47 protein-coding genes (2 of these 47 only partly in view) are annotated in these 57671 nt (G+C 64.2%); 31 read left to right on the forward strand and 16 right to left on the reverse strand.

Annotation, left to right across the window (positions count from 1 at the left end; all coding sequences use genetic code 11):
* The 3 genes from AT302_RS10390 to AT302_RS10400 form a co-directional block, all read left to right on the forward strand.
* Positions 1-1177 carry the 3' portion of an ATP-binding protein gene (locus AT302_RS10390; RefSeq protein ID WP_058378377.1) on the forward strand. 551 nt of this gene lie to the left of the window's left edge, so the window shows 1177 of its 1728 coding nt (coding positions 552-1728); its start codon lies off the left edge, out of view; the stop codon is at positions 1175-1177.
* A gap of 65 nt (positions 1178-1242) precedes the next feature.
* Complete coding sequence (locus AT302_RS10395; protein ID WP_058378378.1) at positions 1243-1524, forward strand: type II toxin-antitoxin system RelE/ParE family toxin; 282 nt, start codon at positions 1243-1245, stop codon at positions 1522-1524.
* Positions 1525-1538: 14 nt separating this feature from the next.
* Positions 1539-1889, forward strand: a complete 351-nt coding sequence (locus AT302_RS10400; RefSeq protein WP_058378379.1) for a HigA family addiction module antitoxin — start codon at positions 1539-1541, stop codon at positions 1887-1889.
* Positions 1890-1912: 23 nt separating this feature from the next.
* Here the strand turns inward: AT302_RS10400 and trhA are convergent, their stop codons facing one another.
* The 3 genes from trhA to AT302_RS10415 all read right to left on the reverse strand — a co-directional run bounded on the left by trhA (position 1913) and on the right by AT302_RS10415 (position 3789).
* Positions 1913-2566, reverse strand: coding sequence for a PAQR family membrane homeostasis protein TrhA (trhA, locus tag AT302_RS10405; protein ID WP_058378380.1), 654 nt, complete (start codon positions 2564-2566; stop codon positions 1913-1915).
* On the reverse strand, positions 2563-3120 hold the full coding sequence (locus tag AT302_RS10410; RefSeq protein ID WP_058378381.1) for a peroxiredoxin: 558 nt from the start codon (positions 3118-3120) through the stop codon (positions 2563-2565). The genes trhA and AT302_RS10410 overlap by 4 nt, the downstream gene beginning before the upstream one ends.
* A 189-nt stretch (positions 3121-3309) precedes the next feature.
* Entirely contained in the window at positions 3310-3789 is a 480-nt protein-coding gene (locus AT302_RS10415; RefSeq protein WP_058378382.1) for an Lrp/AsnC family transcriptional regulator, read from the reverse strand.
* A gap of 163 nt (positions 3790-3952) precedes the next feature.
* Here AT302_RS10415 and ilvB point away from each other — a divergent pair, with 163 nt between their 5' ends.
* The 6 genes from ilvB to astA all read left to right on the forward strand — a co-directional run bounded on the left by ilvB (position 3953) and on the right by astA (position 11135).
* On the forward strand, positions 3953-5782 hold the full coding sequence (gene ilvB, locus AT302_RS10420) for a biosynthetic-type acetolactate synthase large subunit (RefSeq protein WP_058378383.1): 1830 nt from the start codon (positions 3953-3955) through the stop codon (positions 5780-5782).
* 153 nt (positions 5783-5935) lie between these two features.
* Positions 5936-6715, forward strand: a complete 780-nt coding sequence (locus AT302_RS10425; protein WP_217426906.1) for a basic amino acid ABC transporter substrate-binding protein — start codon at positions 5936-5938, stop codon at positions 6713-6715.
* Between the two features lie 150 nt (positions 6716-6865).
* A complete protein-coding gene (locus AT302_RS10430; protein WP_058378384.1) occupies positions 6866-7615 on the forward strand; it encodes an amino acid ABC transporter permease in 750 nt (249 codons plus the stop codon).
* Positions 7602-8324, forward strand: a complete 723-nt coding sequence (locus AT302_RS10435; protein WP_058378385.1) for an amino acid ABC transporter ATP-binding protein — start codon at positions 7602-7604, stop codon at positions 8322-8324. Before AT302_RS10430 ends, AT302_RS10435 begins: the two co-directional genes overlap by 14 nt.
* A 211-nt stretch (positions 8325-8535) precedes the next feature.
* Positions 8536-9777: an aspartate aminotransferase family protein gene (locus tag AT302_RS10440; RefSeq protein ID WP_058378386.1), complete on the forward strand. Its 1242-nt coding sequence runs from the start codon at positions 8536-8538 to the stop codon at positions 9775-9777.
* A gap of 161 nt (positions 9778-9938) precedes the next feature.
* A complete protein-coding gene (gene astA, locus AT302_RS10445; protein WP_084656148.1) occupies positions 9939-11135 on the forward strand; it encodes an arginine N-succinyltransferase in 1197 nt (398 codons plus the stop codon).
* Between the two features lie 17 nt (positions 11136-11152).
* Here astA and AT302_RS10450 read toward each other — a convergent pair whose 3' ends face one another.
* The 4 genes from AT302_RS10450 to AT302_RS10465 form a co-directional block, all read right to left on the reverse strand.
* Positions 11153-12109, reverse strand: a complete 957-nt coding sequence (locus tag AT302_RS10450; protein WP_058378387.1) for a Csu type fimbrial protein — start codon at positions 12107-12109, stop codon at positions 11153-11155.
* A complete protein-coding gene (locus AT302_RS10455) occupies positions 12106-14565 on the reverse strand; it encodes a fimbria/pilus outer membrane usher protein (protein WP_058378388.1) in 2460 nt (819 codons plus the stop codon). Before AT302_RS10455 ends, AT302_RS10450 begins: the two co-directional genes overlap by 4 nt.
* A 69-nt stretch (positions 14566-14634) precedes the next feature.
* Positions 14635-15396, reverse strand: a complete 762-nt coding sequence (locus AT302_RS10460) for a fimbrial biogenesis chaperone (protein WP_058378389.1) — start codon at positions 15394-15396, stop codon at positions 14635-14637.
* Positions 15397-15406: 10 nt separating this feature from the next.
* Positions 15407-15934 carry a Csu type fimbrial protein gene (locus AT302_RS10465; protein ID WP_058378390.1) on the reverse strand — a complete coding sequence of 176 codons (528 nt, stop codon included), beginning with the start codon at positions 15932-15934 and terminating at the stop codon, positions 15407-15409.
* Between the two features lie 516 nt (positions 15935-16450).
* Between AT302_RS10465 and AT302_RS10470 the strand changes: the two genes are divergently transcribed.
* The 11 genes from AT302_RS10470 (at position 16451) to AT302_RS10520 (ending at position 33145) form a co-directional block, all read left to right on the forward strand.
* Positions 16451-17014 carry an HdeD family acid-resistance protein gene (locus AT302_RS10470; protein WP_058378391.1) on the forward strand — a complete coding sequence of 188 codons (564 nt, stop codon included), beginning with the start codon at positions 16451-16453 and terminating at the stop codon, positions 17012-17014.
* Between the two features lie 165 nt (positions 17015-17179).
* On the forward strand, positions 17180-17665 hold the full coding sequence (gene dps, locus AT302_RS10475; RefSeq protein WP_058378392.1) for a DNA starvation/stationary phase protection protein Dps: 486 nt from the start codon (positions 17180-17182) through the stop codon (positions 17663-17665).
* A 137-nt stretch (positions 17666-17802) separates the two neighbouring features.
* The gene (locus AT302_RS10480) at positions 17803-20490 is read left to right on the forward strand and encodes a bifunctional acetate--CoA ligase family protein/GNAT family N-acetyltransferase (protein ID WP_058378393.1); all 2688 of its coding nucleotides are present in this window, start codon (positions 17803-17805) and stop codon (positions 20488-20490) included.
* 102 nt (positions 20491-20592) lie between these two features.
* Positions 20593-21570, forward strand: a complete 978-nt coding sequence (corA, locus tag AT302_RS10485; protein WP_058378394.1) for a magnesium/cobalt transporter CorA — start codon at positions 20593-20595, stop codon at positions 21568-21570.
* A gap of 210 nt (positions 21571-21780) precedes the next feature.
* Positions 21781-23028, forward strand: coding sequence for a CaiB/BaiF CoA transferase family protein (locus AT302_RS10490; RefSeq protein WP_084656149.1), 1248 nt, complete (start codon positions 21781-21783; stop codon positions 23026-23028).
* A gap of 434 nt (positions 23029-23462) precedes the next feature.
* Positions 23463-25703 carry a TonB-dependent receptor gene (locus tag AT302_RS10495; RefSeq protein WP_058378396.1) on the forward strand — a complete coding sequence of 747 codons (2241 nt, stop codon included), beginning with the start codon at positions 23463-23465 and terminating at the stop codon, positions 25701-25703.
* Positions 25703-26482 (forward strand): tetratricopeptide repeat protein, encoded by a 780-nt coding sequence (locus AT302_RS10500; RefSeq protein WP_058378397.1) that lies wholly within the window; start codon positions 25703-25705, stop codon positions 26480-26482. Before AT302_RS10495 ends, AT302_RS10500 begins: the two co-directional genes overlap by 1 nt.
* Before the next feature lie 432 nt (positions 26483-26914).
* Positions 26915-27739, forward strand: a complete 825-nt coding sequence (locus AT302_RS10505) for a sulfite exporter TauE/SafE family protein (protein ID WP_237172113.1) — start codon at positions 26915-26917, stop codon at positions 27737-27739.
* 528 nt (positions 27740-28267) lie between these two features.
* Positions 28268-28831, forward strand: a complete 564-nt coding sequence (locus tag AT302_RS10510) for a hypothetical protein (protein WP_058378398.1) — start codon at positions 28268-28270, stop codon at positions 28829-28831.
* Between the two features lie 212 nt (positions 28832-29043).
* On the forward strand, positions 29044-29718 hold the full coding sequence (locus tag AT302_RS10515; RefSeq protein WP_058378399.1) for a response regulator transcription factor: 675 nt from the start codon (positions 29044-29046) through the stop codon (positions 29716-29718).
* 28 nt (positions 29719-29746) lie between these two features.
* Entirely contained in the window at positions 29747-33145 is a 3399-nt protein-coding gene (locus AT302_RS10520; RefSeq protein WP_058378400.1) for an ATP-binding protein, read from the forward strand.
* A 41-nt stretch (positions 33146-33186) separates the two neighbouring features.
* On the opposite strand, the gene AT302_RS10525 is transcribed toward AT302_RS10520, so the two are convergent.
* Complete coding sequence (locus AT302_RS10525) at positions 33187-34092, reverse strand: LysR family transcriptional regulator (RefSeq protein WP_058378401.1); 906 nt, start codon at positions 34090-34092, stop codon at positions 33187-33189.
* Positions 34093-34205: 113 nt separating this feature from the next.
* Here AT302_RS10525 and hmgA point away from each other — a divergent pair, with 113 nt between their 5' ends.
* Both hmgA and fahA read left to right on the forward strand, forming a co-directional pair.
* Positions 34206-35543: a homogentisate 1,2-dioxygenase gene (hmgA, locus tag AT302_RS10530; RefSeq protein ID WP_058378402.1), complete on the forward strand. Its 1338-nt coding sequence runs from the start codon at positions 34206-34208 to the stop codon at positions 35541-35543.
* Positions 35544-35643: 100 nt separating this feature from the next.
* The gene (gene fahA, locus AT302_RS10535; RefSeq protein ID WP_058378403.1) at positions 35644-36930 is read left to right on the forward strand and encodes a fumarylacetoacetase; all 1287 of its coding nucleotides are present in this window, start codon (positions 35644-35646) and stop codon (positions 36928-36930) included.
* A 387-nt stretch (positions 36931-37317) separates the two neighbouring features.
* Here fahA and ydiK read toward each other — a convergent pair whose 3' ends face one another.
* From ydiK to astE, 3 genes are all read right to left on the reverse strand, one after another.
* Complete coding sequence (ydiK, locus tag AT302_RS10540) at positions 37318-38436, reverse strand: AI-2E family transporter YdiK (RefSeq protein WP_237172114.1); 1119 nt, start codon at positions 38434-38436, stop codon at positions 37318-37320.
* A 212-nt stretch (positions 38437-38648) separates the two neighbouring features.
* Complete coding sequence (locus AT302_RS10545) at positions 38649-40643, reverse strand: hypothetical protein (protein ID WP_157125757.1); 1995 nt, start codon at positions 40641-40643, stop codon at positions 38649-38651.
* Between the two features lie 39 nt (positions 40644-40682).
* A complete protein-coding gene (gene astE, locus AT302_RS10550; RefSeq protein WP_407668847.1) occupies positions 40683-41747 on the reverse strand; it encodes a succinylglutamate desuccinylase in 1065 nt (354 codons plus the stop codon).
* 274 nt (positions 41748-42021) lie between these two features.
* Between astE and astD the strand changes: the two genes are divergently transcribed.
* From astD to AT302_RS10580, 6 genes are all read left to right on the forward strand, one after another.
* Positions 42022-43512, forward strand: coding sequence for a succinylglutamate-semialdehyde dehydrogenase (astD, locus tag AT302_RS10555; protein WP_058378406.1), 1491 nt, complete (start codon positions 42022-42024; stop codon positions 43510-43512).
* A 63-nt stretch (positions 43513-43575) separates the two neighbouring features.
* Positions 43576-44937 carry an N-succinylarginine dihydrolase gene (gene astB / locus AT302_RS10560; RefSeq protein WP_058378407.1) on the forward strand — a complete coding sequence of 454 codons (1362 nt, stop codon included), beginning with the start codon at positions 43576-43578 and terminating at the stop codon, positions 44935-44937.
* Between the two features lie 52 nt (positions 44938-44989).
* Positions 44990-45556: an NADPH-dependent FMN reductase gene (locus tag AT302_RS10565; protein ID WP_058378408.1), complete on the forward strand. Its 567-nt coding sequence runs from the start codon at positions 44990-44992 to the stop codon at positions 45554-45556.
* 219 nt (positions 45557-45775) lie between these two features.
* On the forward strand, positions 45776-46078 hold the full coding sequence (locus tag AT302_RS10570; RefSeq protein ID WP_058378409.1) for a DUF1488 family protein: 303 nt from the start codon (positions 45776-45778) through the stop codon (positions 46076-46078).
* A 235-nt stretch (positions 46079-46313) separates the two neighbouring features.
* Positions 46314-46520: a DUF2964 family protein gene (locus AT302_RS10575; protein WP_058378410.1), complete on the forward strand. Its 207-nt coding sequence runs from the start codon at positions 46314-46316 to the stop codon at positions 46518-46520.
* A gap of 292 nt (positions 46521-46812) precedes the next feature.
* On the forward strand, positions 46813-47016 hold the full coding sequence (locus tag AT302_RS10580; RefSeq protein WP_058378411.1) for a DUF2964 family protein: 204 nt from the start codon (positions 46813-46815) through the stop codon (positions 47014-47016).
* Between the two features lie 63 nt (positions 47017-47079).
* Here AT302_RS10580 and AT302_RS10585 read toward each other — a convergent pair whose 3' ends face one another.
* Positions 47080-47820 (reverse strand): class I SAM-dependent methyltransferase, encoded by a 741-nt coding sequence (locus AT302_RS10585; RefSeq protein ID WP_058378412.1) that lies wholly within the window; start codon positions 47818-47820, stop codon positions 47080-47082.
* 267 nt (positions 47821-48087) lie between these two features.
* Here AT302_RS10585 and AT302_RS10590 point away from each other — a divergent pair, with 267 nt between their 5' ends.
* A complete protein-coding gene (locus AT302_RS10590) occupies positions 48088-49494 on the forward strand; it encodes a BaiN/RdsA family NAD(P)/FAD-dependent oxidoreductase (protein ID WP_084656151.1) in 1407 nt (468 codons plus the stop codon).
* A gap of 57 nt (positions 49495-49551) precedes the next feature.
* Here AT302_RS10590 and AT302_RS10595 read toward each other — a convergent pair whose 3' ends face one another.
* From AT302_RS10595 to AT302_RS10610, 4 genes are all read right to left on the reverse strand, one after another.
* On the reverse strand, positions 49552-50718 hold the full coding sequence (locus AT302_RS10595) for a methyltransferase (RefSeq protein WP_058378413.1): 1167 nt from the start codon (positions 50716-50718) through the stop codon (positions 49552-49554).
* Positions 50719-50894: 176 nt separating this feature from the next.
* Positions 50895-52829, reverse strand: a complete 1935-nt coding sequence (locus AT302_RS10600; RefSeq protein ID WP_058378414.1) for an FUSC family protein — start codon at positions 52827-52829, stop codon at positions 50895-50897.
* A 30-nt stretch (positions 52830-52859) separates the two neighbouring features.
* Entirely contained in the window at positions 52860-53510 is a 651-nt protein-coding gene (locus AT302_RS10605) for an HAD-IB family hydrolase (protein ID WP_058378415.1), read from the reverse strand.
* 6 nt (positions 53511-53516) lie between these two features.
* Positions 53517-53831, reverse strand: a complete 315-nt coding sequence (locus AT302_RS10610) for a hypothetical protein (RefSeq protein WP_157125758.1) — start codon at positions 53829-53831, stop codon at positions 53517-53519.
* A gap of 368 nt (positions 53832-54199) precedes the next feature.
* On the opposite strand from AT302_RS10610, the gene bcsB reads away from it, so the two are divergent.
* Positions 54200-56500 (forward strand): cellulose biosynthesis cyclic di-GMP-binding regulatory protein BcsB, encoded by a 2301-nt coding sequence (gene bcsB / locus AT302_RS10615; RefSeq protein WP_167365795.1) that lies wholly within the window; start codon positions 54200-54202, stop codon positions 56498-56500.
* On the forward strand, positions 56501-57671 hold the 5' portion of the coding sequence (gene bcsZ, locus AT302_RS10620; RefSeq protein ID WP_058378418.1) for a cellulose synthase complex periplasmic endoglucanase BcsZ. The gene runs 95 nt beyond the window's last position; the window shows 1171 of its 1266 coding nt (coding positions 1-1171); its start codon is at positions 56501-56503; the stop codon falls past the right edge of the window.

A 57671-nucleotide genomic window follows, 5' to 3' on the forward strand; every position in this document is an offset into this window, starting at 1 on the left:
GGTACCCGCCGTATTGCGAGGCGATGCCGTGCGGCTGCGGCAGATCGTGCGCACGCTCCTTGCCAACGCACTCAAGTACACAGCCGAGGGTGAAGTTTGCGTTCGGGGTTCGTGGCGAGCGCAGGCGGAACATTTGACTGTGTGTGTGACTGACACCGGGCCGGGCATTCCCGAAGGGGCCCGAGAAGCTGTCTTCCATGCGTTTTATCGGGGGCAGCCGACGATCCCGGGCACGGGGCTCGGCTTATGGATCGCACGCCGTTGGGCGCATCGGATGGGCGGCGCGCTGCTCGCGGAGACACCCGCGCGAGGTGCGCACTTGCGCTTGTCGTTGCCATTTCCACCGCTTTCGCCACCGGCGGGCCGTGGCCTGATATCGCTCATCGACGCATCCGGCGGCGCCAGCTACTTCGAGAACGCAGACCAAGCGTTGCCGGTCGCCGTCGTGGCGGTTCGGGAAGGACTGCGCGTACTCGTGGTGGAGGACCACCCGATCAACCGCCTCGTGCTGTGCGAGCAGTTGGGTGCACTGGGGTGCGTGGCGCAGGGAGTGGGCGACGCGGCGGAGGCACTCGCCCACTGGGCGGCGTGCGAAGTCGATGTGGTGCTGACGGACGTGCAACTCGGGCAAGTCTGCGGGCTGACGTTGGCGGGGGATTTGCAGCGAATGGCAACGGTGCTGCATCGCCCGCCCCCGGTCGTGATTGCCGTGACCGGATCGGTGCTCGACGCGCGCATGGCGAGGGAGGCGGGTATCGACACGGTGCTGCCGAAGCCAGTGTCTCGTCGGCGGTTGCAACAGGTGCTCGCGGCGCGCTGGCCACGGCCGGTGGCAGTCGGACACGACGCTGAATCGTCGCCTGTTGTCGGCGCCATGCCGGAAGCCCCGCATGCCCCGCATGCCCCGCATGCCATGCATGCCATGCATGCCATGCAGATCAATCCGAAATTACCGCTTCACATGGATGCTGTGGCGAGGGGCGTGATGCGTGCCGAGATGGCGAAAGACATCGCGCAGTTCCGCCGTTTGCTCCGGCGCCGGCACCAAGGCGACCTCGCCGCGGCGCAGGCGGTGTTGCATCGCATGCAGGGGGCGTGCCGCATGTTCGGCGATCCCGAGTTGCTGGCGCGCTGCGCGTCGCTGGCCGCGAAGCTCGCGGCCTTCCCCTCGATCTGACGTGACACTTAATGTCACTCATATAACGTTGTTCGTTTAACGATATGTGTTATAAATTCAAACCTATGATCCAGACCTTCTCGGACAAGGTGACCGCGGCACTCTTTACCGGTCGCTACGTACGCAGGTTTCCAAAACCGATTCAGCGCGCCGCGTTACGCAAGTTATTGATGATCGATGCGGCGACTTGTGTGGAGGACTTGCTGGTGCCGCTGGGCAACCGATTGGAGGGTTTGCACGGTAAGCCAGTGGATTTGTGGAGCATTCGCGTCAATCAGCAATGGCGCGTGTGTTTCCGATTTGCCAAGGGCGATGCCTACGACGTGGGTATCGTCGACTATCACTGAAATGGGGTTTTGCCATGAGCATCAGACGAGATCAGATCGACCAGACCGATTTTGCGGGGCTGGTCACGGGGCAGTCGCTGGCGCCGATTCATCCGGGGGAAATTCTGCGCGAGGAATTCATGGTGCCGGGCGGCATGTCGGCGAACGCGCTGGCGTTGGCGCTTCATGTGCCGGCACCGCGCATCAACGACGTCGTGCGCGGCAAGCGGGGTATTTCGGCGGATACCGCCCTGCGTCTTGCGCGCTACTTCGGCACCTCTGCGGAGTTCTGGACCAATCTCCAGGCGTCGTACGACCTGCGTGTTGCCTTGCAGGCCGCCGGCGCGGACATCATCCGGCAGGTGCTCCCGCTGCGTGCGGCCTGACACGCTCAGTGTCAGACCCCGCGTCAGAGGTAGCGGCAGACCGCAAGGTAGTGGCAGGCCGTACCGCCAATGGCGAACAGGTGCCAGACCAGATGTCCGAATTTGATATGCCCGTCGAGCGAATAGAAGATCGCGCCGACGGTGTAGGCAACGCCACCGGCATATAGCCAGCCGGCACCAGGGCCGGGAATGGCTGCGAGCACGGGCCCTGCGACAAGCACTGCCACCCAGCCGAGGCAGATATACAGCGTTGTCGAGACGAGCGGCCGGTCGAGCAGGCCGAGCGTCTTGGCGATGAGGCCGGCGAGCGCCATGGCCCAGACACCGGTGAGCAGTGGCCAGCCCCACGGGTCATGCAGGATTTTGACCGTGAAGGGGGTGTAAGTCCCAGCAATGAAAAGAAAGATGGCGCAGTGGTCGACCCGCATGAACACGCGCTTGGCGCGTCCGTCAGGCAGGCCGTGGTAGAGCGCAGAAGACAGGTAGACCACCACCATCGTGGCGGCAAACACGCCGATACCGATCTGCTGCGCTGCGCTCGGGCCTACGCTCGAAGGCGGGCGCACGGCATTGAAGAGAAAGGGAATCGCGGCCAACGCCGCGAGGCACGCGAGTCCGTGACTGATGCTATTGGCGACTTCTTCGCTGCGCGTCTGAGCGCGTGCTTGCGCCTTCATGCGGGATGGGCTGCTCGCCATTTGCGTACCGCTTCAAGCGTGTTGGCGACGTGTTTGTCCGGATCGAGGCTCACGTAGCTATAGATGACTTTCCCATCCGGGGCGATGACATACGAGACGCGGTTGGCCAGATCGGGCTTGAGCGCGAGCACGGCGTCGTAGGCGCGCATGATGTGCTGGTCCGTATCGGCGGCGACGGCAAATTTGCTACGGCATTCCGACACCGAGAACTTGTTGAGCGTGTCGATGTTGTCGTGCGAGACGCCGATCACCGTGGCACCCATCGACTTGAACGTGTCGGTGGCTTCCGCGAAGTCATGCGCTTCGATCGTGCAGCCCGTGGTGAAGGCGGCAGGATAGAAGTACAGGACGACCGGTCCCTTCTTGAGCGCATCGGCCAGCGAGAACGAGAAGACATTTCCGCCAAGCGAGGCCTGCGCCGTGAAGTCCGGTGCCGTGGCACCCGTCTTGAGGGCCGCATGTGCGGGGATGAAACACCAGGCCGTCACGCCGAGAATCGCGGCCGCGGCTGTCACTCCGATCCAACGTTTCATGCAGAGCTCCCAAAGTGGATGCCTAAGTGAATGCTTAAGGATAGAGGCTTGCGAGGGCACTGTCCAACGTCTGTGACGCGGGTGACAGTCTACTGTCGGGTTCGTGACACGAACAGGGCATAGCGCTGTCTTTCGGGCCATTCATTGCGACGTTGCAGCGACTTCGTTGTTAGGTTGTGCCGACGCGTTTTAACTGCCTGCGGCCTGCGAGCCGATCGGCAAAACGGTGGTCGACTTGATCTGCGAGAGGGCGATCATCGAGTTGACCTCCTGCACCATCGGCAATTGCGACAGCCGTTCGAAGAAGAAGCGTTCGTAGGCGTCGACATCGCGCGTGACGATGCGCAGCAGGAAGTCGACGTTGCCCATCAGCACATGGCACTCGAGCACTTCCGGAAAATCCTGAATCGCCTTCGAAAACTCGGGCAGTGCGTTGCGATTGTGACCCGCCAGTTTTACGTGGGCGAACAGCATCACGTTCAAGCCGACCTTTTTGCGATCGACCAGCGCGACGCGCCGCTCGATGATGCCCTCGGCATCCAGCCGGTCGATGCGTCGCCAGCACTGCGACTGTGAAAGGCCGATCTGCTCGCCGATCTGGGCCGCCGACAGCGAAGCATCGACTTGCAGGATCGCGAGAATTTTCTCGTCAAATGCGTCAAGTTGCATAATCAATTCCTCCGAATTTTATATTTTGAATAGATCATGTGAAATTGGCGAGAATCTGTCAATGTTACGCGAAGCAATTACCTGCGCCTCGTCATAACATTGACCTTAGTTTGTTGCAGCTGCCGCAACAGTTCGTCTGAAACAGCCGGAAAACCACGCACCTATGAAACTCGACCTGTCTCTGCCTGCCGCCGAAGCCGCCACCGGCGCTGTCGCCCAGCCCGTTGCCCCGTTGTCCGCCAAGGGGGCGGACCTTATTGCGCGCACGCTGGTAGAGATTGGTGTCGACACGGTGTTCTGCTATCCGGGCGGCGCCAACCTGGAAATGCTCGATGCGCTCTCGCGCGTGTCCATCACGCTGGTGCGTACCGAACACGAGCAAGGCTCGGTGTTTGGCGCGCAGGGCTATGCACGCGCCACCGGCAAGCTCGGTGTTTGTCTGGCGACCTCCGGCCCGGGCGCGACCAATCTGGTCACCGGTATTGCCGACGCCGCCAGCGATTCGGTGCCGATTCTTGCGATCACGGGCAATGTCGCTACGCATTGGCTTGGCAAGAACGCCTTCCAAGAAGTGGACATCGTCGCGATCACCAAGCCGGTGACCAAGCTCGCCCGGCAAGTGCGCGAGGCGCGCGACATTCCGGCGGCACTGCGCGAAGCCGCGACTTGCGCGCTGGCGGGGCGCCCCGGCCCGGTGCTGGTGGATTTCCCGAAGGACATTCAACAGGCACGTCCCGACCAGCCGACCGACAAGCGCTTTACCGCGCCGGTGCCGGCCGGCATGAGCGACGAGACGGCCCAACGCATCGCGGCCTTGCTGGCGAAAAGCGAGCGGCCGGTCATCTACGCGGGTGGCGGGGTGATCGCCTCAGGCACCAGCGACCGGCTCAAGGCGCTGGCCGAAGCACTTAACTGTCCGGTAGCCCTCACGATGATGGGGTTGGGCGCGATGCCCGACGATCATCCACTGCTGCTCGGGCCGCTTGGCATGCACGGCGCCTATGCGGCCAACGTGGCTGTCAACGAGGCCGATCTGGTGCTGGCGCTTGGCGTGCGCTTCGACGACCGGGTGGTCGGCGATCCCACGTTGTTTGCCCGGCACGCCAAGATCGTCCATATCGACGTCGACGCGGCCGAAATCGGCAAGAACAAGCCCGTGACGCTGGGCGTGCACGCCGATTTGCGCGATGCTTTCAGCGGGCTGCTTGCCCACGCGACCCGCCGCGACGTGCCGGACTGGCACGCTTATCTGGGCGAGCGCCGTGCCGCCCACCCGCTGCGGGCATCGGTGTCGCCAGTGTCAGGCGAAAACGGTGACGCCAGCGTGCTGACCGGCGTGGACGTGATTGCCGCACTCGCGGCGCTGCTGCCGCCGGAGGCGGTGGTGACGACGGGCGTTGGCCAGCATCAGATGTGGGCGATGCAGCACCTGCGTTTGCGCGAGCCGCGCACGTTTCTGTCGAGCGCGGGTTTCGGCACCATGGGCTTTGGCTTGCCCGCGGCGATCGGCGCCAAGGTCGCGCTGCCCGACGTGCCCGTGATCGATATCGATGGCGACGGCAGCCTGAACATGTCCGTCAACGAGCTGTCGACCTGCCGCCGTTATGGGCTCGGCGTCAAAGTGCTGGTGATCAATAACCAGTGGCTGGGCATGGTGCGTCAGTGGCAGGACATGATCTACGCACGCAACCGCGTCGCCTCGTCGCTTGCCGATCCGAACGCACCAGAGGGTGCCGACGATGGCCGCCCGTACCCGGACTTCGTGACCATCGCTGCCGGTTACGGCGTGGCCGGTGCCCGCGTCACGCGTGCCGAGGAACTGCCGGCGGCGCTGGCCCGTATGCTGGCCGACCCGAGCGAGCCGTATCTGCTGGACGTACTGGTGGCCCGTGAAGACGATGTCTACCCGATGATCCCGGCGGGCAAATCTTACCGGGACGTGGTGTTCGGGCCGGGCGAGAGCGCGGGGCCGATTGCTGCCGGCGCGTTCTGAACGGCGGCGCTGGCGGCGTTCCCATTTCATGGGAATTGCGTCCCACGTCGCGAGATCGCAACGAGAAAACCCGCTTCGGCGGGTTTTTTTCGTTTCGGGGTCGGCGAGGAGTATCATTGCGCTCTTTTACGAATTCTCGCCTAGGAAATCAACATGTTGACGAAGCGCCTTGTGCTGGCCGCCGCCTGTTTTCTGACGACTTTCGCCGCTGTGCCGGCAGTGCAAGCTGCCGACCCCACGTACACCGTGGGCGCAGGCGGTACCTATCGTCCGTTCGAGTTCGAAACGCCGCAAAAAGAGCTGGTCGGCTTCGATATCGACGTCATCAAGGCGATCGGCAAGGCGGGCGGGTTCAACGTGAAGCTGGTCAGCACGCCGTGGGAAGGCATCTTCGCCACGCTCGACCAAGGCGACCGCGACATCATCATTTCGGGCATCACCATCACCGACAAGCGTCGTGAAATGGTCGACTTCTCGGCCCCGTATTTCCCGGCCGATCAGGTCATCATCACGTCGCCGGGCTCGAAGGTCGCCAATCTGGCCGACCTGAAGAAGCTGCAAGTCGGCGTGGTCAATTCGAGCACCGGCGACATCGCCGTCTCGGAAGAACTCGGCCGTGCCAGCACCTCGATCCGCCGCTTCGACAACACGCCGCTCATGCTCGAAGAGCTGTATCGCGGCGGTGTCGACGCTGCCGTGGGCGACGTGGGCGTGATCAAGTTCTACATCAAGAGCCATCCGGAAAAGCCGTTCAAGCTGGTCTACGACAGCAAGTTCAAGCGTCAGTACTTCGGTATTGCCGTGAAGAAGGGCAACAAGGTCGCGCTCGACAAGATCAACACCGGTCTGAAGAAGATCGTGGCTGACGGCACCTACGCCAAGATCTACAAGCAGTGGTTCGACGCCGACGTGCCGACGCTGCCGCAACAATAAGTAACGCGTGTAAGATTCGCGCCACGCGCGCCAGTCATCTGGCCTCTCGCGGCCCGTGAGCTGATCGTCAGAGCATCGACGTCAACCCCCGGGCCGCGAGCGTTTTTCTGCCGGCAAGCCGGTTCGTTTCATTTTGTATAAAGGTGCTTCATGGGTGGGTTCCAGTGGAACATCATCAGCGAGTACATGCCTCTGTTTGTCGAAGGCACGCTGATGACGCTCAAGTGCACGGTGATCTGTGTGATCGCTGGCACGTTACTCGGGCTTGTGCTCGGCGTCGGTCGTCTGGCCGAAGCGCGTCACGGCTTCTACAAGTATTTTCTGCGCTACGGTGTGCAGCTCCCGGTGCGCTTCTACGTCAGCTTTTTCCGTGGCACGCCGCTGTTCGTTCAGATTCTGCTGATCCACTTCGCGCTCATGCCGATGCTGATCAACCCGTCGGGCGGTCTGCTTATCAGCGGCGATCTGGCGCGTGAAATCCGCTCGCAGTACGGCGCGTTCATGTCGGCCGTGCTGGCGATCTCGCTCAACGCGGGTGCCTACGTGTCGGAAATCTTCCGCGCCGGTATCCAGTCGATCGACCGCGGTCAGGCCGAAGCGGCCCGCTCGCTCGGCATGACCTACATGCAGACGCTGCGCAAGGTGGTACTGCCGCAGGCGTTTCGCCGCATGCTGCCCCCGCTGGGCAACAACGCCATCGCGATCGTGAAGGACTCGTCGCTGGCGTCGGCCATCGGGCTGGCGGAACTGGCGTACGCCGCACGGACCGTATCGGGCGCCTATGCTCGTTATTGGGAGCCGTACCTGACGATTTCGCTCATCTACTGGGTGATTACGCTGGTGCTGTCGGCATTTGTTCAACATCTGGAAACGAGGTACGGCCAAGGTGATCGTCGTTAACAACCTGCAAAAGCAATACGGCGAGACGCACGTGCTGCGCGGCATTACCTGCCGAATCGAAGAAAGCGAAGTGGTGTGCGTGATCGGGCCGTCAGGCTCGGGCAAGAGCACGTTCCTGCGCTGTCTGAATGGACTCGAAGACGTCAGTGGCGGCGAAGTGCTCGTCAACGGCTTCCACGTCGAAGACCCGAAGACGAACATGAATGCCATGCGCGCAAGCGTCGGCATGGTGTTCCAGCGCTTCAACCTGTTCCCGCACATGTCGGTGCTCGAGAACCTGATTCTCGCGCCCATGCAGGTCAACAGCCTGAAGCGTGATCAGGCCGTGACGGTTGCCGAGCAACTGCTTCGCAAGGTCGGGTTGATCGACAAGATCGATGCGTTCCCGAACCAGCTCTCCGGCGGCCAGCAGCAGCGCGTGGCGATTGCCCGCGCACTGGCCATGCAGCCGACCGTCATGTTGTTCGACGAGCCGACCTCGGCGCTCGACCCCGAACTCGTGGGCGAAGTGCTGGAAGTCATGAAGTCGCTCGCCGAAGAAGGCATGACGATGGTGGTGGTCACGCACGAAATGGGGTTTGCGCGGGAAGTCTCCGATCGCGTGCTCTTCATCGATCAGGGCGTGATCATGGAAGAGGGCCATCCGGAACAGATCTTCTCGGCGCCGAAGCACGAGCGCACGCGCGAATTCTTACGCAAAGTCTTGTAATTCTTGTAGTTCGTTTGATTCCGATGCGCGCGACGGTGTATCCGCGCGCCGCATCTGATTACAATGCGAGGGTACGCGCGTCAGGTGCCATAAGACACCCGCGCGCCGCCGGCGCCCTGAGCCCCCAGCCAGGTCTTCTTTTACAGGGCAGTGACCGTTGTCCGGGCCTGCTCCGCAATCACCGATTGCACCCAGATTTCACGAGGTAGTCATGAGCCAGCCAATCGCTGTGACCCGCCAGACGTTCGACGACGTAATGGTGCCCAATTACGCTCCTGCCCAGATGGTGCCCGTGCGCGGCGAAGGCTCGCGCATGTGGGATCAGCAAGGTCGTGAGTATGTCGATTTCACCGGCGGTATCGCGGTCAACGCGCTGGGTCATGCGAACCCCGAGCTGGTGAAGGTCATCGAAGAGCAGGCACGCAAAGTCTGGCACATCGGCAACGGCTACACCAACGAGCCGGTGCTGCGTCTGGCCAAGGCGCTGACCGACGCGACGTTCGCCGATAAGGCCTTCTTCTGCAACTCGGGGCTCGAAGCCAACGAGGCCGCACTCAAGCTGGCCCGTCGCTACGCGTTCGACCATGCGGCGGAACGTGGCGGCAAGGATAAGAGCGAAATCATCTCGTTCTTCAACTCGTTCCACGGCCGCTCGCTGTTTACCGTGAGCGTCGGCGGTCAGGCCAAGTACACCGAAGGTTTCGGTCCGCTGCCGGCCGGCATCATGCACCTGCCGTACAACGATCTGAAGACCTTCGAGGCCACCATCTCTGACGCGACGGCTGCCGTCATCGTCGAGCCGGTGCAAGGGGAAGGCGGCGTGCTGCCGGCTGACCCGGCATTCCTCAAGGGCCTGCGCGACCTGTGCGACAAGCACGGCGCGCTGCTGATTTTTGACGAAGTGCAGACCGGCGTCGGCCGCACGGGCACGCTCTACGCTTACGAGCAATATGGCGTGACGCCGGACATCCTGACGACCGCCAAGGCGCTCGGCAACGGTTTTCCGATCGGCGGCATTCTCACCACCAGCAAGATCGCCGCGAGCTTCTCGCCGGGCACGCACGGCTGCACATACGGCGGCAACCCGCTCGCGACGGCCATCGCGGGGCGCGTGCTCGAACTGATCAACACCGCCGAGACGCTGAACGGCGTGAAGGCGCGTCACGATCATTTCATCAAGGGCATTGAAGCGATCAACGCGCGTCACGGCGTGTTCGCTGATGTGCGCGGCATGGGCCTGTTGATCGGTGCTGTGCTCAAGCCGGCCTTCGCGGGCCGTGCCAAGGAAATCGTGTCCGAGTCGGAGAAGAATGGCCTGATGCTGCTGATCGCCGGTGGCGATGTGGTGCGTTTCGCGCCGTCGCTGAACATTCCGTTCGCCGACATCGATGCGGGCCTCGCCTCGCTCGAGAAGGCCGTTGCGACACTGGCAGCCACGGCAAAGGCCGCCTGAACGGCTGCCGATTGACTGAGCACGCGCGCGTGTTCATTCGTCTGCCTGCATGACTTCGGGCCGGACCGACGGGAACGTCGCTCCGGCCCTTATTGCAATTAGCGGCAACTCGCGGTAACCAGCAGCACCCTGCGGTCCAACGCCGTTCCACCGGATATGCCATGACGCGTCAATCGAAAGCGGTGAAAGTCTCGCCCGTGCAGGACGAAGCGGCGAATCGTGGGGCGCCGGGCGACGCCACGGCGGCACATTCGGGCGCTGGGGCAAGCACGAGTGCCAATGACGCCACGTCAGAGGCCACATCGCTTCGCGTCGTACGTCAGGCGCGCCGCGAGGACCTGCCTGCGCTACTGAAGCTCGCCGCACTCGCGGGCCCGGGCATGACGTCGTTCAAACCCGATCCGGCAGCGCTCGAAGCGCGCCTTGAGCGCGTGACTGCCACGCTAGATGACCGCGCCCCGACGGCCGAGCAGGGCTATCTGTTCGTGATGGAAGATGTCGCGACCGGCACCATCGCCGGTGTGTGCGGCATTGAAGCGGCCGTGGGGCTTGAGCAGCCGTTTTATACGTACCGCAAAGATACGATCGTGCACGCGAGCCGCGAGTTGAACGTGTGGTCGCGCATGCTCACGCTGTCGCTCTCGAACGATCTCACCGGCTATAGCGAGTTGTGTTCGCTGCTGCTTGACCCGGCATGGCGGGGGCATGGCAACGGCGCCTTGCTCTCGAAGGCGCGATTCCTTTTCATGGCGCAGTTCCCGGAGCGTTTTGGCCCGCACGTGTGCGCCGAATTGCGCGGGTTCTTCGACGACAACGGGCAGAGTCCGTTCTGGCAGTCGCTCGGTCAACACTTCTTCAAAATCGATTTCGATCAGGCGGACTATCTGACGTCGATCGGCAAGAAGTCGTTTGTGGCCGAATTGATGCCGAAGTATCCGATCTACGTGGACTTTCTCTCGCCGCAGGCGCAGGCCGCCATTGGTGTGACGCATCGCGACACCTTGCCGGCACGGCGTCTGCTGGAACAGGAAGGGCTGCGCTCCGGGGCACACGTGGATATCTTCGACAGCGGCCCCGTGCTCGAAGCGCGGGTGGCCGATCTGCGTGCCGCGCGCGACAGCCGGTATCTGAGCGTGAACATCGGTGCAGATGACGGCAGCGTGCCGCCAGTCGCCAACGCAGAACCCTATCTCGTAGCGTGCCTGGGGCTTGGCGGGTTTCGCGCCACGCTCGTCACCGGGCGTCCGGAGCGGCGGGCGTTCACCCTGAGTCCGCTTGCGGCGAAAGCACTCGGCGTCAAGCAAGGCGATCGCGTACAGGTATTGCCGCTCAAGCCGCCGCGTGCGGACGCCATCTGAGCGCCCAGCACCCGAGGTTAGAACTGAATCGTCGCGGTGACCGTGTCGGTATAGAGACCCGGCGCGGGTGTCGTCTGCACGGGCACTCGCGCGTAGATCGGCACGGCCTGCACGACGCCGGTGCCGATGCCAGTGAGCTGCGACGTGCCTGACGTGCCATCGCCCCAGATGGTGCTGTATCCGCTGTCGAGATAGAGCTGATAGCTCACGCGTGAAGCGGTGAGCCCCGTCATCGAGCGCGCCGCCACGGTGCCCCCCAATCCCCCCGACAGGCTGATGCGAAACGCATCGTTCTTCGTGCATTGCACGGTGAGCGTGCTGCTGCCCGTTACGGCCTTGCTGAGCGTGGACTGCGTGGCGAAGGTGATGTTGGCGGCCGCGATCGTGCAGTTGTTGATGACCGTGACATTCGCGTTGAAGGGCACACCGGCGGCGGCTGTCATCGCGCTGCCGCAGGCCGGTGCAGGGGAGAGCGCAGCATACGACGCGTATTGCAGCGTGGCGTCGGTGGCGGCGAAAGCGTGCGTATAGACCGTGTTGCCGTTAGATGACGTGGGCACGGTGGTCTGTGACGCCGTAATGCGTGCGTAGAGATTGACGTTCTGCGTAACCGTGCCGCCGAGGATGTTACGCGCGAGGGTCACGGCGATGACGTTGGCCGTGCTGTTGCCCCAGGCGGTCGAGAAGGCCGGGTCGATGAACAATCCAAAGTTGATCGCGCTGCCCGAATTCACGAGCGTGAGCGGCTGACTGGCGTTGAGCGCCAGACAGAGCTTGACGTTCGGGTTGCCGCCGAGCAGCGGAAACGTGCATGACACGGGAATCGTGCCGGTGGCCGACAGCGCCGCGCCGGAGATCGGGCTGAAGGCGGAGAACGCCAGCGTCGGCGTACCGATCGAGCAGGTTTGCGCCGCAGCCAATGGACTGAAAGCACAGAGGCAAGCGGCGACCCAGACAGGCGCGTGTAAGGTCATGAACCTTCTCCCCGGGATGACGACGCCTGCGCACTCGGGCGACGCGACTTGGCCTCGCGTGCCAGCGCACCGAACGGAATGCAGACGAGCGGGCCGACGCGGGCAATCTCGCCATCGGGCGGGGCCCGCCAGGCGAACGTTGCACGGCAGCGCTGCACGCCGTCGTGCGATTCAAGGGTGTTGCGCGGGGCGAGCGTGTCGACGAATGTCTCGCCGTCGTAGCCCACGACGGTGACGAAGCCGCTTTGCACATGACGCACCGACACGCCGGGCTTGAGCGGCACACCGGCGGCGCTCACGAGCGTGATCAGCGCCGCTTGATATCGCCGCACGGGAAAACGCACGAGCACACCGGCGCCGGTTTGCGGCGCAATGCGCCGCTCGGTCGTGACGACTTCCAGATCGGCGGGCAGGTGCATGGGATCGATGCCGATACGTGCCTGCTCGAACCCGTTCAGATCCGGCACGAGGAAGTAGCCGCGCGCATCGGTATGCCCGATTGGCACTGACTCGCGCAGCACCGGCACATTGGCGCGGCCGTCGGTGCTGACGAGGGCGAAGGCGTCGTAAGTGCGCCGGGTGGCGTGCACGCTGCGATCCATGACGACGAGTGCGCCGGTCATGCCGAGGGCCGCGCCGCGCTGACGGCCCACTTGCTGCGCCAGTGCCGACACTTCGCCATGACGTCCGAGATAGCGCAGTTCACCCTGCGCGGTGCGCTGCGAGAACGCCCGCCCCCCGAGGACTTGCCAACCCCAGCCGCCGCCATAGTCGGGCGTGCGGCCTGCTGAGGCCCACGCTTGTGTCTGCCCATCCTGTTGCGTGACGGAGGCGCTCCCCAGTACACCGTTCCCCAGCAGCAGGCTCAACATGGCAAACACACCGTGCGAGCGCCGTCGGGCGAGGTCGCGAAAGCCGCCGATCGAGAGCATGCCGCGTGAGCTTGCCGGGACGTTGAGGCTGGCGGACAGCACGCGCGTGGCAGGCTGGCGCGGTGCCCGCTGCCCAAAGTAGGCGAGCGACGCCGTGCCGCCCCGGCCCCACGGCACGGAGACGCTGACACGTTCGCTGGCATTGGCGGCGGGTGAGCCGTCGAGCGAGGGGAGATCGCGATATCGGCCTGCCGTGCGGATGATCTGCGCATCGAGGCTCACATGCCGGGAAATGTACTGATAACCCGCGCTCCATTGCGCACCGGTGCGACGCCCGCCGGACGCCCCCATGGCGACGCTGACGACCCCGGCGCGCCGCAAGGCCATCAGCGCGCCAACGCCCCCCATGGCGAGCCGCCGCCCCGCTTGCGCCTGTGCTTCGAGCGTGAGCGTGTCGGTGACCCCGTAACGCGCGGCTACCGAAGCGACCGGATGATGCCGATACGAAAACGAACGCACGCCATAGTCGTCGCGCGGCAAACCGGCTTCCAGCGAAAAGCTCGACAGTCCCTTGGCGAGCAGGCGCGGATCGATGTAGAGCGGCACAGTCGTGATCTGCTCGCGCCCAAGTGCGTCGCGCGTGACGACGCTCGCCTGCAAATCGCCCGTCAGCCCCGGCGCTTCCTGAATCACGAACGGGCCCGGCGGCACGTGGCCGCCAAAGCGCCGCACGCCATCGAGATACAGATCGACCGAGGACGGCACGACGGCACTGCCGCGCAACGCGGGCACGGGGAACGTGACGAGATCGGGCCGCAAGCTGAAGTTGCGCCGCCATTGCAGTCCGGCGATCCGCACGGAGCGGCTCCATGACAGTGAGCCAGTAATGAGATCGCCCGCTGTCCAACTGGTCAGCGTGGCCGGATTGTTGTACTGCCACGCGGTGTCGTAGCGCAGGTAGCCGCGCCGCCATGGCGAGTGTTCGACGAGACCGGTCTGCGACACGGTGGCGCCCGGCCAGAAGCCCCGGACTTCGCTCCACACTGACGCCTGCGTTCGGCTGTCGCGCTGCACGTAGCCGTCGTAATTCACGATCAGGCCGGGGTCTGCCGTGGCATTCACGGCCTCGGTGAGCATGCCCCCGACGCGATAGGGCGTCAGCCAGGCGTCGCCCAGAAGCAGATCGATGCGCTGCTGCGTGGCATCGTAGGCGAGCTGCACGCCGTCGAGCGTATCGAGCGCGACTTCCCGAGCGTCGTCGCGCGGCAGCGCGTTGGCGGACAGGCCAAGCCTGCGCAAGTCGCCGGCGCTGACGAACCAGTCGCCGTTGCGCCGCGTGAACGGCGCCAGCAACCCGGTTGCCTGACCGTTGATTAGCACATCGAGAACGTAGCGGCCGTCGGGCCGAGGCATTGCCATCGCTGACGGCACGTCAGCACTTTCTTCGGAAACCGATGATATGGAGGACACCGCTGCGGGTGCGGTGGACGATGCCGCCGCGCTCGACGCCGGACCGTTCAGGGCCATCGTCGACACCATGACGATGGCCACAGCACCCGACGCCACGCGCACCACGCGCACCACGCCGCGGCGCTCGGGGCGGCCGAGGGCGCGGCAGTGGGGGCGGGGGGCGCGAGGGGCGCATGGCCACGGTTACCGGACACCGTCCGTTGCCGGGCTGGCAGCAAACCGCATCGGGACCGTATCGATGCGCGACTCCACGGTGAACGGCGGGATCGGTGGTGCGCCTGATGGCCACCGCACGGCAAAGCGCCGCGTCTGGCCGGCCAGTACGTAGCCCAGCAACCCGTGGGTGAGCTCGACACTCCGGCCCGTGGCGTCCAGCACACGCGTGGCGCCCAATTGGGCGTGCTGCTCCCCGTCGTTATGCACTTCCAGTTCGCCCCGAAGCCAGTGCACGTCGAAGCGCAGCGACGGCGCGCTCGCATCGTTTGCCTGCACGAATACGGGCAGCGAATAACGCAGGCGAATGGTGACGCCTTCCGCCGGTGCTTCGGCCACCGCAGGCAGTTCGTCGACCAGCAGCCGATAGCTCTGTTCGCCTTGCGTGGGCTCGGCGCTCAAGCGCACGAGCCGCACAATCTGCTGCTCACCCGGTTCGATGCGCAAGATCGGCGGGCTGGCGATCAGCGCTTCGGTCGGCACGAGCACGTTCTCACCGTCTCGCTGCGTCCAGGCATACAGGCGCAATTGCCCGTGAATCGGCAAATCGCCGGTGTTGCCCAGCGTGAGCGTGGTGGCAGGTTGCGTCGGGGCGAGGCTGACGATCACGGGCGAGACCTGAAGGCTCGCGCCATGGCCGTCGGTCACGCCCAGCGTCAACAGGGCGACAAAGGCACCGCTGGCCGCGCGGGCGGCATGGCGGCGGGCGTCGGGTCTCGATGGAGTCGTCATCGCGATGGCCTCAGAAATACACCGTCGCCGTTACCGTCGACGTGTAGGCGTCCGGTGTCGGCATGGTGGCCGAGAGCGTTGCCTGCCCGTAGACGGTGTAGGTTTTCAGCACGCCGCTACCTGAGTCGCCCAGCGTATTGGTGCCTTGCGTGTTGCCCCACGGCGTGGCGTGGCCAGAGTCCTGATAGAGCCCGAACGGGATGGTCGTGGTGTTGCCGGTAAGCGTGCCCGCGAGCAGGCGGCTGGTCTCGGTGGAGCTGGCGGTCGTGCCGGCGTTCAGGCCGATGTTGTAGCCGGTTGACGAGGTGCAGATCACGGTGAGCGTCGAGGTGCTTGACACCGGCCCGGTGGCCGAGCCTTGCACGGGCGTGAACGTCATCGGCGTGGCGGCGATGGTGCATCCCGGCAGGATGGTCAGCGACACCAGCATCGTTGCCGTCGCCGAGCCGTTGGAGTAAGTGGCGCCATGTACGGGGCCATTCAATGCAAGCAATCCGGCAGCCCCGGACAGGGCCAGGCACAGCAGCGATTTCTTCATCGTCGTTCTCCTTCGGAGTCCTATTTGAAAGTGAGGTCATTCGAAGCGCTTTCAGGCACTAGGAGGCGCGGCGTGGCACTACGCGAACAGCGTGAGTGACATCTGATTTACCGACGCTGTCTACGTAGTTTATTAAGGCATTTGCGCGGAATGGGAGCGCTTGCAAGGCTTTCGGAATGTTCCCAACAATGGGACGAGAGGCCGCGCTTCCCGTGTCACTGGCATACGCGCAACGCGCATGTTTCGGCGAGACGCAGTGCGCACGCGTGGATGTGGCGCAACAGACATGCCGTTGGACTCGCGCCCCGTGCGACACCGTGTCGCAGGACGATATGACGGCGATCAAAGCCTGCGCGCGCGGCACAAGCATTCGCGCATATTTCACTTGCTCTCGTTACGTCGCCGTCTCTAGAATGACCTCTTGACGCGTATCGGGCGTCGTCTGCGCTACCCGCGCGAGACGCGCCGCCCGCCGTCTGTGTTCGCTGCCTGCGGATATTTCACGAGAGGGATGCCATGCTCAGACTTCTGTCGAAATACTGGTGGTTGCTTGTTTTGCGCGGCGTACTCGCCGTTGTCTTCGGGATCGCGGCATTTACGGTGCCCGGTGTAACCCTTGCCGTGCTAGTGCTGTGCTTCGGCGCGTTTTCGTTTGTCGACGGGGTCTTTTCTCTCGCCGGTGCCTGGAGCGCGCGCAAGGAACACGCCGAATGGTGGCTGCCGCTGTTGCAAGGCGTTGCCGGCATCATCATCGGTGTCCTGACTTATCTCAACCCGGCGTTGACCGCCGTTGCGTTGCTTATCTATATCGTTGCCTGGAGTTTCGTCACCGGCGTGCTGCAAATTGCAGCCGGTATCGCGTTGCGCCGCGAGATCAAGGGCGAGCTGTGGATCATTCTTTCCGGCGTGTTCAGCATTCTGTTTGCCGTGTTCATCATGTGGCAGCCGGGTGCCGGTGCGTTGGCGCTCATCTGGGCCATCGGCGCGTGGGCCATCGTGTGGGGAGTACTGCTCGTGTTGGCCGGCTTCAAATTGCGAGGCGTGGCGCACGGTGCGTCGTCCACTTCCGCCGCTACCTAGCCTTCAAATTCGGGGCATGCGCGGCCTTTGATGCCATCGCATGACGCGGCACGATTCCCCGATCAGCGTTTCCGTTCGTCCGCCCAGGTGGCCCCGGCTGCCTGAAACCGGCGGATTCCTCCCCCCGGCAGCCGCTGTGCTGCCAGACGTCAGCAGGAGTGTGAAATGGCTCTGAACCATACGCGTAACACCCTCGGTGAAAAGATCCGGATCGAGTCGGTCAATCTGCTCAATCGCGGGCTGATCAACGGCATCGACGTCCAGCGTCAGGCCAAGCAGGCGCATTGGAACGTGCACGGCCCGGGCTTCATCGAACTGCATCTGTTGTTCGACGACGTGTATAACGCCGCGATCGAATGGGCCGACCTGTGCGCCGAGCGTCTCGTCGCCCTCGGCGGCGTGGCTGATGGACGTGTGCAGACGGTGGCTGAAAAGACCGAACTGCCGAAGTACAAGAACGAGTTCAAACGCGGGCTTGATCACGCCGCGGCACTGGCCGAAGCGCTGGCCGCCTATGGCGAAATCATTCGCGGCCTGATCGACGCATCGGCCGAGATCGGCGATGCCACCACGTCGGATGTCTTTACCGAAATCTCGCGCGGTGTCGACGATCACCTCTGGAAGGTCGAGGCTCACCTTCGCGGCGAGTAAGCCCCATCCGGCCGCTGGCAGCAGCCGGCGGTCGATTTATCGTGAATGCGCGCGCCGGCCTTGGTCCGGGGCGCGCATTTGTCATCTCTGCCTGACTCCTCCCGCCCGTTTCCCCTGTTACTGCCCCCGGAGCCGTTATGACCACCCGCAATCTGAGCCAAATGTTCCAGCCGAAGTCGGTCGCCGTCATCGGGGCGTCCAACCGCGAGCGTCGTGTGGGCACGACCGTGCTGCAAAACGTGATCGACGGCGGCTTCGAGGGCGCGATCTATCCGGTCAATCCGAAGTACTCGACGCTCGCGGGACGCAAGTGCTACCGCGACGTGGCCGACCTGCCGCAGGCCCCCGATCTTGCGGTGATCTGCACGCCGCCCGCCACGGTGCCCGATCTGATTCGCGACCTCGGCGAGCGTGGCACGCGTGCCGTGGTGGTGCTCACCTCGGGGCTCGCGCGTGAGCGCGATCGCGACGGCGTGACGCTGCAAGATCGCATGCTCAAGAACGCCAAGCCGCACGTGCTGCGTATTCTCGGGCCAAACTGCATCGGGATGCTGAGTCCCGGCATCGGGCTCAATGCCAGCTTTGCCCACATGGGCGCACGGGCGGGCAATCTCGCCTTCGTGTCGCAATCGGGCGCGCTGACCACCGCTGTGCTCGACTGGGCCGACGCACGTGAAATCGGCTTCTCGCATTTCGTCTCGATGGGCGACAGTGCCGACGTGGACTTTGGCGACATGCTCGACTACCTCGCGAGCGATCCGCGCACCGACGCCATCCTGATGTACATGGAATCGATTCGCGACGCGCGCAAGTTCATGTCGGCGGCGCGCGCCGCCTCTCGCAACAAGCCAGTGGTCGTCATCAAATCGGGCCGGGTGCCGGAAGGGGCGCAGGCCGCTGCGTCGCATACGGGGGCGCTGGCCGGGGCTGATGACGTCTATGACGCCGCGATTCGCCGCGCGGGCATGTTGCGCGTGAATACCACCGACGAACTGTTTGCCGCCGTCGAGACGCTGGCGCGTTTGCGACCGTTCTACGGCGACAAGTTGTCGATCATGACCAACGGCGGCGGCGCCGGGGTGATGGCGACCGACGCCCTTGTGCTCGACGGCGGCAAGCTTGCCCATCTGTCGGACAAGACACGCGACGCGCTCGACGCAGCGCTGCCGAAAACCGTGGGCCGCGTGAATCCGGTGGACATCGGTGGCGACGCGGATCTCGCGCGCTATACGGCGACGCTCGCAGCGTTGTGCGAAGACCCGGAGACGGCAGCAGTGCTGTTCATTCAGGCGCCCACGGCTGTCATGCCGAGTGTGGACGTGGCGCACGCGCTGGCCGCGCTGCCCCGGCCATCGAAGAACGTGTTCACGTGCTGGCTGGGGGGCGAGACGGCCGAGCGCGCGCGACGCATTTGCCGCGAGGCCGGATTGCCGACCTACGACACGCCGGAGAATGCCGCACGCGCCTTCCTCGAAGCGGTGAACTACCGCCGCAACCAATCGTTGCTGATGGAAACGCCGCCGTCGATTCCGCCCGGCTTCTCACCGGATGTGGCGCGGGTGCGCGCCATCGTCGGCGACGCGATGCGCGAGGGGCGTGAATTGCTGACAGAGCCGGAGGCCAAGGGGGTGCTTGCCGCGTATGGCATTCCCGTCGTCGAGACCGTGGTGGCCGACACGCCCGAGCACGCCGCCGAATTGGCGCAGGGCCTCGGGTTCCCGGTGGCCGTCAAACTGATTTCACCCGACATTACGCACAAGTCGGACGTCGGCGGCGTGGTGCTCAATATCGAAACGGCAGAGCAGGCGCTGGACGCCGCCCGCCAGATTCGAAAACGGGCACTCGCCGCCAAACCCGATGCGCGCGTGACCGGCTACTCGGTGCAGCGCATGGCCAACGGCGCCGAAGCTTTCGAATTGATCGTCGGCGTGGCCACCGATAGCGTGTTCGGTCCGGTGCTGCTGTTCGGGCAGGGCGGCACGGCCGTGGAAGTGATTGCCGATCGCACGATTGGGCTGCCGCCGCTGAACCTGAATCTGGCGCGCGATATGGTGGCGCGGGCCCGCGTGTCGAAACTGATCGCGGGCTATCGCAGTCGACCCGCTGCCGATCACGAAGCGATCTATCTCACGCTCGTGAAGCTCTCGCAACTGGTGTGCGACGTGCCCGAGATTGCCGAGCTCGACATCAATCCGCTGTTCGCCGATTCGCACGGCGTGTTGGCCCTTGACGCGCGCATCGTGGCGCGCAAGCCGATGGCGCCGGGGCACGCCCGCCTGGCCATCCGCCCGTATCCGCAGGAGCTGGAAAGCACGGTCGATGCCGGGGGCAAGCCGGTGCGCGTGCGTCCGATCCGCCCGGAGGACGAGCCCGCCTACAACCAGTTCTTCCACACGCTCACCCCGCAGGATGTGCAGTTCCGCTACTTCGGGCTGATCAAGGAGTTGTCGCACTCGCAGATGGCGCGCGTGACGCAGATCGACTACGACCGGTCGATGACGTTTGTCGCGACGGAAAAGGACGACGAAGGGAACACGCGGCTGCTCGGTGTGGTGCAGGCACTTGCAGACCCCGACAACACCGTGGCCGAGTTTGCCGTGACGGTGAGTCCTGCCGCGCAGGGCCGGGGGCTGGGGAGGGCACTGATGGAGCATATCGTCGACTACAGCCGCAAGCGCGGTACGGGGGAACTCATCGGCTATGTACTCACGGCAAATACGCGTATGCTGACACTCGCCCGGCACCTCGGCTTTGTGGAAGACAAAGAGATGGAAGCGGGCATTGTTCATATCCGGCTGCCGCTGCAAAAGACGGCGCAGGCGTAGGAGACACGGTTCGCGTCGTCAGTCGAGGACGGCGCGAATGCAGTGCCTGGCGCTGGCGCGCGCGAAAGCGGGACAGGGTAGCCGCCTCGACCAAGGATTCGAATGCTAGTGAACTGCGTGGCCTATGAGGATGGCCGCAAGATCGCCGACCTGCACCCCGATGAAATTTCGGACTATCTCGAACGTCCGCACTGCTTCGTCTGGGTGGCACTCAAAGACCCGGGGCCCGGAGAACTCGCGCAGATGCAGCACGAGTTCGGCCTGCACGATCTCGCGGTCGAAGACGCGCAGCATGGTCATCAGCGCCCGAAGATCGAACAGTACGGCGACTCGCTCTTTGCCGTGCTTCACGTGCTCAACAAAGACGCCGACGGCGACTTCTCCATCGGCGAGGTCGCCATCTTCGCCGGGCACAACTACGTGCTCTCGGTGCGCTCGAACGCGACGCAGGGGTTAGGGGCTGTGCGAGCGCGCGCAGAGAAGGAGCCGCACTTGCTCAAGCAAGGCGCGATCTTCGTGCTCTACGCGCTCATGGACGCCATTGTCGACAGCTACTTCCCGGTATTCGACGATCTCGAAGCGCAACTCGAAGCCATCGAGGAGCAGATTTTCACGCGCAACGAGCCAGCCAAGGGGCGCGAAATCATCGAGGATCTGTATCAGCTCAAGCGGCGACTCATCACACTGCAACACGCATGCGTGCCGCTTATGGAGGCGGTTAGCAAGTTGTTCGGCGCGATGGCCCCGAAGCTCTGTGGCGGCATGCAGGAGTATTTCCGCGATGTATACGACCATTTGCAGCGCATCACCAAGAACATCGACATGCTGCGCGAAATGGTGACCACCGCGCTCTCGGTGAATCTCGGCATGATCTCGCTCACCGAGAACGAGACGACCAAGCGGCTTGGCTCGTTCGCCGCACTGTTCGCGGTGCCGACGATGATTGCGGGCATCTACGGCATGAACTTCGCCGATATCCCCGAGTTGAAGTTTCAGTACGGCTATCCGGTCTGCGTCGGCGTGATGATCATCATCGATCTGCTGCTGTTCTTGAAATTCCGCAAGGCGGGTTGGTTGTAACGTGCACGCCGGGGCAGCCTTCCGTGTCATACGAATGTCGTTGCCACCCGGCGCGCCTTGCCCTGTTGCCCGGTGGCAACGGGGCGGTAGCACCCCCTTTTTTCCGCAGTGACCGGCGTCGAGTAATTGCACTAGAATGCGTCAACACCGCGTCAGACGGTTGCCAAGGTTGAGAACTACAACAAACACCAGGCAAATAGGGGTCAGACATTGAACGCACCACTCACGGGGATCCGCGTCATTGAGTTCTGTCGGGGCGCGGCGGGCGCTTATTGCGGCATGCTGCTGGCCGACATGGGCGCAGACGTCATCATGGTCGACGATCCGGTCGACGACATTACCAACGAAAGCCAAGGCCAACACGGTCCGCTCGGTGCTGCCGCGCAGACGGGATTACGCCGCAACAAACGTTCCGTAGCGCTCGATCTCGGCACGCTCGAAGGCCGCAGCCTTGCTCATACGCTGGTGCGTGGGGCGCAGGTGGTCATCGAATGCCTGCCTGCCGGTACGCTCGTGCGCGCCGGGCTTGGCTATGAAGCGCTGTCAGTCGTACAGCCGCATCTGGTCTACGTTTCCATTTCCGCATTCGGGCAGGATGGCCCGCGCTCGGCCGGTCATCCCGGCGTGCCCGCCATCGATGCGTTGCGCGGCATGTTGGGTGCCACGCCGGGGCGTCAGGCACCGCGCGATTTACCTGTCGCGGATCTGGCGGCGGGGCTGTATGCCGCGTTTTCCGTGTCGGCGGCGCTGGTGGCCGCGCAACAGCATGGGCGCGGGGTGCATATCGACGTGCCGATGCTCGGCGCCACGCTCGCCATTGCTGCGTTGCGGGCGGGTGAAGAAGCGGCGAACGCCGCGAGTGAACCGGAGGCGGTTGGCGGAATTCCGCGAACGGCGGACGACGCCCGTTTTGGCGGCCCAGCAGCACCTTGGCCGACGTTCCGTGCAAAAGACGGGTACTTCGGCATGGATCTCGACGGTCAGGCACATTGGCGGGCCATTTGTGCGCTGGTGCATCGCGTGGATCTGCTCGACGACTCGCGATTTGCCAACGCACGGGAGCGGGCCCGTCATCAGGCCGTGTTGCGCGACGTGCTGGAGCCGGTCTTCATGCACGACGATCGTGCCGTCTGGCTCGCCCGTCTGAGCGCTGTCGGTGTGCCGTGCACGCCCATCAGCACGTATTCGCGGGTGCTCGCCGATCCGCAAGTTGCGCATATGGGCTGGGTTCGGCCGATGGTGCTGCCCAGCGGCGAGACCACCCACACGATCGTTTCGCCGGTCCGCATGAATGGCCATGGGCCGGTGACGCATCGTGAGCCGCCCGCACCCGGTGAGCACACCGGCGACATTCTGGCCGAACTCGACGCCGAGTCGGCGGCGGCCACCGTAACAGGCGAGGGCGCCACTGTCCCGCCGGCCGGCACATTGCTCACCGAGCCGCTGCCGAAAGGTTGACCGGACGGACCTGACTGACCTCGGGCCGCTGATGTTCCAGCGGCCCGCTTCGTTTTCCTTCCGCCGCTTTGCACGTCCTTCCCCCGCAGACCTTACTCCGGCCCCGCTCGCGGGCCTATATCGCCTGATCGCCGGCGTGTCCACGGCTTCTGCATGCATTTGTTCCTCTTGCAACAGTTGTAACGGGTATTACAGGAAATATTACAAATCATTTGCAACTGGTGTTAAAAATAGGAATAATTCGTATTTACGAAATGCGATTCGTGGTCGGTATTGCATTGATTCGATGGCTGTAATTGGTAGTGGGCAGTGGATCAGGCGAGGGTGACGCAATGTCGTCCGCGTTTCAGGCACCTGGCAAGTACAGAACAACGACAAAGCAAGACTGGGAGACGGATCGCAGACAACCAGCGATCTCCAGGGGGGAATCCAAGATGCAAGTGGGACCGATGACGCTGCGTCGCTCGCAGTTGAGCGCAGCATTGGTGGGAATTTTGAGTGCGCAAGGCGCCATGGCCGCAGACGCCGACGCCAAGAGCACGTCGACTGACGTGCAACTCCCGAGCGCCAACGTCACGGGTAATCGCGACAATTTCAAGGTCGATTACTCGTCGTCGCAGAAATTCACGGCGCCGATCGTCGATACGCCGCGTTCGGTCACGGTCATCCCGGAAACCCTGCTGCAAAGCACGGGCTCGAGCACCCTCACGGAAGCCCTGCGCACGGTGCCCGGCATCACGTTCGGTGCGGGCGAGGGCGGTAACCCGCTCGGCGATCGTCCGTTCCTGCGCGGCTACGACACGCAAGGCAGCCTGTTCGTCGACGGCATGCGCGATGTGGGTGCCACGACGCACGAAATGTTCAACACCGAGTCGGTGGAAGTCGTGAAGGGCGCGAGCGGCGCCTACGGCGGTCGCGGCGGTGCGGGCGGCAGCGTCAACATCGTCAGCAAGGAAGCCAAGCTGGGCAACTTTGCGGAAGGCACGGTGGGCCTGGGCAACGCCAAGTACAAGCGCATGACGGCTGACGGCAACTGGCAGATCGGCGATCACGCGGCGTTCCGCATGAACCTGATGGGTCACGACGCCGGTGTGGCCGGTCGCGATGCCATTTACGACTCGCGCTGGGGTATCGCGCCGTCGGTGGCCTTCGGGCTGGGTACGCCCACGCGCATCGTCGCGAGCTACTACCACATGCAATCGGACGGCCTGCCGGATTCGGGCATTCCGTACAACTACGCACCGGGGCGTCGCACGGGGCCGGCTTCGGTCAACCCGAACAACTTCTACGGGCTCGACGACCGCGATTTCCGCCGCACGTCGTCGGACATCGGCACGATCAAGATCGAGCACGACATCACCCCGACACTCACGCTGCGCAACATGACGCGCTACACGAAGTCGTCGCAGAGCTACATCTGGACGCAGCCGGACGACAGCCAGGGCAACGTGGCCAACGGCAAGGTCTGGCGCCGCGCGAACACGCGTGACAGCAACGTGTGGAGCATTGCGAATCAGACGGAACTGTTTGGCGAAGGCCACACGGGGCAGTTCAAGCACAGCTTCAACGTGGGGGCTGAGTTCTCGCGCGAATCGAGCCGTAAGGACGCCTATACGGTGGCCGCAGGCAGCGGTTCGGGCGCGGGCAATGCGTGCCTTCGCGGCGTCGGCGCTGCGTCGGGCTACAACTGCACGAGCCTCTACAACCCGAATCCGTACGATCCGTGGACCGGCAGCATTCGCCTGAATGACGATCCGGCATTCCAGCGCACGTTGACGGCCGCAATTTACGGTTTCGACACGATCGATCTGTCGAAGGAATGGCAGATCAACCTCGGTGCCCGCGTGGACCGTTATTCGACGGATTTCACCGATACGCGCGCCAACGGCGGCAAGTCGGTGTCGCGTGACGACACGCTGTTCAACTGGCAGGCCGGTGTGGTGTACAAGCCGCTGCCTTACGCAAGCGTGTATGCCTCGTACGCTACGTCGTCGACGCCGGCCGGCGCGTTGCTGGGCGAAGGCAGCGAGACGCAAGGTCTGACACCGGGCCGTGGTGGCGTTGGCCCGAACGCGGCGGACCTCGCCCCGGAGAAGAACCGCTCGTATGAAATCGGTACGAAGTGGAACGTGCTGAACGAGCGTCTGCTGCTGACGGCGGCGCTGTTCTACATCGAGACGAGCAATGCGCGCGTGACGATGGCCGACAACACGTATGCCATGGTGGGCGGCAAGAACGTGAAGGGCCTTGAGCTGGGCTTCGCCGGCAAGCTGACGGACAAGTGGCAGGTCTTCGGCGGCTACACGTACATGAAGAGCGAACTGACGGACAACGGCACGGGCACGGCCATCTCGAACAACGGCAACCAGTTCCCGAACACGCCGCGTAACAGCTTCAGCCTGTGGACGACGTACGACATCATTCCGTCGGTGACGGTCGGTGGCGGCGCGTTCTACACGTCGAGCGTGTTTGGCGATCCGGCAAACTTGCGCGAGATTCCGGCGTACTGGCGTTTTGACGCGATGGCGTCGTGGCGCGTGAACAAGCATCTGTCGGCACAGCTCAACGTGCAGAACCTGTTCAATCGCCGTTACTTCGATCAGGCCTATCCGGCGCACTATGCGTCGATGGCGCCGGGCCGCAGCGCGATTGTCTCGCTCACGGCGCGCTATTGATGATGCGTATTGAACCGGCGCAGATTGCGTCGCTCACGCCTGCGCAGGTTCGCGACATCCTTGCGGGGCCGCCGGAAACGGCGGCCGCATGGCTGGCGGCGGCCGCACAGGCAGGGCACGTCGATGCGCAGGTGGTCTATGCACAGTGGCTGCTCGATGGTCGCGGCGTGACGCGTGATGCGGCGGCCGCGCTCGAAGGATTCAAGCGCGCGGCGCACGCCGGGCACGGCATGGCCGCGAACATGGTCGGGCGCTGCTACGAGAACGGTTGGGGCGTACCGGCCAGCGATGAAGTGGCGCTGTATTGGTATCGCCAGTCGGCCCGCCGCGATGAGCCGTGGGGCATGTATAACCTCGCGACGCTGCTGAGTCTCGGGCGTGGCGGTCCGCAAGATCGCGGGGCTGCGCTTGCGTGGCTTCAGAAGGCCGCCGCGATGGGGCACGCGAAGTCGCAGAATCTTTTAGGTGGTTTTCACGAAGACGGTTGGGAAGTGCCACGCGATATCGCGTGCGCGTTCGACTGGTACCGGAAGGCCGCCGAAGGCGGTGATTTTCGCGGACAGTTCAACGTCGCGCGTCTGCTGATCGGGCAGGGCGCTTTCGATCAGGCACTCTCTTGGCTTGTCCACGTGCCGGAGACGGCGACACCCGCATTTCTCGTCAAAGCCGCTGAGTTCCTTAGCGAAGCCCCCGATTCTCGTATTCGCGCGTTGGCCGCTCAGTGGACTTCAGCCCCCCGTTGGTCTGCTTCGGCAGCGCTGGGCGCTTCAGCCGCCTGATTTTCTTTCCGTATTTCGCATCGCCTGACTCCGTTTCTCAACACCCCCAACACCTCCCCCCAGGACCGACCGAAGCCCCTCTCCGCTGCTCAGACAGTGTTCAACTCGCCTCGGAGAGGGGCTCCGGTCACTCCTCACCACCGCCATTCGTACCTCCCGCCTAACCCCTCGCACCTCCCCCCCGCACCCCCCGCACCCCCCGCACCCCCCGCACCCCCCGCACCCCCCGCACCCCCCGCACCCCCCGCACCCCCCGCACCCCCCGCACCCCCCGCACCCCCCGCACCCCGTATTCGCGCGATTCCCGCTGCGGGCCGCTGTGCATCGCCACACTTTCCGTGACTCGACGGCTTCTATATAATCATTGGTCATAAGCATATGACCAATAGTGATTTGGATTCGATCCAGATCGCCGACGCCGGAATCCACCCCATGCTGCTCGCCTCAATGAGTTCGTCACCAACGGCCGCCATCCTTGGCGCCGCCGTAGGACTCGTGCTCGGTTTGACCGGCGCAGGCGGCGGCATCTTTGCCGTCCCGGCACTCGTCTTCGGCCTCGGATGGGGCGTGCCTCAGGCAGGCCCCGTGGCGTTGCTGGCGGTTGGCGCCAGTGCCGCCGTCGGCAGCGCTCAAGGGCTGCGCGCCGGTCTTGTGAGATACCGGGCCGCGCTGCTGATGGCCGGTATCGGCGTATGTGTCGCCCCACTAGGGTCTTGGGTTGCGCATCGGCTGCCCGAACACTGGCTCGTCGGGCTCTTTGCATTCGCCATGCTGATCGTGGCCAGCCGCATGTATCGCGCATCGCAAGGTAAAGGCGGCGTCGCGGGCAGTGTGGTCCTGCCGCCGCCGTGCCGGCTCGATCCGGCAACAGGGCGCCTTCACTGGACCCGCCGCGTCGCCAGCACGCTGGGCGCCATCGGGGCGGTCTCGGGGTTCGCTTCCGGACTGCTCGGGGTGGGCGGCGGCTTCGTGATTGTTCCGGCATTGCGCCGCTTTTCCGATATCACGGTCCACGGCATCGTCGCGACGTCGCTGTTCGTCATCGCACTGATCTCTGCGGGAACGGTCGCGAATGCATGGTGGCACGGCATGCACCCGGGCACGCAAGGCTGGTTGTTCGTGGCGGGCGCTGTCGCCGGCATGGTGATCGGCCGCTTGCTTGCCCCCCGTCTCGCCGCCGCCCGGCTGCAACAACTCTTCTCGGTGCTGATGGCCCTCGTCGCTGCCGGTATGTTCTTCAAGGCCTTTGGTGGCTGACAGTTGCGGCTGACAGTTGCCGTTGACTGTTGCGGCTGATCTTGCGGCCTGTTCGCGAGGCAGTCGTTCTCGGCCGTGTGCGCGCTCGCGTCAGCGTCGGCATCCCTCTCATCGGCACAAGTCGTCACACCTGAGTGCCGCGATATCGTTGCTTATGGATCCCTCGAAATTCGCAACGCTTTTCGAGTGACTTTTCGTTGCCCGGAAGCGACGCTTCATCAGCGTACGCGAATGGCGATCCTGTCTCGTGTAGTGCGTCAGAGTGAATCTTTACGGCGCACGCCTGTCAATCACAGCGTCCGGTAAGCACTCGCGCTACGTGGGGTGCGTCATTGCCGCATACGGTCTGACGCACTGTGCGGGCTTTATTTGGACGTCGCGGGGTTGTCCGCCTATTTGGCCTTGGGATGTTTCCTATAACTAATGCTAATACGTCCGAACATTGTGGACTTATCCTATATTTCTCCCGGTCGTCGACGGGGGCAAACGGTGAGCCACTTGCCGACGGTACGACGGGGGATTGAATTAATGACAACGACGCAACGGATTGGCTTTGCGCTCACACCGGAACGCCGCGAATTCAACGTGCCGATTCGGCGCACGCTGACAGGGCTGGCCGGAACGTTGTTGTTTGTACTGCTGACAGGGTGTAGCGAGCATCAACCGCCAGGCGTCAGTCAGGCCTATGCCGACCATGACACGCTCGAAGGCGCGACGCTGTCGCGCGCCGAGACGGCGCCGCGCGAAGTGACAGCGCGCATGCGCCCGGTCGCAGCAGCGGTTGGCATGACGGGCACGCCGCAGGTGGGGCGCGTGGTCAGCGGCACCTACCGCTGGATGGCGGACTGGCCTGAGACCGACAGTGTGCATCTGTGGGAAGCCGCGGCCGGACCGACACGTATTCGCGTTGTCGGCCGGGCGCGAGACATGATGCCCTCCGCCGGTCTGCGTGGCGTGCGTATCCGGTACTGCATCAAGCCGGTGATCGGCAACGGTGAGATGCGACTCACGGGATACAAGACGTGCTCGTCGTGGACGACGGTCGATGGCACGTCGGCAACACCGGCCCCTGCGGCGGCAACTGCGGGATAGCAGGATAGCGGGGGAGCAGAAGGATCGCCGGACGGACGCGCCGGCACCGGCCACCGCACCTGACCTTCGTCAACTGCATCGCGGTGACGCTTCTGTCATCTTTTTGTGTGCCGCTTCGTCACACATTCCTCTTTTGGGAAGCCATGACGCGTAGACACGCGGCGCTCGATCGCGCGCGCCCACGGCTGACTTCTTTTAAAAGGATTCCGCACATGATGGTAAAAATTCTGATTGCCGACGATCACCCGATCGTCTCTTCGACGCTGCGTGAGATGCTCGCACCAGATCCCGGTTTTCACGTGTTGCCGCCGGTCGCCAACTCGACGCAGTTGTTCGAGGCGCTCGAGACGAATTCCGTCGACGTGCTGATCACCGACTACTGCATGCCCGGTGGTGTGTTCGGCGATGGGCTGGGTATGATCAAGCGGGTTCGCCGCAAATATCCGGACATCAAGATCATCGTGTTCACGTCGATCGAGCAGCCGGCCATCATTCACGCGCTGAACGATTGCGGTGTGCTGGGTGTGATGACGAAGTCGGACGATCTTCGCGAAATCACGGTGTGCGTGGAGCGTTGCCGTCGCGGCATGCGCTATCTCGGCGGGCGGGCCGAGCAAATTCTGGAAGAGCAGTCGCGCCGCAAGCCGACGACGCGTCGTCCGCTCTCACCGAAGGAAATGGAGGTGCTGCGCATGTACCTGAGCGGCAATAACGTCTCCGAAATCGCCGAAGCGCTCAAACGCTCGGCCAAGACGATCAATAACCAGAAGCGGATGGCCATGTGCAAATTGGGTTGTCGCAACGACATGGAACTGTTCCAGTTGCACGCGTCGAGTCCGTTGCAACTCACGCGTGAAGGCGAGGTCGACGCGCCCACTGCCGCTTGAGTCCGTGCGACGTCGAGCATTCGCGACCATGCCTATTCAGACGATGACGCGTGATATCGCCGTCGCGGGCCGCCTGCTGCGTATTGGGGGCGTGCTCGCGTTGTTGTTCGGGTTGTCCGTCTGGGCGGCGGCGATCTCTTACGCTGTCTTCGGTGCGCTCTGGCAGGGCGGCCAGAAGACGGAGTCGTTCTTCGCGGCGGTCTCGCGCGAGATTCGCGATCTCGAAGTCTTCAATGAACAAGCGCGCTCGATGTCGCGCACGGTACAGGCCAGTTCTGCACCCGCCGGTGGCACGACTCGCCTGCTGGCGGATCGCGTGCTGCAACCGCTCAATGCGTTGAAACCGGGTACGGCGGCACGCATCGGCGGGGTGGCGTGGGATGGCGATTTTGAAATCGTCAAACTGGCCGAGATTTCTCCGGAACGTGCACAGATGCTGTCCCGGTTGACGGCACGGTTGATGGTGCTCGATGCCGATTTCTGGAGCCCGTTCGACTCGCAGGACGAGACGTTCCTGATCTCTCCCGATGGCGCTTTCGCCGCCTATCGCCCCTCGCTCGGTCGCGAATCGTTCGGTGCCGCCGATCTGGAGCGCGACACGAAGACGATGCTCGCAGAGATGAACAAGGTCGAGCGGTATCAAGCGAGAGCGCTGGGGCAAGAGGACGGTCCGTTCTGGACATATAACTACGAACACCCGGTGACACACGTGAAGACGGTATCGAGCTTCGTGCCCATCCGAGACCTCGAAGGGCACGTGGTGCTTTACGTAGGCACAAGCATGTCGCCGGAACTGATTGTCCCGCCGCGCATGCGCAACCTCGATCAGACGCGCGAAACGCTCCAGCTCGTTTCCGTCGAGGGCATCATTGTGGCCAGTGCCGGTACTCCGCTGCCCACGCCTCGTCATATGAGAACGCTCGCGACGCTGCCGCTATTTGGCGGCTCGCAGATGACGCTTCGCACTGACGGACAACGCATTGTTTTTGAACGCCATCTCCCGTTCAACCCTTGGTTTGTGCGCTATGCCGTTGCACCCGCCGAGTTGTTGTTCGGGAACGCCACGCTTTTGATTGTCGCGACGTTACTGTTGCTGTTGTACACAGCAGGGGTTTGCACCGCGATGCGCTATATCCGCAAGCGCGTGATCGAGCCGGCGCGCAAGCGCACCACGGCGCTGCTGGAGCGCGATGCGTTCACCCAGACGCTCATCGAGACTGCGCCGGTGGGCATGGCGATCATCGATCCGTTCGAGCCGGCGGTGGTGATGAGCAATCCGGCCTACGCCGGCACTGTCGATCTGCTGCGGCAACTGGGCGACGGCGAGCTCACTCGGATGTACCGGCAACTGCACAGCGGGGTAGTGTCACGCCCCGTGCGGCGCTTGTTGAGTGTCTCGGACGATGCTGGCGAGCGCCATTACGCCGTCAGTTTTGTCGACACCGTGTTTCGCGAACAATCGGTGCTGATCGGCACACTCTCCGATGTGACCGAACAACGGCGCTTCGAACTCGAACAGCGCAAGGCACGGCTTGCCGCAGAGAACGCGAACAAGGCCAAGGATGTGTTCCTGACGACGGTCAGTCACGAGATGCGCACGCCGTTGTACGGCACGCTCGCGTCGCTGGAGTTGCTCAGCGCGCAGAAGCTTGGCGACGAGCATCGCTATTACGTCGACGTGATGGAGAGTTCCACGCGCAATCTGCTCGACCTGATCAACGATCTGCTCGACTATTCGCGCATGCAAGTGGGGCGCTTCGAACTGAACTCGCGTGATTTCTCGCTGTTGAAGGAGCTTGAGGCGGTCGGGCTGTCGTTCACCGGCCGGGCCCGTTTGCAGGGCCTGACGCTCGACTGGATGATCGATCCGCAACTTGCGCGCGCCGTACATACCGATGCACTGCGCCTCGGGCAGGTCATCACGAATCTCGTCGGCAACGCGATCAAGTTCACGTCGCAAGGCCATGTCGCGTTCAGCGCAGAGGTGACACGAGCCGACGCGCAGGGGTGTGATGTGGCGTTTTCGGTCAGTGACAGCGGCGCAGGTATTGCTGCGAGCGACCTGCCGGATCTGTTCCGGCCGTTCGGCAAGAGCACCAACGAACCCGGCATGCAGCACGGCACGGGGCTGGGGCTGGCAATTTCGTTCCAGTTCGTCGCGATGCTCGGCGGCACATTGCAGGTCGATAGCGTGGAAGGCCGTGGCACCACAATGCACTTCACGCTGCATTTGCCATGGGCGCCAAATACCGAGGCGCCGGTCGTGGCGGAAACCGGCACGACGTTTGCCTACGTGAGCGGGCTCGCGCGCCGGCACGCGTATCTCGAAGCGCTGATCCGCTTTGCCGGCCACACGCCCGCGCGTTATGACGACGCGGTAGCGTGGTCGACCGGTGACGGCCGCGCCCGCGACGCCGGTTTGCTGATGTTTGCCGACGAATGGCCCGTGCGCGGCATGGCCGGCGCGGAAGTCTATCTGCTGCGGCCGACCCCGCACGACAGTCCGGCGAACAAAGCCAGCGCTTGGCCACGCGATGTCGCGCTGCTGCATCAGGCCGGCCTCTGGGAAGCGCTCGGCATCTCGCCGGAACCGGGGCTGGCCGCCTCGGCCGATCTGCCGCGCAGCACCAGTGCGCAGCCGGGGGCGCGTCCGTTAGCGGGGTGGTATGTGCTGGTGTCGGACGACCATCCGATCAGCGGCATGCTGCTCTCGCGGCAACTGGAAGGGCTGGGTGCGATGGTCGATTGTTACAACGACCCGCGCGAAGCCCTCGATGCGTTCGATAGCGAGTCACACATGCTCGTGATCACCGACGCCAACATGCCGCATATTTCAGGCCACGCGCTGGCCACGGAAATCAAGGCGCGTGCGCCGCAGGTGCCGGTCATCGTTGCGACGGCCGACGTGACGTTGCGCATCGATCGCGACCCGAAATCCCCGTTCGATGCCGTGGTCTACAAGCCTGTCGACTCGGGCTCGCTGCTGCGCGTGATCGATCTCGTGCGTGCCCGCTACCCGTCGCTGCGTGGCGAGATCGAGCCGCTGCCTGCGATTGTCGATTCATCCGTGCTTACGACCGCGCAAACGCCCATCGAGGTGGTCCCTGCCGCTTTTCCGAAGGATTCGGGCGTGCCGTTGATGGACATGCTCGATGCGTTCGTTCGCATCAGCGATCAGGACATCGAAGACTGCCGGAAGGCGCTGGCCAATTTGTCGCGCGACGCGTTGCGTCACTCCGCGCACCGGCTCCGGGGCGGATTCATGTCCTTCGGGCTGGCTTCGCTGGCAGCCCACGCGGCGCAGCTGGAACACCTCGCGCCGCAAGCATCGGCCGGGCAGATCGGCGCCTCGTTCGAAGTGCTGGAAACTGCGTGGAACGACTGGTTGCGCGCACAAGGGCACGCGATTGTCGATGATGCCGGATAGCCTGATAGCCTGATGGTCGGCTTGTCGGCCCACGCTTCCCACTACTCGACAAAATGCTCTGAGATGAGCTGACGAAGCCACTGATTGCCGGCGTCCTGATGGTAGCGGCGATGCCAGAACACATTGGTCTGCAACGCCGGCAGGCGCACGGGCGGCTTGACGAAGTGAAGCCCGAAAGGCGCGGCGGCACGCTCGGCGAATTTCTGGGGAACGGTAACCACGAGATCGTTGGTGCTCACGACATAGGGCACGGCGATGAAGTGGGGCACCCAGAAGTTGGCATCGGCGCCAAAACCCGCTTGCGCCAGCAACTGGTTGACGCGCGCATAGGGATTGTCGCCGGTGGTGACGAAGAGATGGCGCGCCGCCTGAAACTCCGCCAGACCCGCGTCCGGCCGGTCTAACGCGTGGCCGATGCGGAACATGCTCACGTACTGCTGGCGAAACAGCCGCCGCTGGAAGAAGGGGCCGGTCAGGTCGTCGAACGCCCCCACCGCGAGATCAATCCGTCCGGCCGCCATGGCTTCCTTCAGATCAGGTAGCGCGGTACGCACGGTGCTCAACCGTACCCCGGGAGCTAACTGTGTGCAGAGATCAATCAATGTGGGCATGAAGTACACCTCGCCGACGTCGGTCATCGCCAGCGTGAATTCGCGTTGACTCGTCGCGGGGTCGAAGGCCTCTCGGTGATTGATCGCACGCGAGATTCCGGCCAGCGCTGCCGACACAGGCTCGGCCAGCGCCTCGGCAAACGGCGTGGGTTGCATGCCGTTGCCAGTTCGGGTGAAGAGTTCGTCGTCGAACGTGTGGCGAAGGCGCGCAAGTCCGTTGCTGACGGCTGGCTGCGACAGGCCGAGTTCGCGGGCGGCCTGCGAAATGCTCCGATGCGTGAGCACGGCATGAAAGACGACAAGCAGGTTCAGATCGACGTCGCGCAAAGAAATCATGATGAAATGGCAGTATTCACGTTGTGAATATAGTGGATTTGCCTATTTATATCGCAAAAGACGAACGCATGTCGGAAAATGGCTCCATTCGATAACAGGAGACGAGGCATTTCATGCATTCCATCCATTCCATCAAGCGGGCAGACCAGATTCAGGGGGAGTTGGGCTACCTGTCCGGCTTTCTCAACGAATTCGCGACCGAGGCACTGCCCGGTGCGCTCCCCGTGGGGCAGAACTCCCCGCAGCGTGCGCCGTACGGCCTCTACGCTGAGCAACTCTCCGGCACAGCATTTACGGCACCGCGCGGCCACAATCGTCGCTCGTGGGTCTACCGCATTCGTCCGGCCGCGATGCACAAGCCGTTCACGGAAATCGAGCAATCGCGCTGGCTGAGCCGGTTCGATGACGTGCCGGCACCGCCCAACCAGATGCGCTGGGACCCGCTGCCGATGCCCGCCGCACCGACCGATTTTGTCGACGGCATGGTCACGATGGGCGGCAATGGCAGCCCCGATGGCCAACGCGGCTGTGGCATTCATCTGTATGCGGCCAACAAGTCGATGGATGGCCGGTTTTTCTATAACGCCGATGGCGAGTTGCTGATCGTGCCGCAGGAAGGCCGTCTGCGTATGGCGACCGAATTCGGCGTGATGGACGTCGAGCCGTACGAAATCGCAGTCGTGCCGCGTGGTGTGCGTTTTCGCGTGACGCTGCTGGACGGCACCGCGCGCGGCTATGTCTGCGAAAACTATGGTGCACTTCTGCGCCTGCCCGATCTGGGCCCGATCGGCTCGAACGGTTTGGCCAATCCGCGCGACTTCCTCACGCCCGTGGCGGCTTACGAAGACATGGAAGGCGACTTCGAGCTGGTTGCCAAATTCGGCGGCGAACTCTGGCGCGCCGACATCGGCCACTCGCCGCTCGACGTCGTGGCATGGCACGGTAACTACGCACCGTACAAATACGATCTGCGCCACTTCAACACGATTGGCTCGATCAGCTACGACCATCCGGATCCGTCGATCTTCCTGGTGCTGCAATCGCAGAGCAACACGCCGGGCGTGGATGACATTGACTTCGTGATCTTCCCGCCGCGCTGGCTGGCGATGGAAAACTCGTTCCGTCCGCCTTGGTTCCACCGCAACATCGCGAGCGAGTTCATGGGCCTGATCCATGGCGTGTACGACGCGAAGGCGGAAGGCTTTGTGCCGGGCGGGGCGAGCCTGCACAACTGCATGTCGGGCCACGGCCCCGATGCCGATACGTTCGAGAAAGCCTCGGCGGCCGACACGAGCAAACCGCACAAGGTCGAAGCCACGATGGCGTTCATGTTCGAAACGCCTGCTGTCATTCGCCCGACGCGCTTTGCGTTAGAGACCAAGCAACTGCAGGACAACTACTACACTTGCTGGCAAGGTCTGAAGAAGCACTTCAACCCGAATCAGAAGTAAGCGGACCCACGTCGCGACTTCGCCAAACCCCAAGACGGCCCACGCCGCGCACGATTGCGCAGCTGTGGGCCGGCGCGTTACCACGAACAAGGATTTCCTCATGTCGAATCTCCCGCAAAGCTGGGTCGCGTCCGCCAACACCGGCGCGACGGACTTCCCGTTGCAAAACCTGCCGTACGGCGTGTTCAGCACGCAGACACAACCCACACCGCGCGTCGGCGTCGCGATCGGCGATCAAGTGCTCGATCTCGCTGCACTTGAGACCGCCGGTCTCCTGAAACCCGCGATTTCCGGTAACAGCGCGCCGGTGTTCTCGCAGCCGTCGATCAACGCCTTCGTGGCGCTTGGCCGCCCGGTGTGGCAAGCCACGCGCGCGCGCCTGATCGCGCTGCTGTCGGCCGATGGCGACGCGGCGTTGCGCGATAACGCAGCACTGCGTGCACAGGCGCTGGTGCCGTTGGCCGACGCCACGCTGCATCTGCCGGTGCAGGTGCCGGGCTACACCGACTTCTACTCGTCGAAAGAACACGCCACCAACGTGGGCAGCATGTTCCGCGATCCGGCAAACGCGCTGCTCCCTAACTGGCTCGAAATTCCGATCGGCTACAACGGCCGCGCCAGCTCGATCGTGGTCAGTGGCACGGACATTCATCGCCCGAACGGACAGATCAAACTGCCGGACCAGCCGCGTCCGATTTTCGATGCCTGCCGCAAGCTCGACTTCGAACTCGAAACCGGCTTCATCGTCGGGCGCGAGACGGCACTCGGCGACACGCTGGACGTGGAAGCCGCCGAAGCCGCCATCTTCGGCATGGTGCTGCTCAACGACTGGTCGGCGCGTGACCTCCAGCAATGGGAATACGTGCCGCTGGGCCCGTTCAACGCGAAGACGTTCGGTACGTCGATTTCGCCCTGGGTGGTGACGATGGAAGCGCTTGAGCCGTTCCGTGTCGCGGGCCCCGAGCAGGATCCGCAGCCGGTCTCGTATCTGCAACAACAAGGCAAGCACGCATTCGACATCGAGCTCGAAGTGCTGCTGCAAGCCGAGACCGACACGCAGGCGACGACCATCTGCCGCACCAACTTCCGTCACATGTACTGGAGCATGGCGCAACAATTTGCACACCACACCGTGTCGGGTTGCAACGTGCGCGTGGGCGACCTGATGGGCTCGGGCACGATCAGCGGCCCGACGCCCGATTCGTTCGGCAGCCTGCTTGAGCTCACGTGGAACGGCAAGAACCCGCTCACGCTTGCCAGCGGTGTGAAGCGCGGCTTCATCGAAGACGGCGATACCGTTGTGATGGCGGGTTGGTGTCAGGGCGACGGCTACCGCGTCGGTTTCGGTGAAGTCTCCGGCAAGATCTTGCCCGCAAAGGCCCGCTGAGCTTGCGCGGCCTCGGCGAGCGCGGCAGCCGATGGCAGCCGCTCCCACCACGGGTCGCGTCGCAACGGGATGCCACTAGCCTGAACTCGGCAGCGCGTCGGCGTGTACGCCAGCTCGTTGCCGACGCGCCGCAGTAGTGGCATATCGCCGAGGCGCGCACGTCGTGGCACGCGTAACGAGCGTTGCGCCGGCGGGCGCGTTGTGTTGCTGGGGATTGGGGTGGTTGGCGAAGCGTTGCACATCTGGCGTCTCCCGACAAAGGAACATGGGAGTCATTTAGCCATGAACGCGTGCGCTACGACAGGTTAAGCCGTCCGAAAAACCGGTAACTCAAGTGTCATTGCAAAGGTGCCGCCCGACTGGCGTCGAGGGCACCTCACGAAGCCTTCAGGCGGGCTTGTCGGCGTCCGCAGCGGCCGGCGGCGACTTCAGCGGTGCGCCGCTCGGCGCCGTGGCCGGACGATTCAGCCCTTCGTTGATCCACGCCATCAACAGCGTGTAGGTCACGGCAAGGATCACCGGGCCGACAAAGAGCCCGACGATACCGAAGCTGAGCATGCCGCCCAGTACCCCGGCAAGAATCAATGTCATCGGCAGGTCGGCGCCGCGCTTGATGAGCATCGGGCGCATCACGTTATCCAGCATGCCGATGATGACCGACAGCACGAGCAACAACGTTGCGAGCGTCGGACTGTCCTGCCAGTAGAGCCACGCCACGCTCGACAGCAGCACCGGAAACGGACCGATCTGCGCGATACAGAAGACAAACATCAGCGCGGTCAGGAAACCCGGCAACGGCACACCGGTCACCCACAGGCCGAGCCCCCCCAGCAGTGACTGCGTCACCGCCGTGACCACGATACCGAGCGCCACCGCGCGAATCGACATGCCGGCGAGCCTGACGGCCTCTTCGCCGCGATCACCACCCAGCCGGCGCGCAATACGAATCAACGCCCGAGCGGCCCGTTCGCCCTGCATGAAGAGAATGGCCGAGATGATGAGCGTCAAGCCAAGGTGGACGAACAGCAGCCCGACCGATCCAAGCTTCGAGAATGCCCATGTCGCGCCTTTGACGGCATAGGGCTGCACCTTCGCGACCAGACCGCCGGGACCTGCGGCCGCCAGCGATTGCCACTCTTCGCTGGCACGTTGCCCGACGACGGGAATGTGGGACAGCCAGTCCGGCGGCATCGGCAACCCGCGCGCGCCAATCGATTGCACCTGCTCGCTGATGTCCGACGCGTGCCCGATGAGCGTGCCGACGGCAGCGGTGAGCGGGGCGACGACGATGATCAACATACCGAAGATCATTACCGTGGTCGCCAGCCAGCGGCGTCCCCAAAGCCGGCGTTGCAGGCCGACCAGCATCGGCCACGTCGACGCGACGATGGTCACCGCCCAGATGAAAGCGGGCAGGAAAGGTAGCAGTACCCACAACGTGCCGATCATCAGCAGGCTGAGTACCAGGATGATCAACAGATTTCGGGCGAGTTCGCTCGGCGTCATGGATAGCATAAGCACTCCGGGGTGGGGGAAATCGCGCTGTTTGGCGCGTCAGACATTGATGTCATACGCAGAATGTACGCCTAGGAAGCAAGATGCCACGCGGGCAAAGGTACGGCAAGTGCGTTGCGTGGGCGTGACTTGGCGCCAGTCTACCGCGCCTCGGACAGCGGGGGGCGGGTGAGTTTCGCCTGCGCAACGCACTTGCCGTCACGTCAGCAAGGTCGTGATGCCGAACCGTGGTCACCGCCGAGGGCGTCCGGCATGGGCGCCACGGTTTCGAATGCAGGCTGGACAAGTTGCGCCAGCACGAGGCTGGGGCGTCGTATGCGAGCGAAGGTGTCCGGTATCGGTAACGGTGGGAGGTTGCTCAAAGGCACCGCGAGTGGCGTGTCCGGGGGCGTGGCTGATGGCGACTCGAACACTGAGCCGGATGACACGCTGCTTCGCTGCTGGCTGCCTTGCGGCGGCCAATTGCCATCTCGCCGGGCTGCGGATTGCAACTCGCATTGGAAGCACTGAATACCCGAGTCATGCGATCCCGTGCTGATACGGGATGGTTCCTGCGTGATGGCCGCCGCTGCGTATTCGCCTTGTTCGACGTCATTCGCTTGCTCGCTTCGATCAGGCGCACGCCGCAGATAGGCCGTCTTGATGTCGTTGCTTCTCGCCTCACTCAGCGCGACCTGAAGCAGTCCGCCAATGGCGGCGTACAGGTAGGCAAAGTCCAGTTGATTCAGCAACGCGCGCTCGCCGTCGATGGTCTTGGCGCGCGCGGTCACATCGTCGCTCCATTCAATGCCCGCAAACGCGAAGGTGAGCACTGTGCCAAGCAGTCCGGTGGTTTTTGAACAGAAGATTTTGGAAAATCGCTCACGGAACGCCGTGAAGAACGACGCGTTTTGCGTGCTGTCATCAGCTTCATCCGTCAGTAGATCTGCGAGATTGGCCTGTACGAGTAGTTCCATCGCGGCGTCGTTCTTCGGCATCCGCCAGTGGTCAAGACTGCCACGCAGCGGTACACCGACCATCGCCAGCACGAGCTCAAGCGTTGCGTGGACGATATCTTTCCATGGTCCCGCCATGACGCCCGGAATCTGACTCTCGATAAGCAGTCGCAGGGGGTTGCGTATCAAGCCATAGACGCCGGCATAGGAGGCACAGGACACAACGAATTCACGCAGTTGGGCGTGCAGGGCCGAATTCAGATGTTCCAGTCCGAGGGCTGGTGTCGTTTGCGACAGCTTTTCGCGCAACGATGGCCAAGCGGTATCGAACAGGGCCGCGCCGACGGTGTTGGTCAGCATTATTACGAAACCACTGACGACATGCATCGCCAGCTTTCCGGCGAGGACGGAACCGACGTATGGACCGATGAGCGTCGCGATGAGCGAGGCTGAGATGGAGCCCACTGCGAAGGGGGCAGCATCTCGCCCAATACCTCGCTTGATGCAGAGCCACAAGCTGTCTGAGCGAATATCCGCAAGCAATGCCCGAAATTTGTGTTCTACGTGCTGGACGTTCATGCCGCGTCTTGCCAGTAACAGCGCAGTCTTTTGCAAATGAATGCGGGTGGAACGCTCCCATGGCGGCTTCGGCGCCCCGGAGGGGGCGGTAAAGGCACCGCTCTTGCGCAGCTTCTCGTACACGAATTTCCAGAAGAACTGGAAAATCCGATCGGCCTCGCCAAGGGTTGCGTTGTCGGATACGGGAGCGGCGCTATCGGGTACCGGCTTCAATGCGCCGTACATATCCAAGCCGAGGTGAGCGGAGAACGCGTAGTACGGTGCGGTCTGGCTTGCGATCGGCGTCCCGTCTTCTGGCACAAAGCCCGCGTTGACGTTGCCCGTCGTCTCGGCGTGAATCGGGGCGGTGTAATGCTGGGCGTATGGGACGTTCAGCGTTTGGCTCAGGTCTTGGGCCAAACGCGACACGGCGTGTCCTTCCGGTGGGATGGCAATCTTGAGCTCGGCGTGGGACGTGGCGGACGAGCGGAAGGGTTGGGTGGGGAACGGCGGTGTGTAAGGCATGCAATCGGCGGCCGACATCACCGGCCCGGCAACCTGGGCCGCACCGGCCGTCAGGCCCTGTGGAAGACGAGAAGCGGGCGATGCTACGCGGAACCGCTGCTCGCGACGACAGCCGGACAGGCGTTTAAAGCCGTTAATGCGCGTGTCTGCGTAGGCGGCGGATGGCAGATTTCCCGCCATCGCCGCATCACGTTACGACGTCATCATGCCGCCGTCATTTCACGCGGGCACCACCATCACGCCAGCGCGCAACCCGTTGGCGACGTTGGGGTTGGGGAAGACGATGCGCTCGACAGGATGCGACACCGTGTAGGTGTTTTCGCCGTCGCGCGCCAGCACAGTACCCGCTGCGTAGGGTGTGAAGTTCGGGGTGTCGGCTGGCACGTCGAGCACGAACGCATTGGTTCGACGCACGATTTCCGCCGCAACACGAAAGCGCTGGACCTGCTTGGTTTCACCGTCGTCGCGCACCTCCATCTCACCGCCCGAGAGCCAGCGTCGAAGCGCAGCATCGATGCCTGCGAAATCCGCCAGACGGTTCTGTCCGAAAGGCTCAACTTTGCCCAACTCCAGCGTGCAACTCTGCGCGCCGAAGCTTGCGCAAGTGAAGTACGAGAACGTGACCGACGGCTGATCGGTGAGCATCACCGCGTCGATATCAGCCGCGGCGAGCGTATCGATCCATGCGTCGGTATGCGGCACGCCTTCCGTGCTCGGCATGACGGCAAAGCGCGGGAACAGCGACGCACGGATGGCCGTGTGCATATCCACGTGGCGGCGCGGGCGCCGCACGGCGGTGCCTTCGTCATCCCCCGCGAAATACTGCGCGACGATCACTTCGAGCTCGCGGGCGCGCTGCACCACCGGCGACTCGGCACGCTTGGCGTGCGCGCCCTGAAACAGGCGGTTCAGATCGTATTCGAGATAACGCTTGCCGGCGCGCACGGCGTCGGGATTGCCGAGAATGACGAGCACGCGCTCACGCAGTGCGAGTCGGCCATCGGCGATGTCGCGCAGAATGCCGTCGACGATTTCGATCGGTGCCGTCTCATCCCCGTGAATCCCGCAGGAGAGCACCGCGTCGAAGCGCACGGCGGCGGCTGCGGCAGTGTCGGCGGGGATGAGTTCGAGCACACCTTCGGCGTGCCGCTTCCAGCGCACGCCGCTGGCATCGATCCCTTCGGTCGGTGTCTCGCGAGATTCACGCGCGGCGGGGGCATCGTCGCGAATGTCGCTGAGCCAATGGCGAAGGGCGGAGCGATTGGCGTCGGTCATAGGGAAAATCTCCTCGGTAGCAACGAATAACAGCCACTCGCGGCAACGCGTCGCCATAAATGGGTAGACGGGCAAACGGGCAGGCGCAGCGCAGGCGGCTTCAAACAAATTCGTATTCTATGCGTGTCGATTCCGTGTCGGCAGTGTGACATCGCACAGGCCCGCGTGGCGTGGCTTTGCGCGATGTTGCCTGCCGTGCGCATTGTTCCGGCTGACGAATCCGTGTCATCATGATCCGCATCGCACGCCGCACGATCGGGCGTCGCATCGAGGAATGTCGCTCATGGCGGATTTGTATCTCGAAGGTGTCTGGCGTGCGGGCAATGGCGCTGAATTCCGGTCACTCGACCCGATGTCGGGCGACGTTGTCTGGCATGGCAACGCCGCGGACGCCGCTGACGTCGATGCCGCTGTCCGCGCGGCCCGAAGCGCTCAACGCGACTGGGCGCGGCGTAGTGTGGACGAGCGTCTGGCGGTGTTGCAGCGGTTCGCGGCCAATGTGAGCGCACAGACCGAGACATTGGCCGACGCCATCGGCCGCGAGACCGGCAAGCCCCTGTGGGAGGCTCGCACCGAGGTGGCGACCATGGCTGCGAAAGTGGGCCACTCGGCAAAGGCGTATCAGGAACGTACCGGTGAGCGTCGCAGCGCTGCGGCGGATGGCGAGAACGTGGTGCGTCATCGCGCGCACGGCGTGATGGCAGTCTTCGGGCCCTACAACTTCCCGGGCCATCTACCCAACGGCCATATCGTGCCCGCGCTGCTGGCGGGTAATACGGTCGTCTTCAAACCAAGCGAACTGGCCCCGGGTGTCGCCGAGCGCACGTTGCGCTGCTGGATCGATGCAGGGCTTCCGGCAGGCGTTCTGAATCTGGTGCAGGGCGGGCGTGACACGGGCGTAGCACTCGCGGCACATGAGGGAATCGATGGCGTGTGCTTCACCGGCAGCTCGGCCACCGGGCGGGCGCTGCATCGGCAATTTGCCGGTCGGCCCGACAAGATTCTGGCGTTGGAGATGGGCGGCAACAATCCGCTGATCGTCGACGTGTCTCCCGAGGCGCAGCAGCAGGATGCTGCCGTTCATATCACCGTCCAGTCGGCCTTTCTCTCTGCCGGGCAGCGTTGCACATGCGCGCGGCGTTTGCTCGTGCCGCAGGGGGCGGCGGGCGACGCGTTCATCGAGCGTCTGGCGTTTGTCACGCGACGCATCAGCGTGGGACGTTATGACGCCGAGCCTCAGCCGTTCATGGGCGCTGTCGTGTCGTTGCAGGCCGCGCGGCAGATGACGGCCGCACAGGCTGACCTGCTGGCGTTAGGGGCGACGGCCATTTTGCCGCTCGCGCAATCCGATAGCCGGACGGCGCGGCTCACGCCGGGCCTCATCGACGTAACGGCGCTTGCGGCCCGCGATGTGTTACCGGACGAGGAGTACTTCGGCCCGCTGTTGCAGGTGCTGCGTTACGACACCTTTGACGAAGCCATCGCACTGGCCAATCGCACGCGATACGGGCTGGCGGCGGGGCTGGTGTCGGACGATCCGGCCCGCTATGCGCAGTTTCTCGCGGAGATTCGTGCGGGCATCGTCAACTGGAATCGTCCGACGACGGGGGCGGCGGGGGCAGCGCCATTCGGTGGCATCGGTGCGTCCGGAAATCATCGCCCGAGCGCTTGGTACGCTGCTGACTACTGCGCGTATCCGATGGCGTCGATGGAATCCTCCCAGGCGGTGCTGCCCGCGCAGTTGAGCCCCGGGCTGGACTTTGCGGCCGCGTGATTTTGACTGGGCGACAATCTTCGTCAATTCACCACACTCTTTTTGCCTTTTCAGGACTTGCTCATGACGCGCATTGCCATCGAAGCCAACTTCGACGGATTGGTTGGCCCCACGCATAACTACGCGGGATTGTCGTTCGGTAACGTGGCGTCGGCGAACAACGCCAACCGGGTCTCGAATCCACGTGAGGCGGCCTTGCAGGGACTGGCCAAGATGAAGGCGTTGGCCGATCTCGGCTATGCGCAGGGCGTGTTGCCGCCGCAGGAACGCCCGTCGGTGGCGTTGCTGCGCACGTTGGGCTTCTCCGGCGATGACCACGCGGTGATTCGCGATGCGGCTCGAACCGCGCCGGCGCTGCTCGGCGCGGCCTGTTCGGCGGCCAGCATGTGGACGGCCAACGCGGCGACGGTGAGCCCGTCGGCCGACACGGCGGATGGGCGTGTGCATTTCACCGCCGCCAATCTGTGCAGCAAGCTGCATCGCGCGATCGAGCACGAGATCACCTCGCGCATTCTGCGTGCCGCGTTCCCCGATGCGCGCCGCTTCGCACATCACGACGCACTACCCGGTTGGCCATCGCTGGGCGACGAGGGAGCGGCTAACCATACGCGGCTATGTGGGGCTTACGGCGAGCGTGGCGTCGAGTTCTTCGTCTACGGTCGCGACGATCTCGCCAGTGCGCCTACGCCGCAGCGATTCCCGGCACGGCAGACGTTGCAGGCGAGTCAGGCCATCGCGCGTTTGCATGGGCTTGCTGACGATGCGGTGGTGTTTGCCCAGCAACACCCGGACGCGATCGATGCTGGCGTCTTCCATAACGATGTGATCGCCGTGGGGAATGGCAACGTGCTGTTCTGTCATGAACGGGCCTTCCTCGATCAGGCGGCGGTGTTATCGACGTTGCGCGCACGGCTTGCCGCGCGGGGCAGTGAGCTTCACGTGGTGGAAGTGTCGAGCGCCAATGTGTCGATGGAAGACACGGTCGGCAGCTATCTGTTCAACAGCCAATTGCTCGCGCGTTCGCCGGAAGCGGGCGGTGGCATGCGGCTTGTCGTGCCGCAGGAGTGCCGGGAGCGTCCGGCCGTGTGGCGTTATCTCGAATCGCTGGTGGCGAGTGGCGGGCCGATTCGCGAGTTGCATGTGTTCGATCTGCGCGAAAGCATGCGTAACGGCGGCGGGCCGGCGTGTCTGCGTCTACGGGTGGTGCTGACGGACGAAGAGCGTGCGGCGACACACTCCACGCTATGGATCGACGATGCCCGTTACGCGGTGCTGACGCAATGGGTTAAGCGCCACTACCGTGACCGGCTGGCCGTGGGCGATCTCGCCGACCCGGCGTTGCTTGACGAGTGCCGTACGGCGCTCGATGAACTCACCGCGCTGCTCGGTCTCGGCAGTCTTTATGCGTTCCAGCGGAACGCTTGACCCGGCGCTCGTACCTATTCGCATTTTTTCCTCAGACCAAGGAGTCGCGTCGATGACCAAAATCGTTGGAGTGTCCGGCAGCCTGCGCAAGGGCTCGTACAACACGGCGCTGTTGCGGGCGGCCAAAGCGGTGGCACCCGCCGGCGTTACGCTCGACGTCCACACGCTGCACGGCATTCCGCTGTACGACGGTGATGTCGAAGCCAGCGAGGGCATTCCTGCCGCCGTCACCGCGCTCAAGGACGCCATTGCCGACGCCGACGGCCTGCTGCTGGTCACGCCGGAGTACAACAACGGTATTCCCGGGGTGTTCAAGAATGGCATCGACTGGCTATCGCGACCGCCTGCCGATAGCGCGCGAGTGTTCGGCAACAAGCCGGTGGCACTGATGGGCGCGTCGCCCGGCGGCTTTGGCACGATCCTCAGCCAGAACGCCTGGTTGCCGATACTGCGTACGTTGCAAACCACGCCATGGTGGCAAGGGCGGCTACTCGTCTCGCACGCGAACAAGGTGGTGGATGCCGACGGCAATTTGCAGGACGACGCGGTGCGCAAACAGCTAAGTGACTTCCTCGCGGGCTTCGCTGCCTTCGTGGATGGGGTGAAATCCGGCAAATGAGTTGTATGAGGGCGTGGCGGATAGTTACATTGAATCAGCGAATTAAGTCGATGATTTAATGTAACTACTGCAATAGGCGCATGGCGTGAACCTTCCTAAATCGGAAGTGACGAACCGATAAGCGAGACGTTTCGCGCATTGGCCAGCGATGCACTATGCTGGATGCAACGTGTCGGCCGACACGTCAATCGCGTCATTTCGCCAACCAGGGGTGCCGCCATGCCAATCAATTTTCCGGAATACGGCCCCGTGTTCAATTACGAAGAACTGACGATCGAGTTTGCCGTACGGGTGAACGGGCGCCAGATCGATTGCGCGGTGTCGGCTGAGGCCCTCGAAGACCACTTCGGCGCCTATTCGGCGCGGGCCGACGACCTGTTGCACGCTTTCGAACACGGGCGAACGGATATCGAAGCGCTGGCCCGGCGCTACCTCTCGATGGGCCTCGTCGGCCCGGTGCTGCTGCGCAGCGGCCACTTCCGCTGGGTGAGGGAAGCCAAGCGGCAAGAAGCTCGCCGCTAGGGCGATCGGCTGCCCACGTCATCGCGCTCATCTCCGAGCGCCGGTGGCGGTTTCGGCAGCCGCGCCCGGCAAGGTCGCCAACGGCAATGCCGGCCAGTGACCTTGATCCCGGTCAAATTCGGATTTGTATAGGCGTACGACTCAATAGGCTTGCCTTAGGGTTCGGCGTACACTTGTGTTGCCGCTAAAAGAGTTACATCCGCGGTGCCATCGCCGATCACCCTAAGGAGTCGCCATGGGTTCCGAATTCCGCGTCGTTATTGCCTCTATCGCCGCCTTCATGACGCTCGGTGGCGCATTTGGCACCATCCACGGTCTGCTCTACGACCGCTCGCACGTGATGCACGGCGGTGTTGTCACCGTCCTGTTCGGTATCCTCTTTATCGTCGTCATGCTCACGCCGTGGCCGCGCGATGAGGAACGCGAGAAACAGGGGCAGTAGCGCCGGTTCTGCGCTCGATTCCTTACCCGCGACACCGCCCTCCAAGACGGATTCCTGCGGCTGCACTGCCGTCTCAGCGCTTAGCCAACGGTAGTCGACATTCCAATCATTGGATGTCGCTTTAAGCGCGGTTAACTATTTAGCGTGCGGCGTCCTACACTGGAATTGAGGGACGCCGTCGAAGCCCTCCGACGCCAGCCACTCCCCGGAAACGGCTTATCGCCCCCGGGGCAGCACGATCGCCGGATCCTCTTCGCTTCGCAACGGGCGTGGACTCGCTGTGAGGTGACGTATGTGCTCCGATACCCGCGTCGTCATTGCCGCTATCTCAGCGTTCGTGATGCTTGGCGGTATGTTCGCCACCATCCACGGTCTGCTCTTCGATCTCCCCAACATCGCGCACTACGGCGTTGCTTCGGTCATCGTCGGCGCAACCCTGATGGCCACCATGCTCATCCCTTGGGGCGCCCGCGACGAGCAACCGGAATCGCGCTGATCGCTCACAGGTCACAGCATCAAGGTGAGACGCCGCCACCCGCACGGGGGCGGCCCGAGCGCCTTATTCGCCCAGACGTGCCCGCAGGCACATGAACGCCGGCGATTCCGACAGTTCGTCAAACAACCGCTTGTCGACCGCCGCCATTTCAGGCAGCGGCAGCGGCTCGACAATGCGCTCGATTCGCCAGCCCGCGTCAGCGGCCGCATTGAGAATGCCTGCCAGTGGACGGCGGTACGACTCGACGTACGGCTTGGGCTCGCCGAAACCACTCCAGTACATGCCGAACTTCGTGATGTCGAAGTAGGGCCGGTTGCGGCGCATCCGCTCGTCGATCCAGTCGCGCATCGGATGCCCCATGGACCAGACCAGCGTCGCGCCCGGGCACGCAACCCGCGCGAACTCGCGGAACGTCGGCGCGAGATCTTCCACGTAGTCCAGCGCAAGCGCGCTGACAATGGCGTCGAAACCGCCATCGGCAATACCGGCGAAGGGCGTGCCCAGATCCTGCACTTCAAACGTGGCCGGCAGGCCGGCACAACGTTCGCGAGCCAGTTCGATCATTTCCGGTGTGACGTCGATGCCGTGCACGGTCGCCCCTTGCTCGGCCATCCACGCACTGTTGATGCCGGGGCCACACCCCGCATCGAGTACCCGCAACCCGGTAACGGGGCCGAGCAATGCGCGCGTGGCGGGGCGCTCGTACAAGGCGTTGTGCGGCTTGGAGACGGCAATTTCCGAGTAACGCTTGGCGAAGCTGGCGTAGGAGGTACGTCCCATGGACGGTTGATCGTCAGACGACATGTGGGGGGCTCCGATGACTGCAATGACATCCCGCAACGGCGAACGGCGGGCTGGGGAAGGCTGATAACGGCTGATAAAGCGTGATGGAACAACGGCGGGGGAGCGATTGTAACGCGATGCGCGTCGCTCGGCGAACCCGGCGGCCCACAGGCGGATCGACTTCGCCGCACGCGCTGGCAGCCTTCAGGACACCGGTTCGATATGGGACAATGCCGACCTTCGCCGCACTTCGCGTTTCACTTTCCTTCGCCACCCGACCGATTCCGCATGACTGCACCTGCCGACCCGACGACATTCCCCGCTTCTCTGCCTGCCTCCGGCCCTCAGCCTGCCAACGAAGCGCCGGCAGCGGCAAGCACGGTCGACGTTGCCGTGATCGGCGCCGGTCCGGCGGGGCTGATGGCGGCTGAAGTGCTGTCGGCGGCCGGTTTTCGCGTCGACGTGTATGACGCCATGCCCTCAGTAGGCCGCAAGTTTCTGATGGCGGGCAAAGGTGGCATGAACCTCACGCACGGTGAGCCCGCCGAGCCATTTGTCGCCCGCTATGGCGCTCGTGCCGATGCTGTCGGCAGTTGGTTGCGCCGCTTCGGTGCCGACGATGTGCGCACGTGGGCACACCGTTTGGGCATCGATACGTTTGTCGGCACGTCTGGCCGCGTGTTCCCGGTCGATATGAAGGCCGCGCCGCTGTTGCGCGCGTGGCTGGCACGGTTGCGGGCCGCGGGCGTGCGGTTGCATGTGCGGCATCGCTGGCTGGGGTGGAAGGCCGACAACGCACTCGACAACACGCTCGACCCCGCAGCGACGGCCGCGCAACACCTGCGTTTCGCCACACCCGATGGCGAGCGTCACGTCACCGCCAACGCTGTTGTGCTGGCGCTCGGCGGCGCGAGTTGGCCGCAACTGGGCTCCGACGCCGCTTGGGTACCGTGGCTGCGCGAGCGACAGGTCGACGTGGCCCCGCTATTGCCGGCGAATACAGGTTTCGAAGCGGACTGGACGCCGCACATGCGCAGCAAATTCGCCGGGGAACCGGTCAAGTCGGTAACGATGACGCTGCCGGACGGCACCACGCGCCAAGGGGAGTTCGTGATTTCGGAGCACGGCGTGGAAGGCAGTCTGGTCTACGCGATGTCGGCCCCGATTCGCGACGCCATTCTGACAAACGACGGCGCAGACGGGACGAGTGGCACACACGGCACGCAGGTGTTTCTCGACCTGCTGCCCGACTGGACGGCACAACGCGTTTTCGACGAAGTGGCGCACCCGCGCGGCTCGCGCTCGATGGCGAGTCATCTGCAAAGCCGGTTGGGCATTGCGGGGGTGAAAGCGGGATTGTTGCGTGAGTGCCTGCCGCGCGAGACGTTCAACGATCCGGCGGCGCTCGCCGCCGGTATCAAACGATTGCCCCTGACGCTGCTGCGTCCACGTCCGATTGCGGAAGTGATCAGCAGTGCAGGCGGTGTGCGGCTCGAAGCGCTGGACGACTACCTGATGGTGCGTGCGTTGCCGGGGGTGTTCTGCGCGGGCGAAATGCTCGACTGGGAAGCCCCCACGGGGGGCTATCTCCTCACGGCTTGCTTTGCCAGCGCCTGCGTGGCGGGCGACGGCGCTGCCGCCTATCTGAAGTCGTCGAAGTCTCTCAAGTCGCTGACGACATCCCCAGCGCCCTGATCGTCACGCCCGCGCTTTGATGCCTGCCCGATCTTGATGGATCGGGCAGGATCACACTCAGGCCGGGCGAACGCCCAGACGCCACAGCGACGTCACTTCGACGCGGCGTGCGGCGTGCAGCGGATCGTTGGCATCGGCAGTTTTCGGGTGCTTCGGGCGGATATCGTGACGGGCCAGCACGACCAGACCGGCGCCGTGAATCCACGACAGCAAGGTCTCGCGGGTGCGCAGCCCCAGATGTTCAGCCAGATCAGACAACACCAGCCAGCCTTCACCGCCGGGGCTCAGATGGGCGGCGAGTCCGTTCAGGAAGCCCTTGAGCATCTGGCTGTCCGGGTCGTAGACCGCGTGCTCGATCGGCGCATTGGCCTTGGCCGGCAGCCACGGCGGGTTGCAGACGACCAGCGGCGCACGGCCTTCCGGGAACAGGTCCACATTGGCGATCTTCACCGAACGCTCCAGCCCAAGGCGCGCAATGTTCTCGCGCGCACAACCCAGTGCACGCGGATCGCGATCGGTGCCGATGACCTGCTGCACACCACGGCGCGCCAGCAACGCGGCGATCACGCCGGTACCGGTGCCGATGTCGAACGCGAGTGTCGTGTTCGGCAGCGGTGCCTGTTCGATCAACTGAAGATACTCACCCCGCACCGGCGAGAACACGCCGTACCACGGGTGGATGGTGTTGCCCAGCGCAGGAATTGCGACCCCTTTCTTGCGCCACTCATGCGCACCGATCAGGCCGAGCACCTCGCGCAGCGACGCCACGGACGGTTGTTCGTCAGGCGCGCCCCAGGCTTCGGCACACGCTTCGCGCACGTCGGGCGCGCGGCGCAACGGAATGCCGTAGTCGGCGTCGAGGGGAATCAGCACCATGCCGAGAATGCGGGCACGCTGGGCCTGTGCCATGCGGTGCTTGTGGAACGCATCGGCCGGGCTGGCAACGACGGGCGCGGCGTCCTTGGCGGACGGCTTGCGGCGCGGGCGATGGGCCGGGCGGTCGACACGGCGCGCCATGGCTTGCATCAACTGACGCGCGTTCTGGTAGTCGCCGCGATACAGCAGGGCGGTACCGCCGCAGGCGAGGTGATAGGCATCGTCGGCATTGACGGTGTCGTCGACAACTTCGACGCGGCGCGGCGGCATCACGCCGGCTTCGGAGCGCCAGCGGGCGGTGACGGGGCGACCGTCTTCGGTCCAGGCGAGCGTCGGGGTAGTGTTCATGCGTAGTCTTCTGAAAAGCGTGGCGGCGCGTGGCGGGGGGGGGCGGCGGGGGTGTCGGAGGGCGCTGTGGAATATCGCACGAGCGCCTTCTGAGGTCACGCAGGTACGCGCCGGAAGTGCGCATTATGCCTGCGTTGGCGGTTCGCCGGTCAAAGCGACACCGCCACGTGCTCCGGTTATGACGTAGTTTTCGCGTCGGCAGGCGGGGTGAACAGCAGCCCGATGGCCTCGCGCAGCGCCTCATCGAGCATTCGGTCGATACCCGGCACCGGGGCGGCCGGCAGGTCTGGCGCGGGGCCACCGTGGCGAAGTACCGCGGCCATATGGGTCAGTACGGCTGCCGCCGGATGGACCGCCGCATCGTGATCGTCGCCATGCGGGACGGTATCGGTGATCGCATTGGCCACCCGTTCGAGCGAGACGAGCGCCGGCCACCAGCGCGCGGCCCGACGGCTCACCAACGGCGGCTCGGACAATGCGCGTTGCAGTGCGACGCGGGCATCGTCGAGCGCCTTGTAAGTGGCCCGTCTGGCCGCAAACGCGGCGTCGGCATCATGCGTGTCGGCCAGCGCGGCATAGCGGCCCAGCGCGTCGAGTGCAATGGCCACCCGTTCGTCGAGCTGGCGCCGCTCCCACTTCGCCCAAGGCAGATAGCCCACGAGCAGCACGATGGCGCACGCGGCCACGGCGTCGATGAAGCGCGCGAGCGCAATGTCCTGACTCCCCGGCTGCAACGCACCCATCACCAGCATGAGAATCGGCAACAGCAGGGCGCTGAACAATCCGTAGTTGCGGCGCAGCGCCCACGGCAGGCAAGCCGCGAGGGGTATCAATGCCGCGAAACTCACCAGACCGTTGCGGTCAATCGCGACGACCGCCGCCGACAGGGCAACGCCGACGATACTGCCCACGCCGCTCTGCAACGCACGCGCAAACACCGAGCCGTAGTTGGGCTTGAAGATCACCACGACGATCAGCGGCACCCAATAAGAGCGCGGCAACTCAGCCACCGCAATGAAGATCTGCGCGACGAGCACACACAACCCGATGCGCACGAGATAGCGCCACACGTCGGGCCACGGCCACTTCGGCATCCAGCGCGGGTGCGCGGGCGCCCGCGCCTGATGGCGCGCAAGTGCCACGAGCGGCGGCTCGGCGGCGTGGACGGCGCCTGTCAGCAAGGGTTCGGCGCGATGCAGCGCTGCCGCCAGCGCAGGCGCATGGTTGTCAGTCGCGGCATCGGCTGCGGCATTCACGTTGACCGGCCGGTCGCCGGCAATGCTGCGCGCCATCGCATAGAGGGCACGGCCGAGCGGCGCTGGCAACGGCTGTCCACCCTGTGCCAGCCCGATCACCGCCGCCGTAACGGGTTCTGCGGCCAATATCTGGGCAGCACGCCGCTCCAGTACTTCCCAGCCGCTGGTGGTGCTGGCACTGGCCGTCAGCAAGGTGTCGTAGGCCGCCGCAATCGCATTTTCGAGTGAGCGCCGGGCGAGACGTACGCGCGGCGTGCCACTCGCGTCGAGCACGTTGGCCAGTTGCTGATAGATGGCGGCCACGGCATCGCGCTCGGCGGCGCCCGGATGCCGTAACCAGTGAATCGCCATGAGCATCACGCTGAAGATGCCCCCCGCGGCCAGCAGCAACGGCGCGCGCCACTCCGGCGGCGGCAGCGCGAGCCCCCAGCCGACAATCAGATAGACCGCCCCTTGAAGGGTGGCGGCGGACGCCACGTTACCGAACGTGCCGATAAAGCTCAGCAGCAGGATGGCCACTTGCAGCAAGACATGCGCAAGCCAATGGCTTTGCAAACCGACATTGTGGATGAGCATGCCCGCGTAGAACCCGGCAACACCCGTCGCCACGGTCAGCAGAATCGAGCGGGCGCGGGCGCGATACGGGCCGGTGCGGTCGCCGGTGATGGCGGGCAGGGCACCGAGCGCAAACAGCGAGGCGTTGGCCCCCTGTCCGATCGCAACCCCCACGACTGTCGGAATGGCCACGGACAATGCCGCATGCAGGGCATCCCAGCGGGAAAAGGCAACGGGCTCAAGCCGCGCAAGTCGTGAAATCCACGCGACGCGGCGGCCGGGTTCGGGTGTCGTCGGCATGGGCGGGCGCGTCGGAAGTCAGTAACGGGTTCAGGACACGCCGGGCGGCGTGTCGTCGTCCATGAGCGGCATGAGCTTGCCTTGCCCGCGTATCCACGCGTGGTCGGCACGCTCGGCCATCTCTTTATCGCCGCGACTGTCGCCGTAGGCGAAGAGGACCCGTGGCGGTGCATTGCCCCACCAGGCTTCCAGACGCCGCACTTTCTCCGGCCCCCAGCAATTCGGCTTGGCGAATTCACCGGCAAACCGGCCATTGGTATCGAATGCGAGTTCGGTACTCAGTACCGCGTCAAAGCCGATCGACGCGGCCCATGGGCGCAGATAGAGGCCGGGTGACGCGCTTACCAACACGACACGATGCCCCATCGCCCGATGTTGGCGCACGCGCGCAAGCATCTCGGGGCGCACCAACGCGGGCAAGCCATCGGCGACGAAGCGTTTGGCTTGCGCGTCGAGTTGCGTCTGGGGACGTGCACCGAGCGCAGCGCGAAGAAAATGGGCTTTGGCCGTGCCGCGATCGATCAGATGGAGTGCGGCGCCGATAAGCCACGGCGAGGCGAGCAGGGCACCGAGCACGAAGCGGGGTGTGCCTACCGTGCGGCGCACGAACACGCGCAGGCTGTCGGTCGTGGAAATCGTGCCGTCGAAGTCGAACGCGGCAACGATGGAAGCGTCTCGCATGCCGGATCAGCCCGCGCCGAGCGGTGAAACTGACGAGGGCGAGGACGGCGACACGGAAGCCGGGGACAGGGTTTGCGCAGCGTGAGCCGGCGAAGGGACAGGGACAGGGGCCGCACGCGAATCGGCGAAGGCCACCAGATGCGGCCAGCGGTCGCGGGCTTGCTGCGCGCCCACAACGGCCTGTTCGTCGCGATAGGCGGGCAGTACGTCGAACCCGATCGTCTCGCGCAGTCGATCGATGTCGGACGGATTGCGACGCTCGATCAGCGCATCGGCCGCTTCGGACATTGCAGTGGAGGGCGAAGTATCGATCTGGCTCATGCCGGGCATTCTATACGGTGCATTGCGAGAACCGCAATTGCCATGGTGACCGGTCGGCCGCGATGACCGGCGCCTGTGCCCGCGACACGACACCTGTGGAGTGACGCCAGCTTGTAACCGGCACCGAGGCAGGCTAGCATGACGCAACGTGCCATTTCCAGAAAGACGGGCTGCGCTGTCCCGCCAAGACCCTGGCAATCCGTGGTAGGTGGATTGTTCGAAAGCGACGTGGTGAGACGTCGGGTCGACCGGGCGAGGCTCGTTGTGAATTGGCGATCACAGAACAAGAAACAGATGAGGCATCTAACATGCAGCTTCGACGGTCTTGGTCGCTTCGTTGGAAAGTCTCAGCCATCGGTTTGCTCGTCATGGCAACCATGGATCCCGGTGGTATCACGCTCGCGGGAGCGGCACCCACCGTAAGGGGCAAAAATGCCCCAGCGCAAACCGGCACGGCATCGCCGCCCGCCCCGGCTTCAGCGGTAACAGGAGCCGCCGATGCCTCGGCCGCGCCCGTCGTGCTCGCGCCACCGGCGCCGGGAACGAGCGAGCGCACTGTGACGTTCGCCCAGCTCGGGCAACGTACCGGCTTGCGCCTGCGCGGCACGGAAGGTTCGGGTGACGTGAATTTCGGCGTTCGACTCGATCAGACGGTCGCCTCGGCACTGCTTCGGCTTCGCTACACCTACTCGCCCGCACTGATTCCCGATCTCTCGCAACTCAAGGTATATCTCAACGAAGAGTTGATCGCGACGCTGCCCTACAACAAGCAGGACGGCGGCAAGAATCTGGTGCGCGAGATCCCGCTCGACCCGCGTTTGCTCTCCGGCTTCAATCGCGTGCGGCTCGTGCTCATCGGTCACTACACGATGGAGTGCGAAGATCCGATGCACTCCAGCCTGTGGACCGACATCAGCCCGCAAAGCGAGATCGTCACCAGCACGCAGCCGTTGACGCTGCGCAACGACCTCTCGACGCTGCCCACGCCGTTCTTCGATCGTCACGACAATCGCGATCTCTCGATCCCGTTCATGTTCGGCGCACCGCCTTCGCTGGCCGTCGTACATGCCGCCGGTGTAGTCGCCTCGTGGGCGGGCGCGTTGGGTGACTATCGCCGCACGCGCTTCCCGGTCGACATCAACGAGTTGCCGACCAAGCACGCGATCGTCTTCGCAACCAACGACACGCGTCCGGCCGCGCTGAATCTGCCGACGGTCGATGCGCCGACGTTGCGCATGATGTCGAACCCGAACAATCCATCGCTCAAGCTGCTGGTCATACAGGGGCGTGACGCCAAGGACCTGGAGACGGCTGCGCTGGCACTGGTCTCCGGCCGTGCCGCGCTCTCCGGCGAATCGGCGCGCATCACGGCGCTCGAACCGCTGCCGCCGCGCCCGGCTTACGACGCACCGCGCTGGGTGCGCACGGACCGCCCGGTCAAGCTTGGCGAACTGGTCGACAATCCGGCCGATCTGCAAGGCAACGGCTATATGCCGTGGCCGATCCGCATTCAACTCAATCTCCCGGCCGATCTGCTGACGTGGCAGAACACGGGCGTGCCGCTCGATCTCAAGTATCGCTACACGCCGCCGGTGAAGCCCGACGACTCGTCGATGAGCGTGGCCATCAACGACCAGTTCGTGCGTGCCTACCGCCTGCGCTCAGCAGGGGCGAGCAACGACAAGAGCCACATGCTGGTCGAGCTGCTCTCCGACGGCACCATGGCCGATCGCAAGGACGTGCGTATCCCCGCGTTCCAAGTAGCGTCGCGCAATTCGCTGTCGTTCCAGTTCGCGATGGAGCCGCACAAGGAAGGCATTTGCGCGCAGACGATCACCAACGCCGCGCGCTCCGCCATCGATGCCGATTCGACCATCGACTTCAGCGGGCTGCCGCATTACGCCGAGATGCCGAATCTGAGCTTCTTCGTGGGCAGCGGTTTCCCGTTCACCAAATATGCCGATCTGGCGCAGACGGCCATCATCACGTCGAAGACGCCGGACGCCTCGGAACTGGAGGCGATCTTCTCGACGCTCGGCCAGTTCGGCCGCTCGACCGGTGTCTATGCCGATCGTTTCGAAGTGCTCGATACCACGCAGACCGATCGCTTCAAGGATCGTGATCTGCTGATCGTGGGCGGCAAGGATGCGGGCGATCTGCTGGCGAAGTGGGGCAAGGGCTTCCCGCTGCTCATCGATCAGTCGCGCCGCCTGATGACGAGTCAGGGGCAGGGCTATCGCGGTGACGGCGCCACCGGCTCGGCGCTGGCGGCCAGCCGCGTCGGCCCGGCACGCATGGATGCGCAATCCGACGGACCGCTCGCGGCGCTGGTCGGTTTCGAATCGCCGGTGAGCGCTTCGCGTTCGGTGGTGGCCATCAATGCGACCAGCAACAAGACGCTGCTCAACGTGGTCGATATGGTGGACGACGACGTACAGCGCGCTGCGATTCACGGCGACCTCGCAGTGGTGAATGGCTCGCGCGTCGAGTCGTTCCGGCTGGGGCAGACGTATTTTGTCGGCGACGTGAGCTGGTGGACGCGTATTCGCTACCACCTCTCGAGCCATCCGATTCTCGTGGGTATTGCGGCGCTGCTGGCGGCGTTTGCGATCGCACTCAAATGCTTCGGGTGGTTGCAACGCCGCGCCGCACGCCGGCTGGAGAAGTAAATGAAACGCGCTGAAGCCCACGGCCGGCGCCGTCGCGCCGTGCTGCGTGCGCTCGCGGCGGGAAGTGTGGCGCCCGTGCTGCCGCTGGTCGCGGCGTTGCCCGCGATGTTGCCCGGCATGGCGAGCGCTGCGCCCGCCAAGACCGGCAAGACGAGCGGCACGCCACCGGCGTCCGCCCCCGCCGCGTCGCGCGCGTGCCCGCCGGTCGACTGGCCCGCATGGACGCGTTTCAAAGCCGGCTTCCTGTCCGACGACGGCCGCGTCGTCGATCACAGCATGGCCGATCAACGCACGGTCTCCGAAGGGCAGGCGTACGCGTTGATGTTCGCGCTCATCGCCAACGACCGCGCCACGTTCGACAAGATCGTCGACTGGACCATCAACAATCTCGCGCAGGGCGACCTCACGGCGCACTTGCCTGCATGGCTCTGGGGCAAGAAGGACGACGGCCAGTGGGGTGTGCTCGACAGCAACCCCGCCAGCGACGCCGATATGTGGATTGCCTACGCGCTCGGTGAGGCCGGACGCCTGTGGAACGTTCGCCGGTACACCGCGCTCGGCGCGCTCGTCGCACGGCGCATTGCGGCGGAGGAAACCGATTTCGTGCCGGGCCTCGGCCGTACGCTGTTGCCTGCACCGGTCGGCTTTCATCCCGAAAAGGACTTGTGGCGGCTCAACCCGAGCTACGTGCCGATGCAGGTCGTGCGCCGTCTTGCGGGCCTGTTCCCCGACAGCGGCTGGGGGCAGTTGATTGCCTCGTCGCTCAAGCAGATCACGCTGACGGCGCCGCCGCTGGGCTTCGCGCCCGAATGGGCGATGTATCGCACGGGGCACGGTTTTCAGATCGATCCGGAAACGCAGGGCGAGGGCAGCTATAACGCCATCCGGGTGTATCTGTGGGCAGGCATGCTCGCGCCGGACAGCGAAGATTTTCGCGCGTTGCAGAACACGTTCGGCGGCATGTTGAAGTACGTCGCCACGCATGGGGCCCCGCCCGAGCGCGTCAATACGCGAGACGGCACCGCGAAGCAGGATGGCCCCAGCGGTTTTTCGGCGGCGCTTGTGCCGTTGCTTCAGGCGGTCGGCGACACGGCGGGTGCCCAAGCGCAGATCGCGCGGGTGCAATCGCTCGACGCGCAATCGCCTGCGGGCTACTACGGCTCGGTGCTGA

Source organism: Pandoraea norimbergensis (assembly GCF_001465545.3).
Lineage (GTDB): Bacteria > Pseudomonadota > Gammaproteobacteria > Burkholderiales > Burkholderiaceae > Pandoraea > Pandoraea norimbergensis.

Bases quoted from the DNA above. Each gene is read 5' to 3' on its own strand.
- AT302_RS10570 (WP_058378409.1), top strand. From the start codon at position 45,776: ATGCCAATCAATTTTCCGGAATACGGCCCCGTGTTCAATTACGAAGAA.
- AT302_RS10575 (WP_058378410.1), top strand. From the start codon at position 46,314: ATGGGTTCCGAATTCCGCGTCGTTATTGCCTCTATCGCCGCCTTCATG.
- AT302_RS10545 (WP_157125757.1), bottom strand. From the start codon at position 40,643: ATGGCGGGAAATCTGCCATCCGCCGCCTACGCAGACACGCGCATTAAC.
- AT302_RS10395 (WP_058378378.1), top strand. From the start codon at position 1,243: ATGATCCAGACCTTCTCGGACAAGGTGACCGCGGCACTCTTTACCGGT.
- AT302_RS10470 (WP_058378391.1), top strand. From the start codon at position 16,451: ATGCTCAGACTTCTGTCGAAATACTGGTGGTTGCTTGTTTTGCGCGGC.
- AT302_RS10410 (WP_058378381.1), bottom strand. From the start codon at position 3,120: ATGAAACGTTGGATCGGAGTGACAGCCGCGGCCGCGATTCTCGGCGTG.
- AT302_RS10580 (WP_058378411.1), top strand. From the start codon at position 46,813: ATGTGCTCCGATACCCGCGTCGTCATTGCCGCTATCTCAGCGTTCGTG.
- AT302_RS10590 (WP_084656151.1), top strand. From the start codon at position 48,088: ATGACTGCACCTGCCGACCCGACGACATTCCCCGCTTCTCTGCCTGCC.
- AT302_RS10610 (WP_157125758.1), bottom strand. From the start codon at position 53,831: ATGAGCCAGATCGATACTTCGCCCTCCACTGCAATGTCCGAAGCGGCC.
- fahA (WP_058378403.1), top strand. From the start codon at position 35,644: ATGTCGAATCTCCCGCAAAGCTGGGTCGCGTCCGCCAACACCGGCGCG.
- AT302_RS10460 (WP_058378389.1), bottom strand. From the start codon at position 15,396: ATGACGACTCCATCGAGACCCGACGCCCGCCGCCATGCCGCCCGCGCG.
- astD (WP_058378406.1), top strand. From the start codon at position 42,022: ATGGCGGATTTGTATCTCGAAGGTGTCTGGCGTGCGGGCAATGGCGCT.
- AT302_RS10465 (WP_058378390.1), bottom strand. From the start codon at position 15,934: ATGAAGAAATCGCTGCTGTGCCTGGCCCTGTCCGGGGCTGCCGGATTG.
- AT302_RS10520 (WP_058378400.1), top strand. From the start codon at position 29,747: ATGCCTATTCAGACGATGACGCGTGATATCGCCGTCGCGGGCCGCCTG.
- AT302_RS10415 (WP_058378382.1), bottom strand. From the start codon at position 3,789: ATGCAACTTGACGCATTTGACGAGAAAATTCTCGCGATCCTGCAAGTC.
- AT302_RS10425 (WP_217426906.1), top strand. From the start codon at position 5,936: ATGTTGACGAAGCGCCTTGTGCTGGCCGCCGCCTGTTTTCTGACGACT.
- AT302_RS10430 (WP_058378384.1), top strand. From the start codon at position 6,866: ATGGGTGGGTTCCAGTGGAACATCATCAGCGAGTACATGCCTCTGTTT.
- bcsB (WP_167365795.1), top strand. From the start codon at position 54,200: ATGGCAACCATGGATCCCGGTGGTATCACGCTCGCGGGAGCGGCACCC.
- AT302_RS10500 (WP_058378397.1), top strand. From the start codon at position 25,703: ATGATGCGTATTGAACCGGCGCAGATTGCGTCGCTCACGCCTGCGCAG.
- AT302_RS10565 (WP_058378408.1), top strand. From the start codon at position 44,990: ATGACCAAAATCGTTGGAGTGTCCGGCAGCCTGCGCAAGGGCTCGTAC.
- dps (WP_058378392.1), top strand. From the start codon at position 17,180: ATGGCTCTGAACCATACGCGTAACACCCTCGGTGAAAAGATCCGGATC.
- ydiK (WP_237172114.1), bottom strand. From the start codon at position 38,436: ATGACGCCGAGCGAACTCGCCCGAAATCTGTTGATCATCCTGGTACTC.
- AT302_RS10605 (WP_058378415.1), bottom strand. From the start codon at position 53,510: ATGCGAGACGCTTCCATCGTTGCCGCGTTCGACTTCGACGGCACGATT.
- AT302_RS10480 (WP_058378393.1), top strand. From the start codon at position 17,803: ATGACCACCCGCAATCTGAGCCAAATGTTCCAGCCGAAGTCGGTCGCC.
- AT302_RS10505 (WP_237172113.1), top strand. From the start codon at position 26,915: ATGCTGCTCGCCTCAATGAGTTCGTCACCAACGGCCGCCATCCTTGGC.
- AT302_RS10525 (WP_058378401.1), bottom strand. From the start codon at position 34,092: ATGATTTCTTTGCGCGACGTCGATCTGAACCTGCTTGTCGTCTTTCAT.
- hmgA (WP_058378402.1), top strand. From the start codon at position 34,206: ATGCATTCCATCCATTCCATCAAGCGGGCAGACCAGATTCAGGGGGAG.
- AT302_RS10450 (WP_058378387.1), bottom strand. From the start codon at position 12,109: ATGACCTTACACGCGCCTGTCTGGGTCGCCGCTTGCCTCTGTGCTTTC.
- corA (WP_058378394.1), top strand. From the start codon at position 20,593: ATGCTAGTGAACTGCGTGGCCTATGAGGATGGCCGCAAGATCGCCGAC.
- AT302_RS10515 (WP_058378399.1), top strand. From the start codon at position 29,044: ATGATGGTAAAAATTCTGATTGCCGACGATCACCCGATCGTCTCTTCG.
- astB (WP_058378407.1), top strand. From the start codon at position 43,576: ATGACGCGCATTGCCATCGAAGCCAACTTCGACGGATTGGTTGGCCCC.
- ilvB (WP_058378383.1), top strand. From the start codon at position 3,953: ATGAAACTCGACCTGTCTCTGCCTGCCGCCGAAGCCGCCACCGGCGCT.
- AT302_RS10600 (WP_058378414.1), bottom strand. From the start codon at position 52,829: ATGCCGACGACACCCGAACCCGGCCGCCGCGTCGCGTGGATTTCACGA.
- AT302_RS10440 (WP_058378386.1), top strand. From the start codon at position 8,536: ATGAGCCAGCCAATCGCTGTGACCCGCCAGACGTTCGACGACGTAATG.
- AT302_RS10585 (WP_058378412.1), bottom strand. From the start codon at position 47,820: ATGTCGTCTGACGATCAACCGTCCATGGGACGTACCTCCTACGCCAGC.
- AT302_RS10495 (WP_058378396.1), top strand. From the start codon at position 23,463: ATGCAAGTGGGACCGATGACGCTGCGTCGCTCGCAGTTGAGCGCAGCA.
- AT302_RS10595 (WP_058378413.1), bottom strand. From the start codon at position 50,718: ATGAACACTACCCCGACGCTCGCCTGGACCGAAGACGGTCGCCCCGTC.
- AT302_RS10510 (WP_058378398.1), top strand. From the start codon at position 28,268: ATGACAACGACGCAACGGATTGGCTTTGCGCTCACACCGGAACGCCGC.
- AT302_RS10400 (WP_058378379.1), top strand. From the start codon at position 1,539: ATGAGCATCAGACGAGATCAGATCGACCAGACCGATTTTGCGGGGCTG.
- astA (WP_084656148.1), top strand. From the start codon at position 9,939: ATGACGCGTCAATCGAAAGCGGTGAAAGTCTCGCCCGTGCAGGACGAA.
- trhA (WP_058378380.1), bottom strand. From the start codon at position 2,566: ATGAAGGCGCAAGCACGCGCTCAGACGCGCAGCGAAGAAGTCGCCAAT.